This window comes from Microbacterium limosum (assembly GCF_036324365.1).
Lineage (GTDB): Bacteria > Actinomycetota > Actinomycetes > Actinomycetales > Microbacteriaceae > Microbacterium > Microbacterium limosum.
In genome coordinates, this window is the sequence record NZ_CP137080.1 from 847,660 (window position 1) to 903,934 (window position 56,275).

At 70.5% G+C, this 56,275-nt stretch carries 55 protein-coding genes (1 of these 55 cut by a window edge); 42 read left to right on the forward strand and 13 right to left on the reverse strand.

Annotated features, from left to right (window positions below; all coding sequences use genetic code 11):
- The first annotated feature begins 206 nt into the window (after positions 1-206).
- The 14 genes from RYJ27_RS04075 (at position 207) to RYJ27_RS04140 (ending at position 12,929) form a co-directional block, all read left to right on the forward strand.
- Positions 207-554, forward strand: coding sequence for an Hsp20/alpha crystallin family protein (locus RYJ27_RS04075; RefSeq protein ID WP_330171473.1), 348 nt, complete (start codon positions 207-209; stop codon positions 552-554).
- A 104-nt stretch (positions 555-658) separates the two neighbouring features.
- Positions 659-2,524, forward strand: a complete 1,866-nt coding sequence (gene dnaK / locus RYJ27_RS04080; RefSeq protein WP_330171474.1) for a molecular chaperone DnaK — start codon at positions 659-661, stop codon at positions 2,522-2,524.
- A gap of 18 nt (positions 2,525-2,542) precedes the next feature.
- Complete coding sequence (locus tag RYJ27_RS04085) at positions 2,543-3,082, forward strand: nucleotide exchange factor GrpE (protein WP_330171475.1); 540 nt, start codon at positions 2,543-2,545, stop codon at positions 3,080-3,082.
- A gap of 3 nt (positions 3,083-3,085) precedes the next feature.
- Positions 3,086-3,973 (forward strand): DnaJ C-terminal domain-containing protein, encoded by an 888-nt coding sequence (locus RYJ27_RS04090; RefSeq protein ID WP_330171476.1) that lies wholly within the window; start codon positions 3,086-3,088, stop codon positions 3,971-3,973.
- Positions 3,970-4,281: a chaperone modulator CbpM gene (locus RYJ27_RS04095; protein WP_330171477.1), complete on the forward strand. Its 312-nt coding sequence runs from the start codon at positions 3,970-3,972 to the stop codon at positions 4,279-4,281. Before RYJ27_RS04090 ends, RYJ27_RS04095 begins: the two co-directional genes overlap by 4 nt.
- The gene (clpB, locus tag RYJ27_RS04100; RefSeq protein ID WP_330171478.1) at positions 4,272-6,899 is read left to right on the forward strand and encodes an ATP-dependent chaperone ClpB; all 2,628 of its coding nucleotides are present in this window, start codon (positions 4,272-4,274) and stop codon (positions 6,897-6,899) included. Before RYJ27_RS04095 ends, clpB begins: the two co-directional genes overlap by 10 nt.
- Positions 6,896-7,348 (forward strand): thioredoxin, encoded by a 453-nt coding sequence (gene trxA, locus RYJ27_RS04105; RefSeq protein ID WP_330171479.1) that lies wholly within the window; start codon positions 6,896-6,898, stop codon positions 7,346-7,348. The genes clpB and trxA overlap by 4 nt, the downstream gene beginning before the upstream one ends.
- Positions 7,349-7,442: 94 nt before the next feature.
- A complete protein-coding gene (locus tag RYJ27_RS04110) occupies positions 7,443-7,595 on the forward strand; it encodes a UBP-type zinc finger domain-containing protein (RefSeq protein ID WP_284528311.1) in 153 nt (50 codons plus the stop codon).
- Positions 7,592-9,304 (forward strand): FAD-dependent oxidoreductase, encoded by a 1,713-nt coding sequence (locus tag RYJ27_RS04115; protein WP_330171480.1) that lies wholly within the window; start codon positions 7,592-7,594, stop codon positions 9,302-9,304. The genes RYJ27_RS04110 and RYJ27_RS04115 overlap by 4 nt, the downstream gene beginning before the upstream one ends.
- Positions 9,301-10,203: an alpha/beta fold hydrolase gene (locus tag RYJ27_RS04120; RefSeq protein ID WP_330171481.1), complete on the forward strand. Its 903-nt coding sequence runs from the start codon at positions 9,301-9,303 to the stop codon at positions 10,201-10,203. The genes RYJ27_RS04115 and RYJ27_RS04120 overlap by 4 nt, the downstream gene beginning before the upstream one ends.
- A gap of 42 nt (positions 10,204-10,245) precedes the next feature.
- Positions 10,246-10,689, forward strand: a complete 444-nt coding sequence (locus RYJ27_RS04125; RefSeq protein ID WP_330171482.1) for an Hsp20/alpha crystallin family protein — start codon at positions 10,246-10,248, stop codon at positions 10,687-10,689.
- A 294-nt stretch (positions 10,690-10,983) separates the two neighbouring features.
- Positions 10,984-11,511, forward strand: a complete 528-nt coding sequence (locus RYJ27_RS04130) for a general stress protein (RefSeq protein ID WP_330171483.1) — start codon at positions 10,984-10,986, stop codon at positions 11,509-11,511.
- A 374-nt stretch (positions 11,512-11,885) separates the two neighbouring features.
- Positions 11,886-12,449 carry an NADPH-dependent FMN reductase gene (locus RYJ27_RS04135; protein WP_330171484.1) on the forward strand — a complete coding sequence of 188 codons (564 nt, stop codon included), beginning with the start codon at positions 11,886-11,888 and terminating at the stop codon, positions 12,447-12,449.
- A 288-nt stretch (positions 12,450-12,737) separates the two neighbouring features.
- Positions 12,738-12,929, forward strand: coding sequence for a hypothetical protein (locus tag RYJ27_RS04140; RefSeq protein WP_330171485.1), 192 nt, complete (start codon positions 12,738-12,740; stop codon positions 12,927-12,929).
- Between the two features lie 75 nt (positions 12,930-13,004).
- On the opposite strand, the gene RYJ27_RS04145 is transcribed toward RYJ27_RS04140, so the two are convergent.
- The 4 genes from RYJ27_RS04145 to RYJ27_RS04160 all read right to left on the reverse strand — a co-directional run bounded on the left by RYJ27_RS04145 (position 13,005) and on the right by RYJ27_RS04160 (position 16,529).
- Positions 13,005-14,987, reverse strand: a complete 1,983-nt coding sequence (locus RYJ27_RS04145) for a BCCT family transporter (protein WP_330171486.1) — start codon at positions 14,985-14,987, stop codon at positions 13,005-13,007.
- A gap of 138 nt (positions 14,988-15,125) precedes the next feature.
- Positions 15,126-15,578 carry a GNAT family N-acetyltransferase gene (locus tag RYJ27_RS04150; RefSeq protein WP_330171487.1) on the reverse strand — a complete coding sequence of 151 codons (453 nt, stop codon included), beginning with the start codon at positions 15,576-15,578 and terminating at the stop codon, positions 15,126-15,128.
- Positions 15,575-16,246: a GAP family protein gene (locus tag RYJ27_RS04155; RefSeq protein ID WP_330171488.1), complete on the reverse strand. Its 672-nt coding sequence runs from the start codon at positions 16,244-16,246 to the stop codon at positions 15,575-15,577. The genes RYJ27_RS04150 and RYJ27_RS04155 overlap by 4 nt, the downstream gene beginning before the upstream one ends.
- A 79-nt stretch (positions 16,247-16,325) precedes the next feature.
- Positions 16,326-16,529 carry a cold-shock protein gene (locus RYJ27_RS04160; RefSeq protein WP_330171489.1) on the reverse strand — a complete coding sequence of 68 codons (204 nt, stop codon included), beginning with the start codon at positions 16,527-16,529 and terminating at the stop codon, positions 16,326-16,328.
- Positions 16,530-16,825: 296 nt separating this feature from the next.
- On the opposite strand from RYJ27_RS04160, the gene RYJ27_RS04165 reads away from it, so the two are divergent.
- From RYJ27_RS04165 to RYJ27_RS04175, 3 genes are all read left to right on the forward strand, one after another.
- Positions 16,826-18,256 (forward strand): hemolysin family protein, encoded by a 1,431-nt coding sequence (locus tag RYJ27_RS04165; protein ID WP_330171490.1) that lies wholly within the window; start codon positions 16,826-16,828, stop codon positions 18,254-18,256.
- Positions 18,253-19,287, forward strand: a complete 1,035-nt coding sequence (locus tag RYJ27_RS04170; RefSeq protein ID WP_330171491.1) for a hemolysin family protein — start codon at positions 18,253-18,255, stop codon at positions 19,285-19,287. The genes RYJ27_RS04165 and RYJ27_RS04170 overlap by 4 nt, the downstream gene beginning before the upstream one ends.
- Before the next feature lie 226 nt (positions 19,288-19,513).
- Positions 19,514-20,362: a hypothetical protein gene (locus tag RYJ27_RS04175; protein WP_330171492.1), complete on the forward strand. Its 849-nt coding sequence runs from the start codon at positions 19,514-19,516 to the stop codon at positions 20,360-20,362.
- Between the two features lie 27 nt (positions 20,363-20,389).
- Here RYJ27_RS04175 and RYJ27_RS04180 read toward each other — a convergent pair whose 3' ends face one another.
- The 4 genes from RYJ27_RS04180 to RYJ27_RS04195 form a co-directional block, all read right to left on the reverse strand.
- On the reverse strand, positions 20,390-21,289 hold the full coding sequence (locus RYJ27_RS04180; RefSeq protein ID WP_330171493.1) for a hypothetical protein: 900 nt from the start codon (positions 21,287-21,289) through the stop codon (positions 20,390-20,392).
- Between the two features lie 105 nt (positions 21,290-21,394).
- Positions 21,395-24,811 carry an error-prone DNA polymerase gene (locus tag RYJ27_RS04185; protein ID WP_330171494.1) on the reverse strand — a complete coding sequence of 1,139 codons (3,417 nt, stop codon included), beginning with the start codon at positions 24,809-24,811 and terminating at the stop codon, positions 21,395-21,397.
- Positions 24,811-26,400: a DNA polymerase Y family protein gene (locus RYJ27_RS04190; RefSeq protein ID WP_330171495.1), complete on the reverse strand. Its 1,590-nt coding sequence runs from the start codon at positions 26,398-26,400 to the stop codon at positions 24,811-24,813. Before RYJ27_RS04190 ends, RYJ27_RS04185 begins: the two co-directional genes overlap by 1 nt.
- Before the next feature lie 5 nt (positions 26,401-26,405).
- Positions 26,406-27,176: a hypothetical protein gene (locus RYJ27_RS04195; protein WP_330171496.1), complete on the reverse strand. Its 771-nt coding sequence runs from the start codon at positions 27,174-27,176 to the stop codon at positions 26,406-26,408.
- Between the two features lie 452 nt (positions 27,177-27,628).
- Between RYJ27_RS04195 and RYJ27_RS04200 the strand changes: the two genes are divergently transcribed.
- The 20 genes from RYJ27_RS04200 to RYJ27_RS04295 all read left to right on the forward strand — a co-directional run bounded on the left by RYJ27_RS04200 (position 27,629) and on the right by RYJ27_RS04295 (position 45,436).
- On the forward strand, positions 27,629-28,003 hold the full coding sequence (locus RYJ27_RS04200) for a prepilin-type N-terminal cleavage/methylation domain-containing protein (protein ID WP_330171497.1): 375 nt from the start codon (positions 27,629-27,631) through the stop codon (positions 28,001-28,003).
- A 186-nt stretch (positions 28,004-28,189) separates the two neighbouring features.
- Complete coding sequence (locus RYJ27_RS04205) at positions 28,190-28,615, forward strand: type IV pilus modification PilV family protein (RefSeq protein ID WP_330171498.1); 426 nt, start codon at positions 28,190-28,192, stop codon at positions 28,613-28,615.
- Positions 28,612-29,154 carry a hypothetical protein gene (locus RYJ27_RS04210; RefSeq protein WP_330171499.1) on the forward strand — a complete coding sequence of 181 codons (543 nt, stop codon included), beginning with the start codon at positions 28,612-28,614 and terminating at the stop codon, positions 29,152-29,154. The genes RYJ27_RS04205 and RYJ27_RS04210 overlap by 4 nt, the downstream gene beginning before the upstream one ends.
- Positions 29,145-30,629: a hypothetical protein gene (locus RYJ27_RS04215; RefSeq protein ID WP_330171500.1), complete on the forward strand. Its 1,485-nt coding sequence runs from the start codon at positions 29,145-29,147 to the stop codon at positions 30,627-30,629. Before RYJ27_RS04210 ends, RYJ27_RS04215 begins: the two co-directional genes overlap by 10 nt.
- Positions 30,626-31,450, forward strand: a complete 825-nt coding sequence (locus RYJ27_RS04220) for a prepilin peptidase (protein ID WP_330171501.1) — start codon at positions 30,626-30,628, stop codon at positions 31,448-31,450. Before RYJ27_RS04215 ends, RYJ27_RS04220 begins: the two co-directional genes overlap by 4 nt.
- 47 nt (positions 31,451-31,497) lie before the next feature.
- Positions 31,498-32,535, forward strand: coding sequence for a pilus assembly protein PilM (gene pilM / locus RYJ27_RS04225; RefSeq protein ID WP_330171502.1), 1,038 nt, complete (start codon positions 31,498-31,500; stop codon positions 32,533-32,535).
- Positions 32,532-33,233, forward strand: a complete 702-nt coding sequence (locus tag RYJ27_RS04230) for a hypothetical protein (protein WP_330171503.1) — start codon at positions 32,532-32,534, stop codon at positions 33,231-33,233. The genes pilM (RYJ27_RS04225) and RYJ27_RS04230 overlap by 4 nt, the downstream gene beginning before the upstream one ends.
- Positions 33,230-33,889 carry a hypothetical protein gene (locus RYJ27_RS04235; RefSeq protein WP_330171504.1) on the forward strand — a complete coding sequence of 220 codons (660 nt, stop codon included), beginning with the start codon at positions 33,230-33,232 and terminating at the stop codon, positions 33,887-33,889. Before RYJ27_RS04230 ends, RYJ27_RS04235 begins: the two co-directional genes overlap by 4 nt.
- Positions 33,890-33,900: 11 nt before the next feature.
- Entirely contained in the window at positions 33,901-35,061 is a 1,161-nt protein-coding gene (locus tag RYJ27_RS04240; protein WP_330171505.1) for a type IV pilus twitching motility protein PilT, read from the forward strand.
- Positions 35,058-36,296 carry a type II secretion system F family protein gene (locus tag RYJ27_RS04245; protein WP_330171506.1) on the forward strand — a complete coding sequence of 413 codons (1,239 nt, stop codon included), beginning with the start codon at positions 35,058-35,060 and terminating at the stop codon, positions 36,294-36,296. The genes RYJ27_RS04240 and RYJ27_RS04245 overlap by 4 nt, the downstream gene beginning before the upstream one ends.
- Before the next feature lie 458 nt (positions 36,297-36,754).
- Complete coding sequence (locus tag RYJ27_RS04250; protein WP_330171507.1) at positions 36,755-37,186, forward strand: prepilin-type N-terminal cleavage/methylation domain-containing protein; 432 nt, start codon at positions 36,755-36,757, stop codon at positions 37,184-37,186.
- An 81-nt stretch (positions 37,187-37,267) separates the two neighbouring features.
- Positions 37,268-37,645 (forward strand): PulJ/GspJ family protein, encoded by a 378-nt coding sequence (locus RYJ27_RS04255; RefSeq protein WP_330171508.1) that lies wholly within the window; start codon positions 37,268-37,270, stop codon positions 37,643-37,645.
- Positions 37,642-38,172, forward strand: coding sequence for a type IV pilus modification PilV family protein (locus RYJ27_RS04260; RefSeq protein WP_330171509.1), 531 nt, complete (start codon positions 37,642-37,644; stop codon positions 38,170-38,172). The genes RYJ27_RS04255 and RYJ27_RS04260 overlap by 4 nt, the downstream gene beginning before the upstream one ends.
- Entirely contained in the window at positions 38,163-39,719 is a 1,557-nt protein-coding gene (locus RYJ27_RS04265) for a bactofilin family protein (protein WP_330171510.1), read from the forward strand. The genes RYJ27_RS04260 and RYJ27_RS04265 overlap by 10 nt, the downstream gene beginning before the upstream one ends.
- Before the next feature lie 3 nt (positions 39,720-39,722).
- On the forward strand, positions 39,723-40,550 hold the full coding sequence (locus RYJ27_RS04270) for a prepilin peptidase (RefSeq protein ID WP_330171511.1): 828 nt from the start codon (positions 39,723-39,725) through the stop codon (positions 40,548-40,550).
- A gap of 19 nt (positions 40,551-40,569) precedes the next feature.
- Complete coding sequence (gene pilM / locus RYJ27_RS04275; protein ID WP_330171512.1) at positions 40,570-41,667, forward strand: type IV pilus biogenesis protein PilM; 1,098 nt, start codon at positions 40,570-40,572, stop codon at positions 41,665-41,667.
- Complete coding sequence (locus tag RYJ27_RS04280) at positions 41,652-42,383, forward strand: hypothetical protein (RefSeq protein WP_330171513.1); 732 nt, start codon at positions 41,652-41,654, stop codon at positions 42,381-42,383. Before pilM (RYJ27_RS04275) ends, RYJ27_RS04280 begins: the two co-directional genes overlap by 16 nt.
- Positions 42,380-43,051, forward strand: a complete 672-nt coding sequence (locus RYJ27_RS04285) for a hypothetical protein (RefSeq protein WP_330171514.1) — start codon at positions 42,380-42,382, stop codon at positions 43,049-43,051. Before RYJ27_RS04280 ends, RYJ27_RS04285 begins: the two co-directional genes overlap by 4 nt.
- Before the next feature lie 10 nt (positions 43,052-43,061).
- Positions 43,062-44,198 (forward strand): type IV pilus twitching motility protein PilT, encoded by a 1,137-nt coding sequence (locus tag RYJ27_RS04290; protein ID WP_330171515.1) that lies wholly within the window; start codon positions 43,062-43,064, stop codon positions 44,196-44,198.
- A complete protein-coding gene (locus RYJ27_RS04295) occupies positions 44,198-45,436 on the forward strand; it encodes a type II secretion system F family protein (protein ID WP_330171516.1) in 1,239 nt (412 codons plus the stop codon). Before RYJ27_RS04290 ends, RYJ27_RS04295 begins: the two co-directional genes overlap by 1 nt.
- A 12-nt stretch (positions 45,437-45,448) precedes the next feature.
- Here RYJ27_RS04295 and RYJ27_RS04300 read toward each other — a convergent pair whose 3' ends face one another.
- Positions 45,449-47,116, reverse strand: coding sequence for a GspE/PulE family protein (locus RYJ27_RS04300; RefSeq protein ID WP_330171517.1), 1,668 nt, complete (start codon positions 47,114-47,116; stop codon positions 45,449-45,451).
- Positions 47,117-47,245: 129 nt separating this feature from the next.
- Between RYJ27_RS04300 and RYJ27_RS04305 the strand changes: the two genes are divergently transcribed.
- On the forward strand, positions 47,246-48,295 hold the full coding sequence (locus RYJ27_RS04305; RefSeq protein ID WP_330171518.1) for a YihY/virulence factor BrkB family protein: 1,050 nt from the start codon (positions 47,246-47,248) through the stop codon (positions 48,293-48,295).
- Positions 48,292-49,041 (forward strand): NAD(P)H-hydrate epimerase, encoded by a 750-nt coding sequence (locus tag RYJ27_RS04310; RefSeq protein ID WP_330171519.1) that lies wholly within the window; start codon positions 48,292-48,294, stop codon positions 49,039-49,041. The genes RYJ27_RS04305 and RYJ27_RS04310 overlap by 4 nt, the downstream gene beginning before the upstream one ends.
- Here RYJ27_RS04310 and RYJ27_RS04315 read toward each other — a convergent pair.
- Both RYJ27_RS04315 and glgP read right to left on the reverse strand, forming a co-directional pair.
- Positions 49,029-49,760, reverse strand: a complete 732-nt coding sequence (locus RYJ27_RS04315; RefSeq protein ID WP_330171520.1) for a glutamine amidotransferase — start codon at positions 49,758-49,760, stop codon at positions 49,029-49,031. The genes RYJ27_RS04310 and RYJ27_RS04315 overlap by 13 nt on opposite strands.
- Positions 49,761-49,763: 3 nt before the next feature.
- A complete protein-coding gene (gene glgP / locus RYJ27_RS04320) occupies positions 49,764-52,283 on the reverse strand; it encodes an alpha-glucan family phosphorylase (RefSeq protein WP_330171521.1) in 2,520 nt (839 codons plus the stop codon).
- A 93-nt stretch (positions 52,284-52,376) separates the two neighbouring features.
- On the opposite strand from glgP, the gene RYJ27_RS04325 reads away from it, so the two are divergent.
- Together RYJ27_RS04325 and RYJ27_RS04330 are read left to right on the forward strand one after the other, a co-directional pair.
- Positions 52,377-52,592: a response regulator gene (locus RYJ27_RS04325; protein WP_330171522.1), complete on the forward strand. Its 216-nt coding sequence runs from the start codon at positions 52,377-52,379 to the stop codon at positions 52,590-52,592.
- 19 nt (positions 52,593-52,611) lie between these two features.
- Positions 52,612-53,226, forward strand: coding sequence for a CYTH domain-containing protein (locus RYJ27_RS04330; RefSeq protein WP_330171981.1), 615 nt, complete (start codon positions 52,612-52,614; stop codon positions 53,224-53,226).
- 447 nt (positions 53,227-53,673) lie between these two features.
- Here RYJ27_RS04330 and lpdA read toward each other — a convergent pair whose 3' ends face one another.
- Entirely contained in the window at positions 53,674-55,071 is a 1,398-nt protein-coding gene (gene lpdA / locus RYJ27_RS04335) for a dihydrolipoyl dehydrogenase (RefSeq protein WP_330171523.1), read from the reverse strand.
- A gap of 51 nt (positions 55,072-55,122) precedes the next feature.
- Positions 55,123-55,686 carry a copper resistance protein CopC gene (locus RYJ27_RS04340; protein ID WP_330171524.1) on the reverse strand — a complete coding sequence of 188 codons (564 nt, stop codon included), beginning with the start codon at positions 55,684-55,686 and terminating at the stop codon, positions 55,123-55,125.
- Positions 55,687-55,849: 163 nt separating this feature from the next.
- Here RYJ27_RS04340 and RYJ27_RS04345 point away from each other — a divergent pair, with 163 nt between their 5' ends.
- Positions 55,850-56,275: the 5' portion of an FHA domain-containing protein gene (locus tag RYJ27_RS04345; protein ID WP_330171525.1), read on the forward strand. 66 nt of this gene lie beyond the right edge of the window; only the first 426 of its 492 coding nucleotides appear in the window; its start codon is at positions 55,850-55,852; its stop codon lies off the right edge, out of view.

Here is a 56,275-nt window from a genome sequence, read left to right on the forward strand (position 1 = left end):
CGGCCGGTGGCCGGCCGGGCAGCGCGAGCCGATGCGCCGCACGGCGGTTCGGCGACGGAGCTCTTCCAAGCGTTCGCGCTTCTGCACGGACATCGTCCAGAGTGGTCGACAGGATGGGGTCTTCACCTTTGACCGATGAACAAACATCGGAAGTCGAGTCATAGCGACTCAGCGTGAATGGGGAGGTGGCGAGATGGTGACCTCATATGCGGACCTGCGCATCTTTCAGCAGATGGATCCGCGCTCGATGTCGGTCGATCTGTCCCGAGAGGGCGACGAGTACGTCCCTGAGGCGAACCTGCCAGGCATCGACTCGGAGTCCATCGAGCTGGGTGGGCGGCCAGCTGCTCACCGTCCGCGCGGTGAGCGCCCCGTCCGCGACCACCGACGCGAAGTGGTTCACCGCCGCACGCCCCCACGGGCAATTCATGCGGCTGCTGGGACTGGCGCCCGGCATCGACAGCGACAGCGTCACCGCCAGCTGCGACCGGGGCGTTCTGTGGGTGGTGATGCCCATCGAGCAGCCCGCCGTCCGGAAGATCCCCCTGGAATAGCCCGCTTCCTGACTCTGGGCACTCAGTCCGCCCCCTGCGCCGATCCTGGCGCTCTTTGACGACCCATGAAACGTGTCACACGTGACAAGAAAGGAACAACCATCATGGCCAAGGCAGTCGGAATCGATCTGGGAACCACGAACTCCGTTATCGCCGTCTGGGAGGCCGGCGAGGAGAAGGTCATCCCGAACGCGGAGGGAGCCCGCACTACCCCGTCGGTGGTCGCTTTCACCGAGGACGGTGAACGGCTGGTGGGGCAGCTTGCCCGCCGGCAGAGCATCCTTAACCCGAAGGGCACCATCTCGTCGGCCAAACGGTTCATCGGCCGGTCCTTCGACGAGATCAAGGAGGAAGCCAACGCCGTCGGCTTCGACGTCGTGGAGGGCCCCAATGGGGAAGCGCGGTTCAATATTCGCGGCAAGCAGTACGCGCCGGAGGAGATCAGCGCGCAGGTGCTGCGAAAGCTCGTTGACGACGCCAGCAAGTTCCTCGGTGAGAAGGTCACGGAAGCTGTCATCACCGTTCCCGCCTATTTCAACGACGCCCAACGCACCGCGACGAAGGACGCCGGGCGGATCGCCGGGCTCGAGGTGCTGCGCATCATCAACGAGCCGACCGCCGCCGCGCTCGCCTACGGGATGGACAAGAAGAACCACGAGACCGTCCTGGTGTTCGACCTCGGTGGCGGCACGTTCGATGTCAGCCTCCTCGACGTGGGCGACGGCGTTGTCGAAGTGCGATCCACCGCTGGTGACACACACCTGGGCGGCGACGACTTCGACCGTCGCTTGGTGGACTACTTTGCCGACGAGTTCAAGAACGAGAACGGCATCGACCTGCGCAACGACCCGCAGGCCCTGCAGCGACTGTTCGAGGCGGCCGAGAAGGCGAAGGTCGAGCTCAGCTCGGTGTCCCAGACGCAGGTGAGCCTGCCGTTCATCACCGCTGACGCGAGCGGACCCAAGCACCTCACCATGACCGTGAAGCGGTCAAAGTTCGAAGACCTCACCGCGGACCTCGTTGAGCGGTGCCTCGGTCCGGTGCGTCAGGCGATGGCTGATGCGAAGGTCAGCGAGAACGATATCGACGAGGTCATCCTGGTGGGCGGTTCCACCCGCATCCCCGCTGTTCAAGCGCTCGTCAAGCGGCTCACCGGCGGCAAGGAGCCGAACATGACGGTGAACCCCGATGAGGTGGTCGCGGTGGGCGCTGCCATCCAGGCGGGCGTCCTCAAGGGCGAAGTCGACGACGTGCTGCTGCTGGATGTCACCCCGCTGTCGCTGGGTGTGGAGACCCGCGGTGGCGTGATGACGAAGATCATCGAGCGCAACACCACCATCCCCGCCCGACGCAGCGAGGTGTTCTCAACAGCTGAGGACAACCAGCCGTCGGTGGAGATCGTCGTCCTGCAGGGTGAGCGGGAGAACGCCGCTGACAACCGTGTGCTGGGTCGGTTCCAGCTCACCGGCATCCGCCCTGCTCCTCGCGGTGAAGCGCAGGTCGAGGTCACCTTCGACATCGACGCGAACGGCATCCTGCACGTGACGGCAAAAGATAAGGACACCGGCACCGAGCAGGGCATCACCATCAGTGACACCTCGAACCTGGACCAGGGCGAGATCGACCGGATGATCAAGGAAGCCGAGCAGCACCGTGCTGAAGACCAGGCACTGCGTCAGGCTGTGGATGCACGCAACGAGCTGGACTCGGCCGCCTACCAGGTCGAGCGGGTGCTGCGTGAGCTCGGTGACGCTGCGCCGGCGCATGAGCGTGCCCGTGCGGAGTTGCTCATCACTCAGGCCCGCGAGGCGGTGCAGAACAACGTCGGCGAGCAGGAAGCGAAGGAACGCACCGGCGAGCTGCTGCAGGTAGCGCAGTCCCTCGCTGCGGCCCGTGCGAACACCAGCCAGGCCGAGCAGCCCGCTCAGGACGACGAAGACGACGTCGTCGACGCCGAATTCGACAAGTAACACGGAGGGAGGATCGCGATGGTCGAGGAGCAGAACGAGGAAACCCGGACTGTGGACCTGGTGAACGACGACCTCACCGGGGTGTCCGCAGAGGAGATCCGCGCCGCGCAAGCGGCCGTCGCAGCCCAGTTGGAGACGGCCGAGGACCGCTGGCGCCGGGCGGCGGCGGACTACGACAACCTCCGCAAGCGGATGACGCGCGAAGTCGAGACCGCCCGCGAGCAGGAACGGCAGCGCACCGCGAGGGCGTTCCTGCCGGTCCTGGACGGACTGGACCGGGCACTGACCTTCGCAGTGAATTTCGACGAGAGCGTTCACGGCGGCATGCAGGCCGTCCGGGCGCAAGCCGCTGACGCGCTGCGTGCCTTGGGGTACCCCGAGATCGTGGTGGACGGCGCAACGTACGATCCGCAACTGCATGAAGCGGTCTCCGTCGTCGAGGACGCCAGCGCCCCACCGCGGAGCGTTATCGCCGTCACCCGGCCCGGGTTCGGAACGCCCGAGCGGATGCTTCGACCGGCTGCGGTCGTGGTCACCCGCAGGCCGGACGAGGAGTAGACGATGGCGGAGGATCTCTACAGCGTGCTGGGGGTCTCCCGGTCGGCGGATCAGAAGGAGATCCGCCGCGCCTACCGGGAGAAGGCCCGCAAGTTCCACCCGGACGTCAACAAGACCCCGGGGGCGGAGGAGACCTTCAAACGGATCAGTGAAGCCCACGATGTGCTTTCGGACCCGGAAACCCGCTCACAGTACGACCGGTTCGGTGAGAACTTCCGGCAGTACGCCGCCGCGGACGCGGCTCGCTCCTCCGAGCAGCCGCGTCGCAGCGGCGGCACCCGATACACGTGGAGCGGTGGCGGCGCCCAGAGCGTGAACTGGGAGGACCTCTTCGGGGGCGGCTTCGGCGGGTTCGGTCGCGGCGCCGACCACACCGCGGAGCTGGAAATCACCGTCGAGGAGGCCTACAAGGGCGGGCGGCGCACCGTGCAGGTCGCCTCCCCTTACGGCGGCGCGCAGGAGTACACCATCGACATCCCAGCGGGCGCTGTCGACGGGCAGCGGCTGCGGATCGCGGGCGCAGGCGGAGCGGGCGCCGACGGACAGGACGGGGACCTGCTGGTCACGCTGCGCGTGAAGGACAGCAAGCGGTACCGGCTCAGCGGCGCGGACATCGAGACGGACCTTCCCATCTCACCGTGGGAGGCGGCGCTGGGCGCGGATGTCAGCGTGCCCACCCCCGGCGGCCCGGTCACCGTGCACGTTCCGCCCGGCTCGTCCACTGGCAGGCGGCTCCGCCTGCGCGGGCAGGGGATGCCCCGCAGAGGACAGCCGGGAGACCTGTATGCGCGGGTGAAGGTCGTCGTTCCCCGCACTCTCAGCAAGAAGGAGAAGGAACTGTTCGAACAGCTCCGCGACGAATCGTCCTTTGATGCCAGGAGAGGATCATGACCTCACATCACCTGCCCGTCCGTGTCGACCGGGCCGACCTGGCGGCCACCGCGGTGGCCGCAGGTATCCACCCGGATACGCTGCTGAAGTTCGTCGAGCTGGGGCTGGTCACCGCCCACGTCGACGCCAGCGGCCGGCTGTGGTTCGCCCGTACCGTCCCCGCCCGCGTGCACACCATCGTGCGTCTGCACTCTGATCTTGCCGTGAACTACGCCGGCATCGCACTCGTGCTCGACCTGCTCGCCCGCATTGAGCAGCTCGAGCAGCACCGGACCATCCGACTTGAAGGAGACACCCCATGGACATGAACTCGCTCACTCAGAAGTCGCAGGAAGCGCTCACCTCGGCCCAGAGCATCGCGGTCCTGGCCGGTCAGATCGAGACGGATGAGGAGCATCTCCTGCTCGCACTGCTTCAGCAGGAGGAGGGGCTGGTTCCCCGACTGCTGCAGACAGCTGGTGCTGACGTGGAAGCGGTACGCGCCGACGTCGAAGCGGAGATCGCCCGCAAGCCCAGCGTCTCCGGGTCCTCCCCGCAGACCGGTCAGGTGTACGTGAGCCGCAGCCTCACCTCCACCCTGGAACGCGCAGAGCGGGAGGCGAAGCGGCTGAAAGACTCCTACATCTCCGTGGAGCACCTCGTTCTGGCCCTCGCCGACGACTCCTCCAACCGTGCCGCGTCCCGCATTCTGCGCGGGCACGGAGTCACCAGGGAGAGCTTCCTCAGCGCGCTCACCAAGATCCGCGGCAACCAGCACGTCAACTCCGCCACCCCCGAACAGACGTACGAGGCGCTGGAGAAGTACGGTCGCGACTTGGTCGCCGACGCCCGGCTCGGCAAGCTCGACCCGGTCATCGGGCGTGACGCGGAGATCCGCCGGGTCATCCAGATCCTCTCCCGCAAGACCAAGAACAACCCCGTCCTCATCGGCGAGCCCGGTGTCGGAAAGACCGCCATCGTGGAAGGCCTCGCCCAGCGGATCCTGCGCGAGGATGTGCCCGAGGGCCTCCGCGACAAGACCGTGTTCTCGCTGGACCTGTCGGCCCTGGTCGCCGGCGCGAAGTACCGGGGCGAGTTCGAAGAGCGGATGAAGGCGGTCCTGGCGGAGGTGAAAGCTGCGGAGGGACGCATTCTGCTGTTCATCGACGAGCTGCACACCCTGGTGGGGGCGGGAGCGACCGAAGGGGCGATGGACGCCGGCAACATGCTCAAACCGATGCTCGCCCGCGGCGAGCTGCACCTCATCGGTGCCACCACCCTCGATGAGTACCGTAAGCACATCGAGAAGGACGCTGCCCTGGAACGCCGGTTCCAGACGGTGATGGTCGAAGAACCCGACGTGGAGGACGCGATCTCCATCCTCCGCGGTCTCCGCGAACGGCTGGAAGTCTTCCACGGTGTCCGCATCCAGGACAGCGCCCTGGTCGCTGCCGCTGTGCTGTCGCATCGGTACATCTCCGACCGGTTCCTGCCCGACAAGGCCATCGACCTCATCGACGAAGCCTGCGCGCGACTGCGAACCGAGATCGACTCGATGCCTGCCGAGCTGGACGAGCTGACCCGGCGGGTGACCCGCCTGGAGATCGAGGAGGCGGCGCTGTCGAAGGAGACCGACACTGCCAGCAAGAACCGGCTGGAGGAGCTGCGCCGGGAACTGACCGACCTGAAGGCGGAGGCGGACTCCAAGCGCGCCCAGTGGGAGGCGGAGCGTCAAGCGATCCGCAAGGTCCAGGAGCTGCGCAGTGAGCTGGAGCGGCTGCGGCGGGAGGCGGAGGAGGCTGAGCGCTCCTACGACCTCAATCGTGCCGCTGAACTGCGGTACGGGGCTCTCGCAGACGCGGAGCGTCGCCTGCACGCCGAGGAGGAGCGTCTCACCTCCAAACAAGGCCGACAGCGGCTACTGCGGGAGGTGGTCACCGAGGACGAGATCGCCGAGATCGTCGCAGCGTGGACGGGGATCCCCGTGGCCCGGCTGCAGGAGGGTGAGCGCAACAAGATCCTCACCCTCGACGCCACCCTCAAGGAGCGAGTGGTCGGTCAGGATGAGGCCATCACCCTCGTCAGCGATGCGATTATCCGTGCCCGCTCCGGCATCCGCGACCCGCGCCGACCCATCGGCTCGTTCATCTTCCTCGGCCCCACCGGAGTGGGAAAGACCGAACTGGCCAAAGCGCTCGCGCAGGCACTGTTCGACAGCGAGTCGGCGATGGTCCGGCTGGACATGAGCGAATACCAGGAACGTCACACCGTCAGCCGGCTCGTCGGTGCACCTCCCGGGTATGTCGGGTACGACGAGGGCGGGCAGCTGACCGAGGCGGTGCGCCGCCACCCGTACAGCGTGGTCCTCTTCGACGAGATCGAAAAAGCGCACCCGGACGTGTTCAACACGCTGCTGCAGGTCCTCGACGACGGCCGCATCACCGACAGCCAGGGACGCACCGTCGACTTCCGCAACACCATCGTCATCATGACCTCCAACATCGGCGCTCACCATCTGTTGGGCTCCGATGGCGGCGCGATCCCCGACGACGTGCGAAACAGTGTGCTCGGTGAGCTGCGCGCCCACTTCCGCCCCGAGTTCCTCAACCGGGTGGATGACATCGTGGTGTTCTCGCCGCTGGGTCGCGAACAGATCCAGGACATTGTGGAGCTGCAGTTCACCGACCTGCGCTCCCGGCTGGCCGAGCGTCAGATCCGCATCGAGCTGACGCCCGCAGCACGCCAGCTCATCGCCGACCGCGGCTACGACCCCGTATACGGTGCGCGTCCGCTGCGACGCTACATCAGCCACGAGATCGAGACCCGGCTGGGTCGTGCGCTGCTGAGCGGGCAGGTAATGGACGGGTCGACGGTCACGCTGGATGTGCAGGACGGCGACCTCGTCTTCAACATCGCAGCGCCCGTCGAAGAGGAGGACGCGGTGTGAGCGCAATTGTGACCTGCCCCAACTGCGGCAAGAAGAACCGTGTCCCCGCCGCCGCGTCCGGGTACCCGCGGTGCGGCGTCTGCAAAAGCACCGTGCCGTGGATCGTCGACGCGGGTGACGCGGACTTCGCCGAAGTCGTCGAGAAGGCACCGCAAGTGGTGCTCGTGGACTTGTGGGCGACCTGGTGCGGACCGTGCCGGATGGTCAGCCCCGCCCTCGAGAAGGTCGCCACGGAACGTGCCGGCAAGCTCAAGCTGGTGAAAGTGGACGTGGACGCCGCACCGGAGACGGCCCGCAAGTTCTCCGTCCAGGCGGTGCCGACCCTGCTCATCCTCTACCAAGGGAACGTGCTCTCCCGCCAATCCGGTGCCGCCCCGCCGGACGTGCTGCTGCGCTGGGTGGACGAGGCGCTGCAGAAGAAGGCAGATTCGGCCGGCGGTGCCCCATGAGATACGTCGACCCACACGTCCCGCTCATCCGCCCGGTCCGTCCGGGTCATGTGAGGACTGCGTGGCGGCCGGCACGCCCTGGCTGCACCTGCGGATGTGCCGCACCTGCGGGAAGGTCGGGTGCTGCGACTCCTCCCCGATGCGCCACGCCCGCGCCCACGTGCTTGCCTCCGGGCATCCCATCGTCCGTTCACTGGAACCGGGTGAGGACTGGAGCTGGTGCTACGTAGACGAAGCGTACCTATGAGCGATCTGCTCGCCACCGGCCGCAGTGAAGCCTCCCAGGCTGAGACGCCTGACACCATCGGCGCTTTCCCGCGGCTCAGTGATGAGCAAATCGCCGTGCTGCTCGAACGAGGCACGCATCGCGCGCTCACCGACGGGGAGGTTCTCATCAGGCCCGGCGAACACCCCTCGTCCCTCTACGTTGTCCTGGAAGGGCACCTGCTCACCGCAGACACCGAACCTGCGGCAGACCCGCGTCACTCCGATAAGCCGTTGGAGGTCGGGGTGCACGGCCACGGCCGGTTCGTGGGAGACGTCGGGCTGCTGGAAGGACAGCCGTCTTTCGTGTTCGTCTCCGCCATCGGCGCCGCCGAAGTGGTGGAGGTGCCCGTCGATGAGCTGGAGGCCATCGTCACCTCGGACCCGCTGTTGGGCGAGATCATCCTGCGGGCCTACCTCATCCGCCGCTCCCTGGCCATCGGAGCGGGAGCGGGCCTGCGGATCGTCGGCTCCTGCTTCTCCCCGCAGACCCGGGATCTGCTGGACTTCATCGCACGAAACCGGCTGCCCCACCGGCTGGTGGACCTGGACGAGGACGAGAAGGCGGAGCGGCTGGTCCGTCAGCTCGGCGCCACCGTCGCCGACTTCCCGCTGGTGATCCTCGGCGGCTCACGCACCGTCCTGAGCGCCACCCCGGCACGGCTTGCCGAAGAGTTGGGGATGCGCCCGCCCGCCCCGCCGGCCACCTGCGATGTCGTCGTGGTCGGCGCTGGGCCGGCTGGTCTTGCCGCGGCAGTGTACGCGGCCTCCGACGGGTTGTCGGTGTACCTGTGCGACGCGGTTGCCACCGGCGGGCAGGCGGGAACGTCAGCGAAGATCGAGAACTACCTGGGGTTTCCTGCCGGGATCTCCGGCGCTGAGCTCGCCGACCGCAGCCTCCTGCAAGTGCGCAAGTTCGGCGCCACGTTGGACATCCCGTCCACGGTCCAGGAGGTCGTGGAGGATGAGGATCGCTTCCGGGTGATCTTCGAAGATGGCAGGGAGGTCACCTCAGATGTGGTGGTCCTTGCCACCGGGGTGCGATACCGCTCGCTTCCCGCCGCGGGGCTGGACCGGTTCCAGACCTCGAACGTGTTCTACGCGGCAACAGCGCAGGAAGCGCGGATGTGCGTGGACACACCTGTCGCCGTCGTCGGCGGCGGCAACTCCGCCGGCCAGGCCGCGCTGTTCCTTGCCCGCACGTCCTCCCGTGTGCACCTTGTGGTCCGCGCGGCGGACCTGGGAGCGGGGATGTCCAGATACCTGGTGGACCAGATCCAACATCACCCCCGTATCAAGGTGCTGCTGTCCTCTGAGGTCGTGGAAGCACACGGCGGCAACCGTTTGGAAGCGGTCACGGTCCGTCACGGTGACGTGCTGGAGAAGCTCCGCGTGGGGCACGTGTTCGTCTTCGTCGGCGCCGCTCCGGCGACGACGGGATTGAAGGTCGATGTGGCACGCGATCCCGACGGGTACATCCTCACCGGCGCGGAGGCGGAGCTGGCCGGCGTGCGCACGGAAGGAAGTCCCCGCTTCTCGCTGGAGACCACCCTTCCCGGGGTCTTCGCTATCGGCGATGTGCGGCACGGGTCTGTGAAGCGAATGACCTCGGCCGTAGGTGAGGGCGCCAGTGCGGTCCGGCAGATCCACGAGTACCTGAACGAGGGTCGTCACAGTCGAGTGTGCGCATGAGCTCCGACATCCAGAGACACCTGACGCCGCACGCCGCCCCGAACCCGGCAGCCCTGGGAGAACCCGCGGATCCTCCGGGTGCCCAGGCGGGCGTGGCGGGCGAGATCCGCTCGACGTTGCGTCGGATGAGGTGGTTTCGCCGCATGCCGGTGTTGCACATCGCCGAGGAACGCGGCGAGGGTCCGACAGTGCTGCTGCTGCACGGTATCGCCTCCTCGTCGGTGACGTTTCACCACGTGATCCCGCTGCTCGAGCGCACCCACCGGTGCATCGCCATCGACCTGCTCGGCTTCGGCGAGTCGCCGGCGCCGGAGTGGGCCGATTACACCCTGGCCGACCATGTCGCCGCTATCGAGCGGACGGTCGCCTCGTTGCGGCTGCGGGAGCCGTTCACTGTGGTCGGGCATTCAATGGGCGCCCTCATCGGTGCCCGGTACGCCGCCCGGCGGCAAAAGCGAGTCGCGAAGCTCGTGATGGTCAGCCCACCTATCTATCTCGCACCCCATGAAATCGGGGACGTCATCGAGCGAGTGCGGATGGACTTCTACCTGCGGCTCTACGAGCATCTCCGCACGAACCGGGAGTTCACCCTCCGGCATGCTGCGCTGGTACAGCGGCTGCTGCCCATCCCCAAAGCTGTCGATATCACTGAACGCAACTGGGAGCCATTCATCAAGTCGTTGCAGCACTCCATCGAGTCGCAGACCACCCTCAGCGACATCGCCCATGTCAAAGCCCCCATCGACGTCATCATGGGCGACCTAGACGAGTTCCGCTCCGAAGCCGTCCTGCGCATCGTGGAGCGGATGAAGGGGGTCACCGTCCGGCGGGTGCGGGCGACGAACCACCTCATCGGCAAGCGCCTCGCGCGAGTCGTCGCCGAGGCGGTGACAGCATGACGATGACCCGAGGACTCACATACGGAAAGGAAATGATTCATCATGGCAATGTCGTTGGATCCTTTCAGCGGGCTCGACCGCCTCGCGTCTGGCCTGCTTCAGTCCCGTCCGGGACCGCGTGTGATGCCGGTCGACCTGTACCGTGACGGTGACCGCTACATCCTCAGCGCCGACATGCCCGGCGTGGACCCCGGCTCGGTGGACATCGACGTGGACGGTCAGCTGCTGACCATCCGCGCCCAGCGCACGGCCGCCCGCGCTGAAGGCGCCAAGTGGCTCGTGCAGGAGCGACCGGCGGGCACCTACCTCCGCCAGTTCAGCATCGGTGAGGGTGTGGACTCGGCGAACATCTCCGCCTCGTATGACAACGGCGTGCTGAGCCTGGTCATCCCGGTCAGCGAGAAGGCCAAGCCGCGCAAGATCAAGGTCCTGAGCCAGAACTCGGGGCAGGAGCAAGACGCCGACCAGCCGACGCTCGCGAAGTAGCAAGCATCGCTTCCGTCCACTCATGCGTGTACGTAGCCACTCCCCAGCCGGGGAGAGCCGGTCGAAGAGCGGCTCCTCATCTGTCAGGAGCGTGCCACAGGTGCGGCCCTCTGTAGTGAAAATCGGCTGCACGCCTCCCATGGACGGGCTACCGCGCCAGACCGCGAGGAGCGTCTCGCTCGCGCACGCGCTGGAATTCCGTCGTCTCGCAGAGGACGGACCAGAGGGGGTGTGGGCACCTGTGCTGTCCGCACCCCCTTGCCCCATCCCGCATTCCAGTCAAAGGAGTTCACCGTGAGCACCACCGACACGCCCCGCAACCAGCCCTCGCAGCAAGCTGCCGAGGAGTTCGAGTACACCGCCGACCCGCGCTGGAAGCAGGCCATCGCTGAGTACTCCGATTACGCCACCGCGCAGGCCGCGGTCGACCGTCTCTCTGACGCCGGTTTCGCAGTCGAACGTGTCGCCATCGTCGGCTTCGACGTCCGCGTCGTCGAGCAGGTGCTCGGCCGGTTGACCAAGGGGAAAGCTGCGCTGCGCGGCGCTGGGGTCGGCGCGTGGTTCGGCCTGCTCATCGGTTTGCTTTTCGCCCTGTTCGCACCAGGATTCGGCTGGCTGGCCATCGTCGCGATCTCGGTGATCGCCGGTGCGGTGTGGGGCGCCGCGCTCGATTTCCTCGCGCACCTCGCCACCGGCGGGCGACGCGATTTCGATTCTGTGGAGACTCTCGAGGCAGACCGGTACGAGGTTCAGGTCGAAGCGCCGTTCGCGGCCGAAGCCGCCCGCCTTCTCGCAAGCAATCCTGCCCGCCCTATCGCCTGATAGTGCGCGGTCAGGCTTCCGGGGTGGTCAGTCGGTCGATCTCGCTGCCTAGCGGCGCCACAACGATGGTGTCGGCGGTGATGGCACTCACATCGGCGGCGCCCACCCCTGTGAGCAGGGCTCGCCACATCCGGTACAACTCAGCCCGGGGTGTCCATCCGCCCGGATGCTTGGAGGAACCCGTCCCGCTTGCGGTACTGCACTTCGACGATCTCGATGGCGATGTCGTCTTTCGTCTTGAAGTGGCGGTACCCCATTGCCGAGCGGGGTTTGCCGATGACGGCGGCAATGCCGGCAAGCGTGGTCGCGTCGGGTCTGTTTATTGTTCGACGCGAGGTGGACAATGACCCCATAGCCATAGGTAGGGAGCTGTCATGTCATATCGAGTCGGCTACTTCGTCGGGAGTCTTTCCTCCACATCCATCAACCGCATCCTCGCGAAGGCTGTGATCCGTGTGGCCCCCGATGATCTGGAGTTCACCGAGATCCCGATCCGGGATCTGCCGCTGTACAGCCAGGATTACGACGCCGACTTCCCACCGGAGGCCAGGGCTCTGAAGGATGCGATCGCCGCCGCCGATGCGGTGCTGTTCGTCACGCCCGAGTACAACCGGTCGATTCCGGGAGCGCTGAAGAACGCCATCGACTGGGCGTCACGCCCCTGGGGGCAGAACTCGTTCGATCACATCCCGGCCGCGGTGATCGGCGCCTCCATCGGGCAGATCGGTACGGCCGTGGCGCAGCAGAGCCTCCGCGGGGTTCTCAGCTTCTGCAACGCGCGGCAGATGACTGCGCCCGAGGCATACATCCATTTCTCGGCGGATGTCTTCGGTGAGGACGGATCGGTCAGCAACGCCGACACCGAGCAGTTCCTCCGCACCTTCATGAGCGAGTTCCGCGATCACGTGCAGCGGGTGCTCACCGTGCTTCCGCGGTAGGAGCTGAGGGGCGCCCTGAATCGAGGAATCGTCTTCGCGCAGAGGGGCTTCCGCTCATTCGTCCGCGCGCCGGGCGACGGAACGGGAAGGGGTGCCCAGCATGTTCCAGCCACATTCCGGAGGCGGACGAGATGCCCCGGCGAGCCGCCCGCCGCGAGTGCCAGCACCCGGCTCTTCCTCATCGGCTCCGCAGATGGTCGGCTGCGGCTCCGCATTCGCTCTCCGGATACCCCCTGGGGTATCATTGAGTACACCCCCAGGGGTACCCGACGTGAAGGAGAGCGAACCATGTGCCAGCCCGTGACCTGTCGAGTGTGCGGAAAGACGACCTGGGCGGGGTGCGGCCAGCACATCGCGCAGGTCAAGCGCTCGGTCGCCTCCTCGCAGTGGTGCAAGGGCGAGCATTCCCGCTCCGAGATCGAGGCCGCGAGGGCGCAGCGAAGCGGAGGCGGATTCCTTGCACGCCTGTTCGGCCGCTGAGGCATCCCTACACACGCGATGGGCGCGGAGGCCGAACCCCCCGCGCCCATCGCGATCGCGCACCCGACCTGCGGCTCAGTCCTCGGTGCCGCGCACCCGCCGGGCCTCCCGCTGGGAGCGGCGATCCTCGCCGACCGTCAGCGACGCGTCGCCCGACGCGGTGTGGCTCGGGTCTTCCGGGCCGCGCTTCTGGATACGCCCCGGATCGAGGTTGCGGGTGACGTCCTCTGCCGACACCACGGGGAGCTGACCCGTCGCCGTCGCCGTCTCGTACCACTCCGTCAGGGCGGGGTCGTCGGTGTCGATGCCCGCACCCGCGCCCTCGTTCGCCTCGACCTCGGTGGCACCGAAGACGAAGTCGTCGCCGTGCTCCGTGATGCCGCGGCGCACACCCTGCGCGATCGCCGCGCGCGCGTACTGACGGCGCAGCATGTAGGGGTCGGTGTGCAGTTCCTTCGCCCAGGCGACCATGATGCCGATCACGACGATTGCGAACGGCAGCGCCGAGACGACCATGATCGACTGCAGCCCCGAGAGCGCGGTCTGACCGCCGACCAGCAGCAGCGCGAGCGCTGCGGCGCCCAGCAGCACCCCCCACGTGATCGTCACCCAGGTGGAGGGCTCGGGCTTGCCGCGCTGGCTCATCGAGCCCATGACGATGGCGGCCGAGTCGGCCGAGGTGACGAAGAAGAGGATGATCGAGATCATCGCCATAACCGAGAGCACCGCGCCGAAGGGCAGGTTGTCGAACACGGCGAAGAGGACCGCCTCGTTCGACCCGGCGTCGCTGATGCCGAGTCCCTCCGACTCGAACAGCATCGTCGTGCCGCCCATGATGCCGAACCACGCGACGCAGACGGCCGACGGGACGCCGATGACGACGGTCACGAACTCGCGCAGCGTGCGCCCGCGGGAGATCTTCGCGATGAACATGCCGACGAAGGGCGTCCACGAGATCCACCAGGCCCAGTAGTAGTTGGTCCAGCCGGCCATGAAGGCGGAGGCATCCTCGCCCTGGGCCGGGTTTCGGGTCAGCATCGTCCACAGCTCGCCGAAGAACGACGTCACGCTCGCGGGGATGATGTTGAGCAGGAAGAGGGTGGGGCCGGCGATGAAGACGAACAGCCCGATGACCCCCGCGATCACCATGTTGACGTTGGACAGGGCGCGGATGCCGCGCTTGATGCCCGAGACGGCCGAGACGACGAACGCCGAGGTCAGCACCGTGATGATGGCGATGAGGGCGCCGTTGCCGAACGGCCCGAGGCCCGACACGTATTCCACGCCGCTGGCGATCTGCAGTGCGCCCATCCCGAGCGTGACGCCCGTGCCGAAGAGGGTGACGATGATCGCGAACACGTCGATCACGGCGCCGATGGGACCGTCGGTGCGCTCGCCGAAGATGGGGCGGAAGATCGCCGAGATCAGCGGGGCGCGCCCTCGGCGATACGCGGCGTAGGCGATCGCACCGCCGACGAGAGCGTAGAAGGCCCACGCCATCGGGCCCCAGTGCAGCGTCGACTGCGCGAGGGCGAGCAGCATCGCGTCGCGCGACCCCGCCTCCGCCTCGAAGCCCGGGGGCACCGAGTTGAAGTAGTTGAGGGGTTCGGCCGGTCCCCAGAAGAGCAGGCCGATGCCCATGCCCGCGGAGAACAGCATCGCGATCCACGACACCGTCGAGAACTCCGGACTCTCGTCGTCGGCGCCGAGCCGGATGCCGCCGGTGCGGCCGTATCCGACGACGAGCATGAAGCCGATCGTGGCGATCGCCAGCAGCGAGAACAGCCATCCGAAGTTCGTGGTGACCCAGGAGAGAGAGGCCGATCCCGCGGCGCCCATGCTGTCGGGGGCGGCGAAGCCCCAGATGACGACGGCCAGCACGAGGGCGCCCGCGATGCCGAATACCGCCCAGTTGGTGCCGAACGTGCGAGGGGTGTCCTCCACCCCGATGCCCGGGATCAGCGCGGGATGCGTGACCTCCTTGAGCACCTTCTTCGGCGTCGGCCGGGGGGGCGTGGGATCCCCCGCTTCTGCCGGGCGATCATCCTTGATTGTCATGGACAGCCTCCTACGCCGACGCCCCACCGCGAACAATCGGGCGCGCGTTATCGCGGTTCGCCGACCCACGTTAGCGAACTTCCCGCGGGCGAGGTCGGGTTGCACGCGCGCGCGTCGCCCCCTCGATGGCTCCGCCGCTCAGCCCGCGGCGGGCCTCGTCATGGGCAGATGAGGGATGCCGTCCTCCACGAACTGCTCGCCGCTCACCTCGAAACCGAACCTCCGGTACCAGCCCGCAAGCGCGCTCTGGGCGTCGATCTCGATCGGGAGGTGCGGGGCGAAGCTCTCGCAGAGCGCCACGCCGGACGCCATCGTCCGCGCCGCGGCATCCGTGCCCCGCACGCTCGGATGGGCGACGACGCGACCGATGCGCATCGCGCCCGGCTCCCGCAGCACCCGCAGTGTCGCGACCACGTCATCCCCCCGCTGCGCCCACACCAGCTCGGCCCCGGGCTCGACATCCCGCCCGTCCAGGTCGGGGTACGCGGCGTCCTGCTCGACGACGAAGACCTCGACGCGCAGCTGCAGCATCCGGTAGAGCAGCACGGGATCGATGCCGGAGACCGGCGCGTGATGGAGGGAGACGGTCACGAGGCCACCAGGTTGCTCGCCCCGATCGCCACGAGCGCCGCACCGACCACGACCAGCGAGACGCGAAGGACGGTGCTCGCGTGCGAGAGCAGCCAGGAGCTGAGGCGCTCCAGCGCCGGGCGCACGCGGCGGTTGCCGAAGAGATAGCTGAGCACGAGAGCGGCGACCGTCGAGACGCCGATGAGCGTGAAGACGGTGATCGCGAGCCCGCTGTCGACGATGTCGAGGGATGCCGACCCGATGGCGAGCCCTGCGGCGACCGCCAGCGTGAGGTTCTTCGGCCGCAGGTTCATCGCGAGCCCGAAGGCGGCCGCCCGGCGCGGCCCGATGGAGGTGAGGGCGCGCGTCCACGACGGCGCGGTCGGGGGTGCCGAGCGCGCCCGCGCGATCGACCACACACCCCACACGGCGAGTGCACCGCCGAGCGCGATCTCGACGGTGTGGGCCCATCCCGGGATGCTGGTGCCGCGGCCCGCGGGGATGAGGCTCGCGGCGAGCGTGAAGACGGTGACGAGCACGAGCACGCCGATCGCCCAGCCGGCCAGATAGCCAACGCCCACCGGCAGCGGGTCGGGGCGGAGCAGGATCAGCACAGCCGCCAGCAGGGGCAGCACGCTCAGGGCCATCGCGACACCCAGGGGCAGGATGTACCAGAGGACGGATGCCACGACTCGACCTTACGGCGTCGGCGCATACGAAAGAGGGCGACCCCGCCGCGCGGAATCGCCCTCTTTTCGTCTCACCCGATCAGATCGTGCGGATGTTCTCGGCCTGGAGACCCTTGGGGCCCTGGGCGGTGTCGAACTCGACGCGCTGGTTCTCGTCGAGGCTACGGAAGCCGCGCGAGGCGATTGCGCTGTAGTGCGCGAAGACGTCGGCGGAGCCGTCGTCGGGCGCGATGAAGCCGAATCCCTTGTCGGCGTTGAACCATTTGACGGTTCCGGTGGCCATGCTGTTATTTCCTTACTGCCCTTGAGGCATCGTCGCGCCAAAGGCAACTGCCGATCGCGTGAGCCTTCATCCTACGGGGAGGTGGTGCCTCTTACACCACTGATCTCGAAAAGTGACATCCGCGCTTTCCTCGCCGTCCCGCTAATGTGGGATTCCACACCCTGGAGGCATCGAAACACTGTGAGCTGCGCGGTACGCTTCACCAGCCCATCCGAAGATCCCGTAGATAGACCCCGGCGCGTCGGTCCGACCCCGACGCGCGCCCGGTTCGAGCCGGGGAGAGGGATGCTCGCGACATGCTGATCGCCGTCCTCACACTCCTCCTCGGGATCATCGTGATCCTCGCGATCATCGCGGCGAACGGCTTCTTCGTCGCTCAAGAGTTCGCGTACATGTCCGTCGACCGCTCACGGCTCGGCGCGCAGGCCGAGGCCGGGGATGCCGCGGCCGCACGTGCCCTCAAGGTGACCCGCCGCACCTCCTTCATGCTCTCCGGCGCCCAGCTGGGCATCACCGTAACGGGCCTGCTCGTCGGATTCGTCGCGGAGCCCCTCGTCGGGGAGTCGCTCGGCGTGCTGCTCGGGGGCGTCGGCATCCCACCCGCCGTGAGCGTCACGGTGGGAACCGTCGCGGCCCTCGTCGTCTCGACGGTCGTGCAGATGATCTTCGGCGAGCTGTATCCCAAGAACCTCGCGATCGCGAACTCCGGTCCGCTGGCGCGCGCCCTCGCCGCGCCCACGCTCTTCTACCTGACGGTGTTCGGGTGGCTCATCACGGTCTTCGACCACGCGGCGAACGCGCTCCTGCGCCTGCTACGCATCGAACCCGTGCACGACGTCGACTCGAGCGCCACCGCCGACGACCTGGAGCACATCGTCGCCGACTCCCGTGAGAGCGGGGATCTGCCCGAGGAGCTCTCCCGCATGCTGGATCGCATCCTCGACTTCCCGCACCGCGATGTCGAGCACGCGATGATCCCGCGCTCCCGCGTGGGCGTCGTGCGTCCGGAGACGACGATCGCGGAGGTACGGGCGCTGATGGCCGAAGCTCACACGCGATACCCGGTGATCGACGACGAGGACCAGCCGCTCGGTGTCGTGCACCTCGTCGACGTGCTCGCGGCCGGTGCGGCGCGCAGCGCGGATGCCGTGAGCACCCTCATGCGGCGGCCCACCGTCGTTCCTGAGCTGATGAGCCTGCCCGACGCGCTCGAGCTGATGACCTACGAGCGCAACGAGCTCGCGTGCGTCATCGACGAGTACGGCGGGTTCACCGGCATCCTGACCCTGGAGGACCTCGCGGAGGAGGTCGTCGGCGAGATCACCGACGAGCACGACGACGAGCTGCCGGCGGGCGTGGAATCCGTCGGGGAGAACGCGTGGCGCATGGGCGGCGACCTGCACCTCGACGAGGCCGAGCGCGAGATCGGTCACGATCTGCCCCGCGGAGACTACGAGACCGTCGCGGGGCTCGTGATCGCCGCGGTCGGGGCCCTGCCCCGGGTCGGCGACCATGTGCGCATCGATCTGCCGCAGGAGGCATCCGACGTGGTCTGGCACACCGTCGCCGAGCGCTGGCTCGACGTGCGCGTGCTCGAGGTGAGCCGCCATGTGCCGGCGCTCGTCGAGGTGACGCTGCACGAGGTGCAGGAGGACGAGGCGGACGCGGACAGCGGCGGCGATGCCGACCGGGACGCCGCCGGATCGGGAGAGGAGGCGCAGCGATGACCGATGCATGGATCGTGATCGTCGCGACGATCGCCCTCATCGCTCTCTCGGCGTTCTTCGTCGTGATCGAGTTCGCCCTGCTCGGCGCCCGGCGCCACCGGCTCGAGGAACTGGCGACGACGAAGCGCTCGGCGCGGGCGGCGATCCGCGGCTCGAACGAGTTGACCATCATGCTCGCGGGTGCTCAGCTGGGCATCACCGCCTGCACCTTCGCGCTCGGAGCCGTCACGAAGCCGGCGGTCGACGCGTGGCTGCTGCCGCTGTTCTCCTCGTGGATGCCCGCGTGGGGGGCGGATGCCGTGGCGTTCGCCCTCGCGCTGTTCATCGTGACCTTCCTCCACCTCGTGGTCGGGGAGATGGCGCCCAAGTCGTGGGCGATCGCGCACCCCGAGCGGGCTGCCCTGCTGATCGCGCTGCCGGCGCGAGCCTTCATCTGGGTGTTCCGTCCCCTGCTGCTGTGGATCAACAACATGGCGAACCGTCTCGTCGCGGCCAGCGGCATCGAGCCGGTCGACCGCGCCGCCGCGGGCGGGTACGACACGGCCACCCTGCGGCACCTCGTGGAGCACTCCGCCGCGGTCGGGGCGCTGGACTCCTCGTACCAGGCCTCGCTGCGCGGGGCGATGGAACTGGAGACCCTCACGGTCGACGATCTCGTGCCCCACGACGTGGTGCCCACGTCGGTCGCACACGACGCGACGGTGGCGGACGTGCAACGGGCGGCGCAGGAGTCGGGTCACCTGCGCATCCTGCTGGGCTCGCCCGAGCAGGGGATCGAAGGCGTCGTGCACGTGCGCGACACGCTGCTGGAGAGCCCCGACCGGCCCGCGCGGGAGCTTGCACGCGCACCATTCGTCGTGGCGTCCGGCACGCTCGTGCACGAGGCGCTCGCCCGGATGCGCCGCGAGAGCCAGCAACTGGCGATCGTCATGGACGGCTCGCGGTACGTCGGGCTCGTCACGCTCGCGGACGCGCTGCGCAACGTGCTCCCGCGGCCGACCGAGCGATCGGGCGGCGCGAGCGCTCGCTGAGGCATCCGATCGGGCGTCGGCGCCGAAGAGGGGGCGTGACCGTTCCGCAGCCCGCGCGCACGGGCGCCTCGCCCGCCATCTCCCTCGACATCGATCCCCGGACCCTGGGGCTCGAGCGCATCGTCGCCCCCAGCATCCTGGGCGACGTCGTCGTCCATGCGGGGCGCCGCTCGGCGGCTTCGTCGCGCTCGACCTGGCGGCGCGGCATCCGGAGGCGGCGCTCTCGGTGGGGGTCGTCTCCCCGAGCGGTCCCGCCGCGCTCGACGCGGTGCGCCGCCCCTGGCGTGGGGGTGTGCGGCTGCCGTGGTTCGCGGGGATGCTCGTCGCGATGAGGACGCTCGCGTGCCTGGGCACCGCGGGGCGGGGGACCGGGCGGATGCTGCACCGCATCGGCATCCTCGCGCCCTTCGCGTCGCCGCTGTTCGCGGCCCGCAGCGCCGTCGACCCCAGCGTGTTCGACGCGCTCTCGCGGGAGCTGCGCCCCGCGGCCTTCGCCGCCGCGGCCCGCGCCGTCTCCGCGTACGACGTCGCCGCGTGGGCCGGCATCGAGTGCCCCGTGCGGGCGGTCAGCGGCGCTGACGACGTGTTCGTCGGCGCGGGGACGCGGAAGTGCTCGGCCGGATCATCCCGGATCATCGGCACCACGTCATCGCGGGAGCGGGGCACTTCGCGGCGATCGAGCGGCCCGAGGTCGTGGTCGACGCGCTTCTCGCCTTCAGCGCGCGCCGGCCGGATCGCCGCGCGGCGGGCCGGACCTCCGGCCTCGTGGCGTAGAGCCAATCCGGGGGCGGTGGCCCGGTCGGACCGGTTCTTTGCGCGGAACGCGGCGGATCGGCATCCTCTCGAGGCCATGACCGGAGAAGTGGACCGTTGTCGGCGCGGTCCGCGAGTGGTGCCATCGGGACGTACCCCTTACGTCCCGGAGGTGATCGTCGTGATCTCGCTGCTCGCACTCGTCGTCGTTCTGATCGTGATCGCCGCCGTCGTCGCGGCGACGCTCGTCGTGACCGTGCGGGATGACCGAGGCGCCGTCGCCGAGGTGCGCGACTACGACACCCGTCGGCCGACGCTCTGACGTGCTCTCGCGCGGGGTGCGGGGCGGTCAGCGCGGGGGCGTCACGCCGAGGTGCTGCACCCACGAGCGGAGGAACGCGGCGCCCGCCTCGTCGTGGATGAGGTCGCCCTGCGTGAGCACGTCGTACGGACGCTCGAGCATGCCGTCGGAGGGGCGCACGTCCACGTGCGCGACGTCGAAGCCGGAGGCGTGCAGCTCGTCGGCCATCTTGTAGTCGCTGCGGGAGTCACCGATCGTTCGCCACGTGCGGGGCAGCTCGCCGTGCTCGGAGAAATGGGCGAGCGCGCGGCGGGCTCCCCGGTCCTTGTCGAGCAGCACCGACTCGATGTCGGTCGAGATGATCGTGGGGTCGAGCCGGAAGGGTACCTGGCCTGCGGCATCCGGAGCCGTGCGGTCGCCGTAGCGCACCCCGACGCCGTGCCGCACCGCGGCGTCGAAGGCCGCCTCGTCGAACCCGTCGCGGTGGGCGTGGAACGTGTCGTTGTCGACGTCGACGCGCTGCTCCACCGAGATCATCGCGCGCTTGGTGTCGTCGAAGAAGACCAGCTCGTCGTAGTCGGTTTCGACGATCATGCGGATGTCGTCGACGAGGGCCTGCGGCGGGGCGACCTCGTGGTCGACCTCGACGTCGCCGAGGCCGTCTGGCGTGATCGTCGACCACGCCGCCCCCTTCTCGTACACGCCGAACATGCGGGCGCCGGGCGTGCGGAGCACGTCGCCGAGGCCCCGCGCGAGCAGCGGCGCGACCACCTGATCGCGGATGAAGGCGTCGGAGCGACCCGTGATGAAGGCGACGGGCACCCCCGCGCGGGTGAGCGCGAGCAGGTCGTCCAGGATGCTGTCGATGGCGATCGTGCGGGAGACGGGACTTGCCAGGGGGCCGTCGACGTCGAAGAGCAGGCCGAGGTCGGGAGTGGGGGATGTCACCCCTCTATGCTCTCGCACCTTCGCGCCGGGGAGTTCGTTCGGGATCCTCGGGTGCGACCGCGTGGGCGCCGGAGGCGACGGGCGCGAGCCGGCGGGGGCCGAGTCTCAGCGGAAGTCGCGGGAGGCGTGCCGCATGCCCACGCGCAGGTCTTCGAAGCCGTCGGCGACGAGGTTCGTGACGCCCTCCTGCGAGCGCTCCAGCATCCCCCGCGCGATGAGGGCGGGGGAGTCGCGCACGATGCGCCGGTACCGGGTCCACACCCCGACCGAGCAGATGACGTTGACCAGCCCGTGCTCGTCTTCGAGGTTGAGGAAGGTGATGCCGGATGCCGTGGCCGGACGCTGCCGGTGCGTCACGAGGCCGGCGACCTCGACCCGCCGCCCCGTCTCGTGGGTGCGCAGCGCGGCAGAGGGCAGCACGCCGCGGGCGGCGAGATGCTCGCGGTAGTGCGTCATCGGATGGTCGTCGGGCGAGACCCCCGTCGCCCATAGGTCGGCGGCGAGGCGATCGTGGTTCGAGAGGTCGGGGAACAGCGGCGGCTGCACGGCGAAGACGGTGCCGGGCAAAAACTGCGCCCGGTCCTGTGCGGCGGAGCCCGCCTGCCAGATGGCCTCGCGCCGGGTCAGCCCCAGGCATTCGAAGGCCCCCGCCGTCGCGAGCGACTCCAGCTGCGCGGCGGTGAGGTCGGTGCGGCGCACGAGCTCGTGCATGTCGCGGAAGGGCCCCGCGGCATCCCGCTCGGCCACGATGCGCTCGGCGACCTTCGCGCCGATGCCGGTGACGCCCGCGAGCCCGAGCCGCACGGCGAACCCCCCGTCGCGGCGGTGGGATGCCGAGGCGTCGGGCGCCGCCCGGTCGAACTCTCCCCCGGGGGGTTGCGGGGTGTGCAGGCACTCGTCCGTGCCCGTGGGGGTCGCGGTCCGCTCCGCGCGCGGGACGAGCGGCTCGAGGGTCTCCGTCGCGGCCGAGAGGTGCAGGTCGGGGCGGCGCACCTCGACCCCGTGCCGCCGCGCATCGGCGGCGAGCGTGGCGGCCGAGTAGAACCCCATCGGCTGCGCCCGCAGCAGGCCGGCGAGGAAGGCGGCGGGGTAGTGCAGTTTGATCCACGAGCTGGCGTAGACCAGCAGCGCGAACGAGAGCGAGTGCGACTCGGCGAACCCGAAGTCGGCGAACGCCTGGATCTTGGCGTAGATGTCGTCGGCGGCCGCCCCCACGAGCCCGTTCCTGGCCATCCCCGCGTAGAGATGCTCGCGCAGGGACTCGATCTTCTCCTGCCCGCGCTTGGACCCCATCGCCCGGCGCAGCAGGTCGGCCTGCTCTCCCGTGCACTCGCCCACCGCCATCGCGATCTGCATGAGCTGCTCCTGGAACACGGGGATGCCGAGGGTGCGCTCCAGCACGGGCTTCAGCTTGGGGTGGGGGTAGACCACCTCCTCGAGCCCCATCTTGCGCCGCACGAACGGGTGCACCGCGCGGCCCTGGATCGGCCCGGGCCGGATGAGGGCGATCTCCACCACGAGGTCGTAGAACCGGCGCGGCTGCAGGCGGGGGAGCAGCCCCATCTGCGCGCGCGATTCGACCTGGAACACCCCGATCGAATCGGCGCGGCACAGCATGTCGTAGACCGCAGGCTCCTCCTTCGGCAGGGTCGCGAGGGTCCACTCCTCGCCCGTGGCGTCCCGGATCAGGTCGAAGCAGTGCTGCAGGGCCGCGAGCATCCCGAGGCCCAGCAGGTCGAACTTGACCAGCCCCATCCACGCCGCGTCGTCCTTGTCCCACTGGATGACGGTGCGGTTCTCCATGCGCGCGTGCTCGATCGGCACGACCTCGCCCACGGGGCGGTCGGTGAGCACCATGCCGCCCGAGTGGATGCCGAGATGCCGCGGCGCCTTCAGCAGCTCGCCGGCGTACTCGACCACCTGCTCGGGGATGTCGTGATCGGGCATCGACGACAGCTCGGCACCCCACCGTTCGACCTGCTTCGACCAGGCGTCCTGCTGACCGGGGGAGAAGCCGAGGGCGCGGGCCATGTCGCGCACGGCGTTCTTGGGCCGGTACTGGATGACGTTGGCGACCTGGGCGGAGCGCTCGCGGCCGTAGCGGGCGTAGACCCACTGGATGATCTCCTCGCGCCGATCGGAGTCGAAATCGACGTCGATGTCGGGCTCCTCCTCGCGCAGCGACGACAGGAACCGCTCGAACGGCAGCCGGTAGAGGATCGGGTCGACGGCGGTGATGTGCAGCAGGTAGCAGACGGCGCTGTTGGCCGCCGACCCTCGGCCCTGACACAGGATGCCGCGCCGCCGCGCCTCGGCGACGATGTCGTGCACGATGAGGAAGTACCCCGGGAAGTCCTTCTTCTCGATGACGGCGAGCTCGTTCTCGATGCGTCGCCGGTCTTCTTCGGCCAGGCGCGGGTACTTCTCCGGCACCGCCTGCCACACGAGGTGCCGCAGCCACGACATGGGGGTGTGCCCGTCGGGCACCTCCTGCTTCGGCAGCGCGGGCTTCGCCTTGCGCAGGGGGAACCCGAGCTCCTCGGCGAGCGTCGCGGTGCGGGGGACCGCGCCGGGGTAGCGGGCGAAGCGATCGGCCATCTCGGCGCCCGAGCGCAGGTGCCCCGACCCGTGGGCGGGCAGCCAGCCGTCGAGGTCGTCCATGCTGCGGGTCGCCCGCACGGCCGCGATCGCCGACGCCAGGCGCGCCTTGTCGGGGGTGGCGTAGTGCACGTTGTTCGTCGCGAGCGTGGGCAGCCCCCGGTCGGCGGCGAGGGCGGCGAGCAGATCGTTGCGGCGGGAGTCGAGCGGATCGCCGTGGTCGGTGAGCTCGACGAAGACCGACGCCCGACCGAACAGGTCGACCAGGTGGTCGAGCTCGCGGGCGGCGGCATCCGGCCCCTCCTCCTGGAGGGCCCGGCGGACGGCGCCCTTGCGGCATCCGGTGAGGATCGCCCAGTGCGGGTCCCGCGACCCGCCCGCGCGGTCGGCGAGCTCGCCGAGGTCGTAGACCGGCCGCCCCTTCTCGCCCCCGCGCAGCTGCGCGGCGGTGATCGCCGCCGCGAGCCGGTGGTAGCCCTCCTGACCGCGCGCGAGCACGAGCAGGTGCCGCCCGGCGGGGTCGGCCTCGCCGCCCTGCGGCTTCGGCAGCTCGAGCGAGAGCTCGGCCCCGAACACCGTCGTGACGTGGAACGACTCCGCCGCCTCGGCGAAGCGCGCGAGGCCGTAGAAGCCGTCGTGGTCGGTCAGGGCGAGGCCCGACAGCCCCAGGCGCTCGGCCTCCTCGATCAGCTGCTCGGGCGAGGACGCGCCGTCGAGGAACGAGTACGACGAGTGCGCGTGCAGCTCGGCGTAGGGCACCGCGGTCTCGGGTCGCCGGATGGGCGGGGTGACGTAGGCGCCCCGCTTGCGCGACCAGGCGGGGCTGTCGCCGCCGTCGGCGTGGGGCGGCGCGGCCTCGGGGCGCGTGGTGCTGAGGATGCGCTCGAGCTGCGACCACGGGATCGGCGGATTGCGGAATCCCATCAGTCGTACCTCCCCTCGGCGTGCCAGGCCTCGTCCTCGTACACCAGCAGCCAGGCCTCCTGCCGGTCATCGACCGCCTGCACGCGGTAGGCGAGGCGCCGCCGCTGCGGATCCCAGTCGCGCTCGCGCAGCGCCCACGGGCCGGCCCAGGCCGCGACATCCCGTCGCCTCCCCTCGCGCCCGAGCGAGGCGGGCGGGGCGCTCATCCGGCCGCGCGCGTCGATCGTGACGGGGGCGCCCTCGGCGTCGAGCACCACGATCGGCGGCAGCGCCGCGTACACCGTGGTGGGGTGCGGGGCGGGCAGCGACCCGGGCCAAGGCTGCCCGCGATCGGCGGCCGTCGTGACCCGGTCGCCCCAGGGCACCAGCACCTGCCGCTCGGCGGGGGAGCGACCGCCCCCGATCGCGGGGGTGAGCACGCCCCGATGCCCGAGCATCGCCTGCACCCGCGAGAGGGCGTGGTGCACGCGCTCGCCGGGGCCCTGGCCGAACAGGCCCGGCTCGTGGTGGGCGGCCTCGTCGACGGACTCGGGGGCCAGGCGCACCTGCGACACGCCGCTGGTCAGCTCGCCGCCGATCGCCGCCTCGAGCTGCCAGCGCACGCGGTCGACCACCGCCGCGGCATCGAACGTGGTGGGGTGCAGCCACACCCGCTCCGACCTCCCGCCCCGGTCGTCGAGCAGCTCGACGCGCAGCTCGGTGCACACCAGGGCGCGCTCGGAGAGGGCCGAGATGAACGCATCGGCGGTGACGCGCACCGCGAACCCGATCTGGTCGACCAGCTCGAGCGGAGGCTCGAACGACACCTCCCGCTCCAGCTCGGGCGGGGGCGTGCGGGCCGTGACGGTGCGGGCATCGAGCCCCCGCGCGAGGCGGTGCAGGCGGATGCCGCGGTCGGCGAACCGCTCGCGCACCTTCTCCTCGTCGAGCTCCGCGAAGGCACCGAGCGTCTGCACCCCCAGGCGGGCGAGCAGACCGATGATCTCGTCGTCGGCGAGGGCGCGCACTGACAGCGGCGCGAGGAACGCGCCCGCCTCCCCGGGCGGCACGATGCGGACGGGCGCGTCGGGGCTCGTCAGCCGCGCCGCCTGCTCTGCCGTGAAGGGGCCGTCGCCGATGCCGACGCGGGTCTCGGGCAGGCCCGCGCGGGCGAGGTCGCCCTGCAGCACGCGCGCCGCGGCATCCTCGCCGCCGTAATACCGCGCCGGCCCCCGGGCGCGCAGGGCCCCGAGCCCCGCCCGCACGATCTGCACCCCGGGGGCGTGCTGCTCGATGCGGGAGACCACCGGCAGGAAGCCCCGGTTGTCTCGGGCCTCGTCGTCGGGGACGAGGTGCAGGCCCGGGCAGGCCGCCTGCGCGTCGCGGCGCCGCTGACCCCGGCGCACCCCCTGCGCCCGCGCCCGCTCCGAGCACGCGACGATGCGGTTGCCCCGCACCACCGCGATGGGCGCCGCCTCGTCGAGCGTCGATCCACGCTCCCGCAGCAGGGCGTGCACGGGCCAGTCGGGCACCCACACCACGAGCGTGCGCACGGGGGTGGTGGATGCCGGGGGCGACGGCGTGCCGTCGGCGACGCGCGCAGGAGTCACGGCGCTCACCCCGCCGCCCGGATCGGGACGGGATCCGCGCCGCGCCCCCGCGAGACGCCCTCGAGGGCGGAGGGGTCGGCGGCGACGGCGCCCCGGACGGCCGTCCCCGCAGACGTGGCGACGGCGGCATCGACGGCGCCCGCGGCATCCGGCAGCATGACCCGCGTGCTGCGTGGCACGGGGAACCGCCGGCTGGAGACCGTGACCGTGACCTCGCGCCCCGCGAGATAGCCGTCACCGGCTCCGACGCCCTGCCAGCGCGGATCGGAGGTGCTGAGCAGCGCGTCGGCGCCCGGCCAGTCGCCGAGGGTGAGCAGCGCGCAGCCGCGGTCGCGCAGGCGGGCGGTGAGGCGTGCGGCGTCGCTCTCGCGCACCCGCTCGGGCGGGCGCACCGCGACGAGCGGCAGCACCTCGGCGAGGGCCGACGCGACGGCGAGCCAGCGCGCGCCGGGCTCGGGCACGAGGACGAGCCGGGAGAGATCGAGCCCGAAGCCCTCGGCGGCCTCGACGCCGAGCGAGGGGACACCCACGACCCCGCACCACGACCCCGCCCGCGATGCGGTGGCCATGAGGCCCAGCAGCAGGCTCGGGGAGGGCTCGAGCGCGTACACCGATCCGGGGCGCAGCCCGCGCTCGGGGAGCAGGTCGGCCAGGCGGGGATGCACCGGGAAGACGGGTGCGGAGACCCGGCGCCCCCGAACCCGATCCATCTCGGCGCGCAGCCGCCGCAGCTCCTCCGGGGGAGCCGCCTCGCGAGTGCGCAGCGCCGTGACCATGCCCGCAATAGTAGAATGTAGGTTCGACATTCACCATGGCAATGATGGGTGAACCTTCGATGTTCACTCGAAGCTTCGGGGCGTTTCCCGCGGATATTCGGCCGACCGGGGCATCCGTTCCGTGCCCTCCGGCGGGGTCGCGGGGTGCGCCTCATGTTCCGGACCCCTCGCGGGTCTCATTCTCATCTTCTGTCCACCGACTCCGGGTGAAGTGCAGACAAGAAATATCTCCTGACCAGGCATCCATGCGCCGTTATTATTTCGTTACATGAGCCGGAGTTGACATGAAGATGAGAGGCGTCTCATGATCAATGCGGGGAGGGGTTCGCGTTACGTGAGTCCCATGTACCCAGCTCTGGGGGCTGGGGTATCGGGGATATCTGGGGATATCCGGAATACCTGTTCACGTCAGAGTTGACCTGTACAAGCGATTCCACTGGGGAGATACGCACATGCGTGCATCAATTCGCAATTACATCCAGGCCGCCCGCCGTCGCCGTGAGGAGACGGATGAGGGCGGCTTTTCGCTGATCGAGCTCATCGTCGTCGTCGTGATCCTGGGGGTCCTCGCGGCGGTCGCGATCCCGATCTTCGCGAACATCCAGAAGACCGCCGACGAGAACGCGCTCAAGACGGTCGCGGCGAACGCGGCGACGCAGGTCGCCTCGGGCGTCGCCCAGGGCAAGGCCGTCGGCGATGTCACGCTCACCAACCTCGGCGACGGTGGCAAGATCACCTTCACCGTCGGGGGCGCCGAGCTCGACAAGATCTGCGTCACCGCCGCGAAGACCGGCGTGACGTCGCAGAAGGCCGGCCCCGGCTGCTGATCGGCAGCCGGTAGGCCCACACACGTGGGGCCGGTTCACCGCGGCTCGGCCGCACCGGTCCCGCATCTGGGGAAACGCCCCCTCGGGGGCACGTTCCGAGAGGAACAGCCTCTTCGGAGGCATCTGGGGAAGGAGCATCCCGTCAGGGATGCGCAGCTCGCACTGGGGAGGGTGAGCGAGATGGGGATGCCGCGCACAGGGCAGCAGGGGGGTCGCGCCGGGCGCACCGCCGACGGAGGCTTCAGCCTCGTCGAGGTCGTCGTCGCGATGCTGCTGCTCATGGTGATCTCACTGGCGGTCGCGCCGCTGCTGATCACCGTGACGGCGTCGAGCGTGCAGAACCGGGATCAGGCGGCAGCGACGGTCGTCGCCAACGCCCGCATCGCGGAACTGCGCGCCGCATTCCCCGACTCGTCCACCGCGACGAGCTGCGGCTCCGTGCTCGCGTCGACCGGGGGGATCGACGCGAGCACGGGGCTGTCCGCCGCACTGAGTTTTCCGGACGGGTGTCCGGCGCAGTACCCGGGCACCGTCCGCGTCGACGTCGTCGTGAGCGACGACGGCCAGCCGCTCGCGACGGTGCGCACCGAGATCCTGGTGAGCCGAGCATGACGCGCGTGCACAGCCGCCCCGCCGACGACGCGGGCGCCACTCTCGTCGAGCTGATCCTGTACGGGATGCTCAGCGCCGCGTTCCTCGGCATCCTGGCCGTGCTCTTCACGACGGGGCTGGGTGCGGGTGCCGCGGCCACCGAGCGCGACGAGGTGACGGGAAAGGCGCAGCTGATCGCGACGTCGGTGCAGACCAGCATCCGCAACGCCTCCGACTTCCGCGTCGACGGGAACGTGCTCCGTGCCCGTGTCGCCACGGGGGCCTCGGACTGGACCTGCGAGGCCTGGGCGCTCACTCCGGACGGCGCGCTCGTGCACCGCTCGTCGGCATCCGCCATCGCCCTGCCCGGGAGCTACGCGGGGTGGGCGGAGCTGGCGACCGGCGTGGCCGGGCGGGGACCGGGCGGTGCACCGTTCACGGCGTCGGGGCCGAGCCTGACCCTCGCGCTGACGGTCACCTCGGGCGAGGCGACGGTTCCCGTCGCGGGCGGCGCCTTCTCGCAGGCGCACCAGGACGGGACGGCGAGCGCATGCTGGTGACCCGCCGCGCGCGCCCGCGCGCCCGCGCCTCGGTCCGGCCCGACGACGCCGGGTCGACGCTCGTGTCCGTGCTCGTCGTCATGATGGTCCTGACGATCGTCGCGCTCACCGCCGCGTCGGTCGTCACCGCGACCTCCTCGTCGATCGCGGGGGTGCGGGGCGGGGTGCAGTCCGCGGCCGCCGCGGACGCCGGCATCTCCGCCGCCCTCGCCGATGCCCGGCGCACGGGGGATTTCTGCTCCCTCTCGCTCGCCTCCACCGCCCCGCGCTATGCCGTCACGAGCGCGTGCGCCGGCGGCCGGGTGACCTTCACCTCCACCGGCCACGGTGCCGACGGCGGGGCCACGACCACGCGCGCCGTCTACGCGTACACCGAGGCGCCGTCCTTCGGCGGAGCCCCCGAGCTGGTGTTCTTCAACCCCGCGGGCGACTCGGTGTACTTCACCAACCACGTCATGCCCAAGACGCAGGGGAGAGCGACGGTGCTCTTCCCCGCCGGGGGCCTCTTCGAGTGCAAGACCCAGGTGCCGGCGAACGTCTTCACGGCGGGCTCGGTCAAGGGGCAGTCCGGGTGCACGATCGAGGGCGACGTGCACGCGGGCGGCGCGAACCCGGCCGATCGCAGGTGGGCGGTCTACCTCAACAACTCCGACGTCGTGCAAGGCGACGTGTATGCGGGCGGCGCCGTCGCGATCGGCAACAACCCCTCGAGGATCGGCGGCACGCTGACGCTGCCGTCGTCGGCGAAGCTGCAGATCGCGTGGACCGATGCGGGCGCCGCGACGAGCAGCCCGAAGGTGTTCTCGGGCCAGGCGAACGGCATCCGCCGCGAGGCCGTCGCCCCGCCCGTCTTCGACCCGTGGTTCGACTACGCGTACGCGTCGGCCGATTGGCCGGGATACGACATCGTCACGGTCACCCCGGCATCCGCCCCCTACTCGTGTGCGAACATCGTCGGGAAGTTCACGACCTTCTGGTCGTCCTACATCCAGAGCCTCACGACGAACACCGTCGTCGACACGACGGCCTGCCCCGGGATCGACACGGCGCAGGGCGCGAACGCGACCGCGCAGCTGGGCGTGAACCTCGTGCTCGTCGCGAACCGCTTCACGCTCGGCAACCTCTCGCTCACGCCGAAGGCCGGCACCGACCCGCAGGCCTGGTTCGTCGTGCCCGACCCGGTGGCCGACAAGGCCCCCACGTGCACGAAGGGCCGCACGATCGAGACGGATGCCGCGATCGACGTCCGCGTGAAGACGATGGCGTACACGCCCTGCGCGCTCCGAATCGGCAATGGCGGCACGTGGACGGGCGCCATGTACGCGGGCACCCTCGACGACGGCGGCACCGTCGGCATCCACACCCACTCCCTGGCTCTGCCCGGTCAGTGGGGCAGCGGTCCGGGCGGATCGGGGTCCACCGGCGGCGGTGCGAAGACGCTCGGCGCGCTCCTCTCGCAGCGGGACATCCCGTGAGCGCCGCGCCCGCCCTCATCGCGGCATACACGGTGCTGGCCGGGGCCTTCGGTCTCGTGATCGGCTCGTTCCTCAACGTCGTCGCGTACCGCGTGCCGGCCGGGATCCCGCTGACGCGGGACAGCCGCTGCCCCGCGTGCGACGGGCCCGTCCGGGCGTGGCAGAACGTGCCGATCGCCTCCTGGCTGGCGCTGCGGGGCCGCTGCGCGGGATGCCGCGCGCCGATCTCGGCGCGGTACCCGCTCGTCGAGCTCGTCACGGCGCTCGCGTTCGCGGCGATCGCCGCGGCATCCCTCGCCTCATCGGCGCTGCCCGTCGGCGCGACGCTGATCGAGCTCGTCGCGTACCTGTACTTCGCGGCGGTGAGCGTCGTGCTGACCCTCATCGATCAGGACACCCGACGGCTGCCGAACACGATCGTGCTGCCGAGCTACCTCGTGGCGCTCGTGCTCTTCGCCGCCGCGGTCTCTGCCGGGGCCGACCCCGCCGCGCTGGTGCGGGCGGTGGTGGCGGGCCTGCTGCTGTACCTGTTCTACCTCGTGCTGCGCCTCGCGCGGCCCGACGGGATGGGCGGCGGCGACGTCAAGCTCGCGGGAGTGGTCGGCATCTACCTCGGGTGGCTCGGCTGGGGGGCCGTCGCCGTCGGGGCCTTCGCGGCGTTCGTGCTCGGCGGGGTCTTCGGGCTCGCGCTCATGACCCTGCGCCGCGCGGGAAGGCGGACGGCGATCCCGTTCGGGCCGTGGATGCTCGCGGGTGCATGGATCGGGATCTTCGCCGGCGAGGCCCTCGCCCGCGGGTACACGGGGCTCTTGTCGATATAGGGGGACCGCGGCGCATGCCGCGGCTGGGGAGAAAGAGGGGGAGTGTCATGGCGAGAACGCTGGTGGGGCTCGAGATCACACAGGAGAGCGTGCGCGCCGTCGAGGTGTCGACCGGTCGCACGCCCGTCATGCTCGCATCGGGCGAGGTGCGTCTGCCGCGGGGGGCGGCGCGGGATTCCGAGGTGCTGGATCCGGATGCCGTCGCGCTCGCGCTGCGGCAGCTGTGGAGCCGCGCGGGCATCACGGGTCGCCGTGTCGTGCTCGCGATCGGCGGCCGTCGCGTGCTCGTGCGCGAGTACACGACGCAGGCGATGCGCCCCGACCTGCTGCGGCGCGCGCTGCCCTATCAGGTGCAGGACCTGCTGCCCGTCCCCGCCGAGCAGGCGGTGCTCGACTTCTGGCCCGTCGCGGAGGGCGGAGGTCAGGTGACGGGCCTGCTGGTGGCCGCCGTCGCCGAGACCGTCGAGACGATCGTCCAGACGCTGGCGAAGGCCAAGCTCCAGGTCGTGGCCGTCGATCTGGCAGCGTTCGGCCTCGCGCGGGCCGCGCGGGAGATCGCCGGGGATCAGACCGTCGCGATGGTGCACATCGGCGATCACACGACGCAGGTCGTCATCGCGACGGGCGGTGTGCCGCATCTCGTCCGGGTGCTCCCGATCGACATGCCGACCACCGCCGTCCTGGGCGCGGCCGACGGGGTCGACCTCGACGCCGCGCTCGAGCGCATGCTCGAGACGGTGCCGGCGGGCGGGGATGCCGCGCCCTCCGTCCGGCGCGCGCCGCTGCGTCCGCAGGCTCCCGCCGCTATCGACCCGGCCGTGCTCGACCTGGTCGACCGCGTGCGGGCGACGCTGGGGTTCCACGCGCAGCGTCCCGGGGCGCCGCGGGTCTCGGCCCTGCACCTGTCGGGGGCGGGTGCCCGCATCGACGGTCTGCGCGGCGCCCTCATCGGTGCCCTCGACCTCCCCGTCTCGGAGGTCGAGGTCCCCGGAATCCTCCCGCAGCGGCCCGAGCGCCGCGCGGAGGCCGAGGCCGGGCTCGCGCTCGTCGCCCTCGCGGGCGTGCTGCGGGGAGAGACCCGATGACCGGCCAGCAGGCGGGGATCCCGACGGGCGCGGGGGCGAGCGTCACCCGCGGCATCCCCCGCGTGAACCTCATGCCGCGGGCGGAGATCGAGCGCCGCCGCCGCACCGCGCTCGTGCGCGCGTGGGGGTGGGGCCTCGTGGGGGCGCTCGCCGTCGTGCTCGCCGCCGGGGCCGCCGCCTTCACCGCGAACCTCGCGGCGCAGCAGGCGCTCGCGGCCGAGCAGGCGCGCACGACGGCGCTGCTCACCGAGCTGCAGGCGCTGTCGGAGGTGGGCAGCGCGCTCGCCGACACGACGGCGCTCGAGGCCTTCCGCGCCGAGGCCATGGCCGGCGATGTCGCGTGGGAGGGCGAGCTGACGGCGATCGCGGCCGCTCTGCCCGCCGGCACGATCGTGACCGGCTTCGATCTCACGGCCCTGCCGGGCACGCCGGCCGCGGATGCTGCGGGAGCGGATGCGGCTCAGGCGGCGGCCGTGACGGGCACGCTGACGCTGCAGAGCGCGAGCCCCGTCGATGTCGCGGAGGCGATCCGCGCCGTCCGCTCCGTGCCGGGGGTGCTCGCCGCCGACGGCCGCGACGTCAGCTCCGGGACGACCGACGGCCCGCGCCTCTACACCTCCGTGCTCGGGGTCGAGCTCGACCAGTCCGTCTACACCGGGGCGTTCGCCCCGGCCGGCACCCCGGAGGAGGGTCGATGAACGCCACGGTGCCCACCCGCGTCATCCATATCGTCGGCGCGCTGCTGGTGCTCGCCGTCGCCGTGGCGGGCATGCTCATGATCGCCCTGCCGCTCTTCGTGCAGGCGCAGGCGACGACGCAGAGCGCGTCGGATGCCGCGGCCGGCAATCTCGCCTATCAGGATCAGGTGACCGCGCTCGCCGCCGAGGACGACCGGCGCGGCGAGATCGAGACCGAGCTGGCCGCCCTCCGTGAGGCGATCCCCGCCTCCGCCGACCTCGACGACGTCTTCGAGCGCATCGCCGCGTCGGCGGGCGAGACGGGCGTCACGCTCGTCAGCGCGAGCGCAGGCGAGCCGGAGGCGTGGACCGCGCGCCCGGCGGACGTGTCGGGGGAGTCCGCGCAGGCGACCGCCGACGGGGCCGGGTCGACCGGGGAGACGGATGCCGCGGCATCCGCCCCCGAATCGCCAGCACCCGCCGCTGACGCGTCGCGGCAGCAGGTGGGGCTCACGATCGTCGTCGAGACCGAAGACCCGCTGCGCGCCGCGCGCTTCCTCGACGCCGTGACGGCGGGACCGCGTCTGGTCGCCGTCGTGCAGACGGCCCTGTCCGACTCGGGCGGGGCCGCGCAACTGACCGTATCGGCGACGACGTTCGTCGCGCCCGGGGACTGAGGGGGATCGCCATGGACGAGAGAATCGACGCGAGCCCGCTGGAGCGGCTGCTCCGGCGCGCGGTGCGAGCCGCGGCATCCGACGTGCACCTGACGGCGGGGCAGCCGCCCCTCATCCGGGTGGCGGGGGATCTCGCCGCCCTGCCCGGATACGCCGATCCGCTGCCCGCGGAAGAGGTGGAGCTGCTGATCACCGGGATCCTCACGCCCGCCCAGCACGACGACTTCTACGCCCACGGCGAGGTCGACCTGTCGTACACGGCGCCCGGGATCGGGCGGTTCCGCGTCAACGTGTTCCGGCAGCTGGGCGAGATCGCGGCGGCGCTGCGACTCGTGCCCGGGCGCGTCTACGGCCTCGACGAGCTCGGGGTGCCGCCCATCGTGCGCGACCTCGCGCTGCGTCCGCGCGGTCTCGTGCTCGTGACGGGCCCGACGGGGTCGGGCAAGTCGACGACGCTGACGGCGATGGTCGACATCATCAACCGCACCCGTCCGGCGCACGTGGTCACGATCGAGGACCCGATCGAGTTCGTGCACCGCAGCCGGCGCTCGCTCATCCATCAGCGGGAGATCGGCGCCGACACCGGCTCGTTCGGCGAGGCGCTGCGGCGCGTGCTGCGGCAGGACCCCGACGTGATCCTCATCGGCGAGCTGCGCGACACCGAGTCGATCCAGGCGGCGCTCTCGGCCGCCGAGACGGGACACCTCGTGCTGTCGACCCTGCACACGCAGGGGGCGGCGAAATCCATCAACAGGATCGTCGATGCGTTCGACTCCTCGCGGCAGCAGCAGGTGCGCGCGCAGCTGGGCGACACGCTGCAGGGGATCCTCAGCCAGACGCTCGTGCCGCGCGCGCAGGACCCGGGGCTGACCGTCGCGACCGAGGTGCTCGTGAACACGCCCGCCGTGGCGAACCTGATCCGCGAGGGGCAGGTCGCGCAGCTGCACTCGGCGATGCAGGCGGGGCAGTCGCTCGGCATGCACACGCTCGATCAGGATCTGGCACGGCTCGTCGGCCGAGGCGAGGTGGCGAGGCACGTCGCGCGGGCGACGGCGAACGATCCCGCGGCCCTCGACGGCGTGCACGTGCACCCGGCCGACCTCGACGCCGAGGCGTGGTCGCTGCGCGCGGGCGACGTGCGCGAGCTCGAACGGTGGGGGAGCAGGTCGTGACAGCTGTTCAGGAGTACACGTATCGCGCCCTCGACAACGACGGCGGGGCACTCGTGAAGGGCACCCTCGAGGCCGCCAGCACGCAGGCGGTGGCGGCGAAACTGCGAGCGCAGGGCCTGACCGCCCTCGACGTCGAGCCCGTGCGCACCGGCGGTCTGCATCGCGAGATCACCCTGCCAGGCCTCCGCCGACGCGTCGGGGTGCGGGCGCTCGCCGTGTTCTCCGCCCAGCTCTCGGGGCTCGTCGGGGCGGGGCTGCCGCTGCTGCGCGCCCTGCAGATCATGACCGAGCAGACCGAGGACCGCGCGCTGCGCACCGCGCTCGTGCGGGTGCACGACGACGTGCAGGGCGGCCTGTCGCTCTCGGCGGCGTTCGCGCGAGAGCCCGAGGCCTTCCCGCCCCTGCTCGTTAACCTCGTGAGGGTGGGGGAGAGCGGCGGGTTCCTCGGGCGATCCCTCGCGTCGGTCGCGAAGACCTACGCCGACGAGGCAGAACTGCGCGACAAGATCCGCTCCGCGACGACCTACCCCGTCATCGTGCTCACGATCGCGCTGCTGGCCCTGCTGGGGATGGTGGCCTTCATCGTGCCGATCTTCGAGGGGATGTTCGAGGGCATGGGGGGGGATCTGCCGCTCCCGACGCGCGTGCTCGTAACGGCGAGCGACAACATGTTCTGGATCCTCCCCGTGCTCGGCGTGCTCGCGGTCGCGGCCGCGGTCTGGTGGGTGCGCGCGAAGGACACCGACCGCGTACGGGCCGTCATCGACCCGGCGAAGCTGCGTCTGCCGGTCTTCGGGTCGCTCGCCACCAAGATCGCGGTCGCGCGGTTCAGCCGCAGTCTCGCGTTGATGCTGGATGCCGGGGTGCCGCTCCTGCAGGCGCTCTCGGTCGTGGGCGGGGCCTCGAACAACCGCGTCGTCGCCCGCGCCGTCACGGACATCCAGGAGTCGGTGCGGCAGGGGCGCTCGTTCGCCGCGCCGCTCGCGGCCTCCGGGATCTTTCCGCCGATGGTCGCTCAGATGGTGTCTGTCGGCGAGGAGTCCGGCACGCTCGCCGAGATGCTCGGCAGCGTCGCCGACCTGTACGAGCGGGAGGTGGCGACCGCGACCGCGCAGCTCGCCTCGACGATCGAGCCGATCCTCATCGTGGTGATCGGCGCGCTCATCGGCGGCATGGTCGTCTCGCTCTACCTGCCGATCTTCGGCATTTACGACCAGCTCGGCGCCGTCGGCTGAGCTTCAGGGTTCGGCGCCCCGTAGCCCCTCCCTCTTGCGCGGGGCGTCGAACATCCCGCCCCCGGATCCGTCGGGGTCCGGGGGCGCGGGAGTACCCGAAAAGATGAGAACCGTCTGGCAACAGATGAGAGCTATCTCATATATGTGTAACAACCTTGTTTCGCGCGTGGGGCGAATGTGACTGGTGTTGCATATGGGGAAAATGCGGTTTCACCGGGGTTTCTGTCGTCGACGTTTAGACTGCGCACCCCGTCGTTCACCCCGCGGCCATTCCATTCCGTATGTGACATCGAAACCGTAACTTGACTCAAAGATGAGAAGTCCCTAATGATTCCCTCCGAGAGCACATCCGTTTCGGCGGGTGGCCCTCCGACCCTCGAGACGCGACGATCGTCCCCGCGAACGCCGCCGACCGAGGGTTCGATCTCTTATTCGGGCAATCAAGGGGAGTACTCAGCATGCGTTCTTTCGTTCGCACCTACATCCAGGCGGAGCGCAAGCGCCGCGAAGAATCCGGCGAGAAGGGCTTCTCGCTCATCGAGCTCATCGTCGTCGTCGTGATCCTCGGCGTCCTCGCCGCCGTCGCGATCCCGGTCTTCCTCAACATCCAGCAGGAGGCGGAGCGCAACGCGATCAGCTCGGTCGCCGCGAACGCCGCAAGCCAGGCATCGGCCACCCTTGCGCAGGATTCCACGGACGTTCCCGTGGCGGCCGACTTCGCGAACCTTTCGGACGCGGGTACGTACACGATCGAACCGCAGGGAACGATCGTTGACCTGGATGACATCTGTATCCGTGCAACCAAGGATGGCCAGTGGGCACAATCCGGCCCCGGCTGCACGGCTCCGCTGACGAGCTGGGCCACGACCACCACGCCCACCACGCCCTAGCCCGCAACCCGTCCTGATGCGCGGGGCCCGGGCCGACAGGCCCGGCCCCGCGCATCCGTCCCTCCGACGGAGAGGCCCCAGATGCGTAAGCACGACACGAACGCCGAGGGTTTCACGATCGTCGAGGTGATCGTCGCGATGTTCCTCCTCGCGGTCGTGGCGGTCGCCATCCTGCCGGCGCTGTGGCAGGGCGTGAGGCTCTCGTCGCAGCAGTCCGCCGTGGCGACCGCGACGCGGGAGTTGAACGCCCTCGTCGAACAGGCGCGCGAGAACCCCACGTGTGAGCAACTCTTCGCGGTGGCAGAGACGAACACCGTCTCAGGCGCCGGCCGCACCTTCAACACGTCCGGAACGGTGGGCGCGTGTGCAGCAGGTGAGGCGGTGCGCATCGAGCTGCAAGCGGTGGCGCCTTCGGGCTCGACCCTCACGACGGTGACCGCCATCGTCTACGTTCCATGACCGAGCACGGCGCAGCATCCGACGATGCGGGCATCACCCTCATCGAGGTGATCCTCTACGTGCTTCTGTCCAGCCTCATCCTGATCGCGGTCTCTATGATCCTCATCACCTCCCTCAACACCCAGCGCGATGTCGCGGGTGTGACCGAGGCGACCTCCCGCGGGCAGGGGATGGGCGCCGTCATCGAGCGCGCGCTGCACAACGGTCTGGCCTTCGACGTGTCGGCGGACGGCACGCAGCTGCGGGTGCGCACGTCGCTGGAGGGCAACCTGGAGTGCCAGGCCTTCCTCCTCACTGACGGGCAGGCGCGGATGACGCAGTCGGCGTCAGCGATTCCCAGTGATCCGTCTACCTGGTCGAACTGGGAGCAGAACGTCCTGCCGGACGGTGCCGCCCCCTATTTCGACGCCACTGGCTCGAGCGTGTCGTACTCGTTCACGATCGCGACCGACTCGGCGCCGGTGCGGATCTCGGGCCAGGCGGCGGTTCGCGCCGTCGCCACGGGGGTGACCGCACCGTGCTGGTGATCGGCGACCTTCTCGGACGCACGCGTCGTACCCGTCCAGACGATGACGGGGCCGTGCTCGTCACGGTGCTCGTGGTGATGCTGGTCGGTTTCATCGTGGCGAGCGCGGTCGCCGCATCCACGATCTTCGCCATCCAGACCAACGCGGGCAACCGCAGCAACACGCAGGCGTTCATCGCGGCCGAGTCCGGGCGCGACGTCGCTGCGGCGGCCATCGCTGCCGGGTGCGGGGCGACGACGTTCTCCGGCACCGATCCCACATACTCGAGCACGGTCTACGTCACCGAGGGCGACCAGCCTGAGTCCGCGGCGAGCGCGGGCGTTTCGGAAGGCTGCCCGACGGAAGAGACCCGGTACGTCGTGATCCGCTCGGCTGGTACGGGCCCTGATGGCTCTACGGCCACGCTCGATGCTGTGTACCCGTGGCAGGTGACCTCCAATGTAGTCACCGGGAGCATGACCTACGTCGCCGGCGATTTCAACGTCAGTATGGGTAACTACACCGGTGACCTCGTGCTGCGCCGCGGTGACTGGGGCTGCAATACCGACGGCACCTTGAACGGCGATCTTTACGTGCTCGAGGGCAGCGTGTCGCTGAGCAACGACTGCACCATCAACGGAAACGTGTGGTCGGAGGGTGACGTGACGAGCAACAGCAAGACCGTCACGATTAACGGCCATATCACCACGAACGGCGGGGTGCAGATTTCGGCGAACGGCGGAGCGGCCATCGACGGCTCCATCACCGCCAAGGGTGCCGTCGCCCTGACGAACCAGGGATCCGCGGATGCGCAGGTCACCGGTGACATCACGAGCGGTGGCACGATCACGGCCGAGAGCCGGTGGACGGTTTCCGGCGCGCAGACGCCGGAGAGTATCTCCGACCCGGTCTTCGAGCCGTCCCTCGACTGGCTACGGTCGGCGAGTCGCTGGATCGATCTCGACAACACGGACTGGGGCCAGCCCTACACGGAGACGGACGTGTGCAGCCTGAGCAACGCCTCGATCGCCTCCCTCGTTTCCATCGACGGTGAACCGCTTGTGCTCGATTTCACGACCTGCGGCGCGGGCACGGTCGATGTCGACCTCAGCAGCGTCATCGTCGGGAGGGACGTCGTGATGATCGCCGCGCCCAGTGCGAAACTGAATGCGAGCGTCAGCGGTCTCTCTGACGACGGTGACGCGCATCAAGTTGTCTTCGTGCACTCCGACGCGTCGCGGGCTTTCGTCGACGGCGAGCCGGAGCCGAGTTGCGCCAGCAATCAAAAGGACAGCTTCAGCGTCGAGGGGCCGGTCGGCTCGGATCTGCGCATCATGATCTATACGCCGTGCGGCCTGACCGGCACCGAAAGCTCGACCTTCGCGGGTCAGTATTACACCAACCAGGATTCGATCAAGCTGCACGCCGGGGCCTCCTTCGAGTGCAAGTCCATGTCGTGGCCCCCCGCATTCGGCACGCTCGGTTGCACGATCGAGGGCCCGGAGGGCATCACCGAAACCGTGATCACCCAACGGCTCGGCAGCCTCGTGTACCAAACGGAGCGGTAACCGATGACGGCATTCATCGTCTTCATCCTCGCCTTCGCGGGGCTCTTCGGCCTGGTCATCGGCTCGTTCCTCAACGTCGTCGCCTACCGCGTGCCCGCCGGCATCCCCCTCACCCGTGAGAGCCGCTGCCCTCGATGCGAAGCACCGGTGCGCCCGTGGCAGAACGTGCCGGTGCTATCGTGGCTGGCCCTGCGGGGCCGGTGCGCGTCGTGCCGCACGCCGATCTCGGCGCGGTACCCGCTCGTCGAGGCGATGACCGGCGTCGCCTTCGTCGCCGTCACGTGGCTGGCGCTGTACGCCGCTCCCGCGCCGGCCAGCGGCCCGGCGCCCGGCGCGCTCGTCCTCGCCGCCTATCTGTGGTTCGCCGCCGCGAGCGTCGTGCTGACCCTCACCGACCTCGACCGCCAGCTGCTGCCGCGCGCGATCGTGCTGCCGAGCGCGGTCGCCGTGCTGGCGCTGTTCACCTCCGCCTGGTTCGCCGGCGCGCCGGTCGAGAACCTGCTGCGCGCGCTCGCGGGCGGTGTCATCCTCTACGTCATCTACGCGCTGCTGCGTGTCATCCGCCCCGACGGCATGGGCGGCGGAGACGTGCGCCTCGCCGGACTCGTGGGCGTCTGCCTTGGCTGGATCGGATGGGGCGCCCTCGCGGTCGGCGGGTTCGCCGCGTTCGCGCTCGGCGGTGTCGTCGGCCTCGCCCTGGTCGCGATCAAGCGGGCGGGTCGGCGCACCGCCATCCCGTTCGGCCCGTGGATGCTGGCGGGCGCGTGGGTGGGCATCGTTGCGGGCGAGCAGATCGCCCGCGCGTACATCGACTGGGCGATTCCCGCCTGAGCGGGAAGAAGGGGGCACCGTGGCGAAGACACGCATCGCACTGGAGATCACCGAGGAGAGCGTCCGCGCGGTCGAGGTGAGCACGGGGCGTACCCCCGCGGTCGTGGCGGCCGCCGAGGTGCCGCTGCCGCCGGGCGCCGCGCGCGACTCCGAGGTGCTGGACCCGGATGCCGTGGCCGTCGCGGTCAAGCAGCTCTGGTCGCGCGGGGGATTCCGCGCACGACGCGTCGTGCTCGCGATCGCGAGCCGCCGCATCCTCGTGCGCGAGCACGTCGCGCCCGCCATGAAGCCCGAGCACCTGCGCCAGGCGCTGCCCTTCCAGGTGCAGGACCTTCTGCCCGTTCCCGTCGCGCAGGCCGTGCTCGATTTCTATCCCACGCTGGAGCACGACGGGAAGATCCACGGCCTGCTCGTGGCCGCCGTCGCCGAGACGGTCGAGACCCTCATCCGCACGCTCGCGAAGGCACGCCTTAAGGTCGACGTCGTCGACCTCGCACCCTTCGGCCTCGCCCGGGCCGCGCAGAAGCTCGCCCCGACCGACTGCGTCGCCATGGTGCACCTCGGCGATCACACGAGCTGCGTCGTGATCGTGGATGCCGGCGTGCCGCGCTTCGTGCGCATCATCCCCGCGACGCTGCCGACCGCGGTCGTGCGGGGTCGCACGGACGCGGCCCGCGCGGGCGCCGGCGATCCGTCCGTGCCCGCGCCGGTGCGCGAGCTGGCGCTGGCGGGCGGGATGTCGGGCGCGGCCGACGGCGCCCCGAGTCTCGACACGCCGTCGGTCCCCACCCTGCGCGCACGGGCGTCGGCGCGCGCGGGATCGCTCGACCCCGTCGTGACGGAGATGGTGGCCCGTGTCAAAGACACGATCACGTTCTACGATGAGCGGCCCGGCGCCATCCGCCCGGTCTCCGGCGTCTTCGTCAGCGGCGCGGGATTCGCCGCCTCCGGCATGGACGCGGCGCTCGGCGAGGCCGTGCGCGTGCCGATGCTCGCGGTCACAGCCGGCGAGCTGCTGCCGGGGCCGGGGGCGCCGTCCGAGGGCGATCTGCCGCTCGACCTGGTGCCCGCGCTCGGTGTGCTCCTGAGGGAGGTGCCCGCGTGGTCTCGCGCCTGACGCCGCGCCGCAGGCAGCTGCGCCTGCCGCTGAACCGGCCCGCCGCCGTGTCTGCGATGACGCGCCCGCCCACCGTCGACCTCATGCCCCGCAGCGAGACGCAGCGCCGAGAGCGCGACGCCCTGCTGCGCCGGTGGGGCTGGGGACTCGTCGCCGCTCTCGCCGGCATCCTGGCCCTCAGCGCCGCCGCCTACACGATGACCCTCGCCGCCGACCAGCGTCACGCCGCCGCGCAGACCCGCACGACCGAGCTGCTCGCCCAGTTGGCGACGCTGCAGGACGTGCGTCGGGCGCTGTCGACCGAGGCGGAGCTCACCGCCTTCCGCTCGGAGGCGATGGCCGCCGATCTCCGGTGGCAGGGCGTGTTCGACACCCTCGCGCCCGCCCTGCCGGAGGGGGTCGGGCTGACGGGCTTCGATCTCACCGTCGGAGGGGTGCCGGTCGGGGAGGAGGAGCGGGAGACCACGCCGGGCCTCGAAGGCAGCCTGACGCTCGCCTCACCCACCGCGATCGACATCGCTCCCGCCGTCCGCGCGGTGCGCGCGCTTCCCGGCGTGCTCTCGGCGGACGCCCGCGACGTCACGTCGGAGACCGGCGAGGGGGCGGCGCGCACGTACGTCTACGGGCTCACCGTGACCTTCGACCAGAGCGTGTACTCCGACGCGTACGCGCCCGCCGCCGATGACGCCGTCGCAGAGAGCGAGCCCACCGGATGATCGCCAAACAGCTCATCAACGTCGCCGGCGCGCTCGTCGTGCTGGGCGCACTGCTGGCCGGGGTGCTCCTCGCCGCGCTGCCGCTGTTCCTCAAGGCCGACCAGACCCACCAGGCGGCGGCCACCGTCGAGCAGGGCAACGTCGTGTACGACGCGCAGGTGCAGTCGCTCCGCGCCGACGCCGCGCGCTTCGACGCGATCTCGGCCGACGTCGCCGAGCTGCGCGAGCAGATCCCCGCCGACGCCCAGAGCGACGACGTCTTCGAGATCGTCGGTGCCGCGGCCGCCGAGACCGGCGTGACCGTCGTGAGCGTCGCCGCCGTCGACCCGGAGACGTGGACCGAGCCCGCCGCGGCCGACTCCGACCAGCAGGATGCCGCGGCCACCGTGCCCGAGGAGGCCGCGGCATCCACCCCCGCCCCCGCACCGTCGGCCCCGCCCGGCGCGGAGCCCGGCGCGGAGCCTGCTCCCGACGCGGAATCGCCGCGCACGCAGGTGCCCTTCTCGATCGCCGTGCAGGCCGCCGACCCGGCGCAGGCGGTCGCCTTCATCGACGCGCTCGGCCGCGGTCCGCGACTCGTCTCGATCGAGCACGCCGCGCTCTCGCCCACGACCGACGGCTACGACCTGACCGTCGCCGCACTGACCTTCGTCCGACTGGACGGCTAAGGAGGCCCCGATGACCCCCACCCTCGACCCGATCCTGCACGCCGCGGCATCCGCCCGCGCGTCCGACGTGCACCTCACGGCCGGCGCGCCGGCGCAGCTGCGCATCGACGGCGACCTCGCCCCCGTGCCGGGGTTCACGGAGCCGTTGCCGGCCGCGTGGCTCGAGGCGGCCGTCGAGGGAATCCTCACGCCTGACCAGCGCGCCGACTTCGCCGCGCACGGCGAGGTCGACCTCTCCTATACGGCGCCGGATCTCGGGCGCTTCCGCGTCAACGTCTTCCGCCAGGTGGGGCAGACCGCCGTCGCGCTGCGCTTCATCAACACCCGCGTCTCGACGCTTGCCGAGCTCGGCGCTCCGGCCATCTGCGGCGACCTCGCGCTGCGGCCCCGAGGCCTCGTGCTCGTCACGGGCCCCACCGGCTCGGGGAAGTCGACGACGCTCACGGCGATGGTCGACATCATCAACTCGACGCTGCCCGCGCACGTCATCACGATCGAGGACCCGATCGAGTTCCAGCACACGAGCAAGCGCTCGCTCGTCCACCAGCGCGAGATCGGCACCGACACGGCCTCGTTCGCCGAAGCGCTGCGGCGCATCCTGCGTCAGGACCCCGACGTGATCCTCATCGGTGAGCTGCGCGACCAGGAATCCATCCACACCGCGCTCTCGGCCGCCGAGACCGGCCACCTCGTGCTCTCCACGCTGCACACGCAGGGCGCGGCGAAGAGCATCAACCGCATCGTGGACGTCTTCCCCTCGCACCAGCAGGATCAGATCCGCACGCAGCTGGGCGACACGCTGCAGGGGATCATCAGTCAGAGCCTCCTGCCCCTCGCGCAGCGCGCCGGCCGCACGATAGCGACCGAGGTGCTCGTGAACACGCCCGCCGTCGCCAACCTCATCCGCGAGGGGCAGGTGGGGCAGCTCTACTCGGCCATGCAGGCGGGATCGGCCCTCGGGATGCACACCCTCGATCAGGATCTGCGCCGCCTCGTCGAGGCCGGAACCGTCTCCCTCGCCGTGGCGAAGAGCTATGCGGCCGATCCCAAGAGCCTCGACGACGTGCGCGTGCGACCCGCGGAGCTCGACGCCGATGCGTGGTCGATGCACGGGGGCGAGCGGCAGCTCTCCGGCTGGAGCCAGTGATGCCGAGCATCCAGGAGTTCAGCTACCGGGCCGTCGACCTCACGGGCGGGGGCGTCGTCAAGGGCGTCATCGAGGCCGCCGGCGAGCACGCCGTCACCGCGAAGCTGCGCGCCCAGGGGCTCACGCCGCTGCAGGTCTCCGCCGTGTCGAAGACGGGGCTGAACGCCGAGCTGCAGATCCCCGGCTTCGAGAAGCGCGTCAAGGTCGCCGAGCTGGCGATGTTCGCCAAGCAGATGGCAGGGCTCACCAACGCCGGCCTGCCGCTCATGCGCACCCTGTCGATCCTCATCGAGCAGACCGAGGACAAGACGCTCCAGCGCGCCCTCGTGTCGGTGCATGCGGATGTCGAGTCGGGGTCGTCGTTCTCGGCGGCGCTCGCGCGGCATCCCAAGGTCTTCCCGCCCCTGCTCATCAGCATCGTCCGGGTGGGGGAGACCGGCGGATTCCTCGGGCAGTCGCTCGCGTCGATCGCGAAGACCTACGCGGGGGAGGCGGAGCTGCAGAACAAGATCCGCACGGCGACGACCTACCCGATGGTCGTGCTCGTGGTCGCGCTCGTGGGAGTGCTGGCGATGGTGACGTTCATCGTGCCGATCTTCGAGGGCATGTTCGCGGGGATGGGATCGGAGCTGCCGCTGCCGACGCAGCTGCTCGTGACGCTGTCCAAGAACATGATGTGGATCCTGCCGCTGCTGGGCGTCGCGGCCGGGCTGGGCTGGGTCTGGTGGGTGCGCAACCGCACGACCGATCGGGTGCGGCGCGTCATGGACCCGCTGAAGCTGCGGATGCCGGTGTTCGGCACACTGGTGACGAAGATCGCCGTCGCGCGGTTCGCCCGCAGCCTCTCGATGATGCTGCACGCGGGCGTGCCGCTGCTGCAGGCCCTGGCGATCGTGGGACAGGCATCCAACAACTGGGCCGTCGAGCGCGCGGTTCACGACATCCAGGATTCGGTCCGGCAGGGCCGGTCGTTCTCGGTGCCGCTTGCCAAGGCGGGGGTGTTTCCCCCGATGGTCGCCCAGATGGTGTCCGTCGGGGAGGAGTCGGGAACCCTCGCCGACATGCTCGCGAGCATCGCCGACGTCTACGAGAACGAGGTCGAGACCGCGACCGACCAGCTCGCGTCGACGATCGAACCCGTGCTCATCGTGGGCATCGGCATCATCATCGGCGGCATGGTCGTCTCGCTGTACATGCCGATCTTCAGCCTCTACGGCGAGATGGGCGCCACCGGCTGAGCGCGACGCCGCTCACGCCGCGACGCGCAGCACCTCTTCGATCGTCGTCAGCCCTTGCGACACCTTGACCCAGCCGTCCTCGCGCAGCGAGGTCATCCCCTGCGCGAGCGCGGTCTGGCGGATCTCGGTGCCGGTCGCGCGCGTCACGACGAGCTGCTCGATCTCCTCGGTGAGCGTCATCACCTCGTGCAGCGCGATCCGGCCGCGGTAGCCCGTGCCCGAGCACGCGGGGCACCCGACCGCGCGGAACAGCTGCGGCGGGTCGGCGGGGTCGTGCGGGAACCCCAGCGCCGAGAGCACGCCGGTGGGTTCGGTGACGGGCCCGCGGCAGCGCACGCACAGCCGCCGCGCGAGGCGCTGGGCGACGACCGCGGTGAGCGCCGTCGCGACGAGGAACGGCTCGCAGCCGATCTCGATCAGCCGCGTCAGGGCGCTGGGGGCGTCGTTGGTGTGCAGCGTCGAGAGCACGAGGTGGCCGGTCAGCGAGGCCTCGATCGAGATGACGGCGGTCTCGTGGTCGCGGATCTCGCCGACGAGCACGACGTCGGGATCGCTGCGCAGGATCGACCGCAGCGCCGCATCGAACGTCAGGCCCGCCCGGTTGTTGACCTGCACCTGATTGATGCCGGCGATCCGGTACTCCACGGGGTCTTCGACGGTGATGACGTTGACCTTGGGGTTCGCGACGTCCCGCAGCGCCGTGTAGAGGGTCGTCGACTTGCCCGACCCGGTCGGCCCCGTCACGAGCACCATGCCGTGGGGGCGATGGATCGCCTCCGCGAAGCGCTCGAGGTTCGCGGGCGACATCTGCAGATCGCTCATCGCCATGCTCTGCCCCGAGGTGTCGAGGATGCGCATGACGATCTTCTCGCCCCACACGGTCGGCAGCGTCGCCACGCGCAGGTCGATCTGGCGTCCCTCGTGCTGAACCGAGAGCCGGCCGTCCTGCGGGCGGCGCCGCTCGGCGATGTCGATCGACGACATGATCTTCAGCCGCGAGATGATGCCGTCCTGGATGCCGCGGTCGGCGCGCTGCATCTCGTGCAGCACGCCGTCGATGCGGAACCGGACGGTCAGCTCGTGCTCACCCGGCTCGACGTGGATGTCGCTCGCGCGGTCGTTGATGGCCTGCGCGATCAGCAGGTTCACGAACCGGACGATGGGCGCGTCGGCGTCCTGCTCGTCGAGCGACTCGGTGAAGACCGCGCCCGGCGTGGTTCCGGTCTCGCCGATCTGCTCCGACAGGTCGCTGAGCTCCTCATCGGAGCGGAGGTAGCGCTCGAAGGCCTGCTGCAGGGCGTCGGCGGCCACGACCACGGGCTCCACCCGCATATCGGTGAGGCTCGTCACGTCGTCGAGGGCGATGATGTCGGTGGGATCGAGCATCGCGAGGGTGAGGCGTTCGCCGACACGCTCGATGGGGATCACGCGGTAGCGGCGGCAGAGCGCGCCCGGCACGAGCGAGACGATCGACTGGTCGAGCACGGCGTTCGAGAGGTCGACCAGCCGGTTCCCGGTGTGCAGCGCCACCGCCTCTGCCAGCTGCAGCTCGGTCACGACCCGTGAATCGACGAGGTGACGCTCGAGTTCGGGCGTCTCGCCGAACCGGGCGAGCACGGCCGACATGTCGGCGGCGCGCACCGCCCCCGTCAGCACGAGCGTCTGAGCGATTCCGCGCACGAGCCCTCCCTCTCCCGCGGTCATCCTATCCGCGGGAGAGGGGCGGACGGCTGAGCGTCCTCCCGGGGGCGCGCCGCCCGGGTGTCAACCCCGGGCGAGGGATGCCGCGGCAGGCATAGCCTGGGACGCATGGCGCAGACCTCGGCATCCGGTTCGATCATCCAGCGCGCGATCGCGTGGGCGCTGTCTAAGAAGCCCGTGCGCGCCTTCCTGCTCTACTCGGAGCACCGTGGTCCGATGCTCGCCGACAGCGTCACCTACCGGCTCCTGTTCGCGGTCTTCGCCGCCGTGCTGCTGGGGTTCTCCATCGCGGCCCTCTGGCTCGCGGGCAATCCCGTCGCGTGGCAGACGCTGCTCGATGCCGTGAACTCCTTCATCCCGGGTCTCGTCGGCGAGGACGGCATCGTCGATCCCTCCGACATCCAGGCCCCCGCCGGCCTGACCATCACGGGTGTCGCCTCGTCGCTCGGTCTCATCGCGGCGGCGATCGGCTCCGTCTCGCAGGTGCGCGCCGCCATCCGCACCCTCGCCGACGAGCCGAACCAGGACATCTTCATCGTGTGGGCTACGCTGCGAAACCTCGCGGTCGCGATCGGCGTGGCAGTCCTGCTCGCCGTCGCCGCGGGGGTGACGTTCCTCGCCACGGGACTCATCGACGTCGTCGCCGGATGGTTCGGGCTCCCCGCCGATCATCCCCTCGCCGGCTGGGCGACGTGGCTGATGTCCACCGCCGTCGTCTTCGTGATCGACGTGCTCGTGATCGCCGGGGTGTTCGTCGTGCTGTCGGGTCTGAAGGTGTCGGTGCGGACGGTGCTGCCGGGCGCGCTGCTCGGCGGCGTGGGCCTGGTCGTGCTGCAGCAGCTGTCGGGCCTGTTCGTCGGCGGCGCGCGGTCGAACCCGCTGCTCGCCTCCTTCGCCGCCCTCATCGCGCTCCTGCTCTGGTTCAACCTCTCGAGCCAGGTGCTGCTCCTCGCGTCCGCCTACGTGCTGACGGGCATGGAGGAGAAGCAGGATCGAGTGCGATCCCGCCACGGTTCGGCGACGTTCGCGCAGCGCCGCGTGAAGCGTGCCGAGCGTTCCGTCCAGAAGGCCGCCGACGAGCTGACGGCCGCGCGCCGCGACGAGGAGAAGGAGCGAGAGGAAGCGCTCTCGCCATCAGACAAAGGGGACCACCGATGACACAGGATGCGACGCCGCATCCCTCCGAAGGCTCGTCGCCCGCGAGGCTGCCCGCCTACACGGCGGCGGCCGTCCGTGCCGCCGAGAAGCCGCTGCTGGATGCAGGCGAGCCCCTCATGGAGCGCGCCGCCTCCGCCATCGCGGCCGAGGCGCGGGCGATGCTCGACGGCGAGCCGGGCCCCGTCCTGGTTCTGGCCGGCCGAGGCGACAACGGCGGAGACGCGCTCTTCGCGGCCGCCGAGCTGGCGAGCGGGGGATGCCGCGTCGACATGCTCCTCACTTCCGACGGCGCGCACAGCGCGGCGCTCGGGGCGGCGCGCCGCGCGGGTGCGACCTGCCGCTATCTCGACGACGTGCGCGACGCGGCGTTCGGGTACCGGCTCGTGATCGACGGGATCCTCGGCATCGGCACCTCGAACGATCCCGCACTGCGGGGCCTCGCCCGCGCGACCGTCGAGGCACTCGCGCCCGCGATCCGCGCCTCGGACGCCGCCGTGCTCGCCGTCGACCTGCCGAGCGGACTGCACCCCGACACGGGAGAGAGCGACGGCGTCGTCCTCCCCGCAGACACGACCGTGACGATGGGTGCCCTCAAGACCGGCCTCGTCACGGGGCGCGGGCCGGAGTTCGCCGGCCGCATCGTGCTCGTCGACCTGGGGCTGGCGCCGCAGCTGGCCAAGGTCCGGCCCGCCGTGGAGGTCGCGGTCCACGGCGTCCCGCGCCCGGCGGGGGATCAGCGGGCGTAACGGGACACGAAGTTGGCCAGCACGCGGTCGGCGTGCTCCACCGGCTCCCGCGCGGCGGCGGCCAGGGTCGCCTCGAGTTCGCCCGCGGCGAAGTACCCGTACCCGGCGTAGGCGTGGATGCGGGTCGTGATGCCCGGCAGGTCGAGCTCGGGGTGGAACTGCGTCGCATAGGCGTTCCGCCCGATGCGGAACGCCTGCACGGGGCAGGCGGCCGAACCCGCCAGCAGCACGGCGTGAGGCGGCAGGGTCGACGCCGCCTCCTTATGGCCCACGAACGCCGAGAACCGCGTGGGCATCGAGGCGAAGAGCGGGTCGGCTGCCCCGGCATCCGTCAGCGTGACCGTCGTCACCCCGATGGGCTCGCCGTAGCGGCGGTCGATGACCGCGCCCTGGTGCAGCCCGAGCGTGCCGATGCCGTAGCACGCGCCGAGGAAGGGGATGTCGCGGGCGACGACCTCGTCGAGCAGCGTCGCCAGCTCCGCCTCCGCCCGGCGCTGCGCGGGCGACTTCAGCTCGATCGGATCGGAGGCGTTGTACGGGCCGCCGCCGACGATGATGCCGGAGATCGCGTCGAGGTCCAGCGCGGGCAGGGGGCCCGCCTCGAGTCGGATCCGCACGAGGTCGCGCTCGTCGAGACCGCTCGCCCGGAGGAAGAGGGCGTACTCCTCGTCGGCGGGTTCGTCCTCGGCGCGCGTCGCGATCAGGATGAAGGGCTTCACGGGCTACGACGCGGAGGTGACGAGCCCCAGCTCGACATCGGAGACGAGCTGCGGGTGCGTCGGCACCACCCGCACGGTGTAGCCGAACGTGCCCGTCATCTCGAGCGGGAGGACGCCGCGGAAGGCGGTGACCCCGTCGGGCCGTGCGTCCTCGGGCAAGAGGCGCACGATGTGGCGCTCGGCCGCTATCGCATCGTCGGCGTCCGTCGCGCCGTACACGAGCTGCACGGCGACGTCCTCGGGAGCGAGGCCCCCCAGCGCCACTTCGGCATACACGGGCACGGTGCCGCCCGCCTGCGCCTGCTGCGGGATGCCGGAGCTGTCGACGCTCACGATGTGCACGGCCGGCCAAGCCGCCCTCACGCGCGCGGTGTAGGCGGCGAGCTCCCTGGCGCCCGCGAATCCGTCGGCGCGCAGCGCTGCGTCGTGGACGGCGGCGGGGGTGTAGAGGCGGTCGACGTATTCGCGCACCATGCGGTCGCTCGTCGCCTTCGTGCCGAGGTCGGTCATCGTATGACGCAGCATCGCGAGCCAGCGCCCCGGCATCCCGTGCTGCCGCTCGTAGAACGCCGGGGTGAGCTGGTGCTCGATGAGGTCGTACAGTGCGGCCGCCTCGGCGTCGTCGCGCTCCTCGTCGGACGCGGCGGTGTCGGCCGTGGGGATCGCCCACCCGTTCTCGCCGTCGAACCACTCGTCCCACCAGCCGTCGAGGATCGAGAGGTTCAGCGCTCCGTTGAGCGCCGCCTTCATCCCCGAGGTCCCGCAGGCCTCGAGCGGCCGGAGCGGGTTGTTCAGCCACACGTCGCACCCGGGGTAGAGGGTCTTGGCGAGCGTGATGTCGTAGTCGGGCAGGAAGACGATGCGCCCGCGCACCCGAGGATCGCGGCTGAACCGGACGAGCTGCTGGATGAGGATCTTGCCCGAGTCGTCGGCGGGGTGCGACTTGCCGGCCACGACGATCTGGACGGGGCGATCGGGGTCGGTGAGGATGCGGGTGAGGCGCTCCGGATCGCGCAGCATGAGCGTGAGCCTCTTGTAGGTGGGCACGCGTCGGGCGAAGCCGATGGTCAGGACGCCGGGGTCGAGGATGTCGGGCTGGCAGAGGGCGCTGCGGGCGTGCTCGACGAGCTCGCCCTTCATCGACTGCTTGGCGTCCCAGAGCTCGCGGTCGGAGACGACCGCGGCATCCCGCCAGTCGTGCGTCTCGACGAGCGCGTCTCCGAACGCGCGTTCGCTCAGGGCCTTGAGCGTCGGGTGCAACCAGGTCGGGGGGTGCACGCCGTTCGTGATCGAGGTGATCGGCACCTCGTCGGTGTCGACGCCTGGCCAGAGCCGGCCGAACATGCCGCGGCTCACGCGCCCGTGCAGCAGCGAGACGCCGTTGGCGTGCTGGCCGAGGTGAAGGCCCAGCACGGCCATGTTGAACACGTCGGGATCGCCGCCGTCCCAGCTCTCCAGGCCCAGCTCGAGAGCGCGCTGCGGGTCGACGCCCGCGAGCAGGCCGCCCCCGAGGAACGATGCGACGAGGTCCTTCGGGAAGCGGTCGATGCCGGCGGGCACCGGGGTGTGCGTCGTGAAGACGGTGGATGCCCGCACCTGCGCGAGAGCCGCGCCGAAGTCCAGCCCGTCGCGGGTGATGTACTCCGACATCCGTTCGAGGCCCTGGAACCCCGCGTGACCCTCGTTGGTGTGGTAGACGTCGGGTTCGGGGCGGCCCGAGAGGCGGGTGAAGGCCCGCACCGCTCGCACGCCGCCGACTCCGAGCAGCAGCTCCTGGAGCAGACGGTGCTCGCCGCCGCCGCCGTAGAGGCGGTCGGTGACGCGGCGCAGCTCCTCGGTGTTCGAGGGCGTCTCCGAGTCCAGGAGGAGGAGGGGCACGCGCCCGATGTCGGCGATCCACACACGGGCGTGCAGCACGCGGTCGCCGGGGATCGTGAGCGAGATCTCGACGGGCGTGTCGTCGTCCTCTCTCAGCAGGGTGAGACCGAGGCCGTATGGGTCGAGGAGCGGGTAGCTCTCCCGCTGCCAGCCGTCGTCGCCGATGGACTGGCGGAAGTAGCCGGCGCGGTAGAAGAGGCCGACGCCCGTGAGCGGGACGCCGAGGTCGGAGGCGCTCTTGAGGTGGTCGCCCGCGAGGATGCCGAGGCCGCCGGAGTACTGCGGGAGGGAGCCGTCGACCCCGAACTCGGGGGAGAAGTAGGCGATCTGCGCGGGACGATCGCCTTCGATGCGCTGGAACCAGCGCTTGCCGGTCAGGTAGGCGTGCAGCCGCTCGGCCTCCTCGCGCACGCGATCGACGAACGCATCGTCGTCGGCGAGGGCGTCGAGGCGGTCCTGGCCGAGCGCGCCGAGCATGCGCGCGGGGTTCTCGCCGACGCGTTCCCACAGGGCGGCATCCATCGAGGCGAAGAGGGCGTGCGTCGCCCTGCTCCACGACCAGCGCCAGTTCGATGCAAGGGCGTCGAGAGCGGCGATCTGCGCGCGCAGGACGGGGCGGACCGTGAACGTGCGGATGGCCTTCACCCGACCGATCATAGGGGGCGGGATGCCGCCGCCGCGCCGCACTTCTCCGCCCTCCCCGGCGCACGCAGGGATAGGCTCCGGGGAGGAGGAACCATGGCTATTGCACGTCTTTCCGGCGGTCCCCTCGACGGTCAGCTGGTGCCGCTCGACGAGCCCGCTCAGGACTCGCTGATCATGCCCTACGCCGAGGGTCAGATCGTGTACCGTCGCGAGGGCTCGCTCGAGCGCACCGGCGAGCACGACGGACCCACGCAGGCGACGTTCGTCTTCGTGGAGGAGACCCAGGAGATCGGGCACTCCGACGACTGAGCCGACACGCTCGATCGAGATCGAGCGCACCTACGACGCCGGCGCGGATGCCGCGCTGCCCGATCTGCGCGCGCTCCCCGGGGTCGTGCGCGTCGACGAGGTGGAGCACCGCGATCTCGACGCCGTCTACCTCGATACGGCCGCGATGACCCTGGCCGCCGCCGCGGTCGCGGTGCGGCGGCGCACGGGGGGTCCCGACGAGGGGTGGCACGTCAAGACCTCCGCACCGGAGGGGCGCCACGAGTACGGCTGGCCGCTCGATGTCGCCGACCTGCCGGACGACCTGTCCGAGATCCAGGTCCCGGCCGGCGTCCGCGAGGCCGTCTCGGTGTGGACGGCCGACGAGCCGCTCTCGCCGCTGGCGCGGGTGCGCAACGCGCGTCGGGCCGTCGCGCTGCGGGACGCTGCGGGGGAGGTCCTCGCGGAGTTCACCGACGACCACGTCGTCGCAACCGACCTGCGGGCGGGGCGGCAGACGCGCTGGCGCGAATGGGAGCTCGAGCTGGGACCCGCCGCCCCGGACGACCCGGCCTGGCGCGAGGAGTTCTTCGCCGCCGCGGATGCCGTGGTGTTCGCCGCCGGGGGAGCCCCGCCCTCGTCGGGGTCGAAGCTGCAGCGCGCGCTGGGCCTCTAGGGCCCCGAGCTCGAACCCCGGATGCCGCGCCGTCCGCACCCGGAGCCCGCGCCCGAAATGCCGTGGTGTCCGCGCCCGGGCCCCGGAGCCGCCGCGCCCCCGCAGCGCGGACCCTGTCGCGCCCCCTCCTCCTCCGCTCGCGGCTCTCCTCTGCTCAGCAGAGGGGATCTGCCGAGCAGAGGAGAGCCGGCCGCCATATCCACCTCTGCTCGGCAATGAACCTTGCCTGGGCAGAGGAGAGGGGCGAGTGGTGGCGCAGCGCAAGCGTCCTCGCCTGGGCAGAGGAGAGGGGCGTGTGGACGCGCAGCGGCGGGCGTCCGCGCGTGAGCAGGGGCGAAGGGGCGCGCTGGGACTCCGACCTCCCCACACACCGATGCCGCCCCCGGCTTCGGGTGGGGCGGCATCGGTGTGCGGGAAGGTTACTCTCGCGGGACGAGCGGGTAAAGATCAGAAGTTGATCATGTGGCCGGCCAGGCCGTGGAAGCCCTCCTGCAGCGCCTCCGACAGGGTCGGGTGCGTGTGGACGTTGCGCGCGAGCTCCAGGGCGGTGAGGTCCCACTTCTGCGCGAGGGTCATCTCGGGCAGCAGCTCCGACACGTCGGGGCCGATCATGTGCGCGCCCAGCAGCTCGAGGTGCTCGGCATCCGCGATCAGCTTCACGAATCCGACGGGCTCGCCAAGGCCGTGCGCCTTGCCGTTGGCCATGAAGGGGAACGTCGCGACCTTGATCTCGTGCCCCTCGTCCTTGGCCTGCTGCTCGGTCAGACCGAAGGAGGCGACCTGAGGCGAGCAGAACGTCGCGCGGGGCATCATGCGGTAGTCGCCCAGCGTCATCGTCTCGGCCTTGCCGATGGTCTCCGCGGCCACCACTCCCTGCGCCTCGGCCACGTGGGCCAGCTGCAGCTTGGCCGTGACATCGCCGATCGCGTAGATGTGCGGCACGTTGGTGCGCATGTGATCGTCGATGCCGATCGCGCCGCGTTCGGTGAGCTCGACACCGGTCTTGTCGAGGCCGAAGCCCTCCACCCGCGGGGCGAAGCCGATCGACATGAGCACCTTGTCGGCCTCGATCGATCCGGCGTTGCCGTCCTTGCCGGTGTAACTCACGACGACCTTGTCGCCCTGGTCGTCGATCTTCTCGACCTTGGTGGAGGTGAGGATCTCGATGCCGTAGTTGCGGTACTGCTTCTGGATCTCCTTCGACACGTCGGCGTCCTCGTTGGGCAGGGCCCGGTCGAGGAACTCGACGATCGTCACCTTCACGCCGTAGTTCGACATGACGTAGGCGAACTCCATGCCGATCGCGCCGGCGCCGACGATAACGATCGATCCGGGAAGCTCGCGCGAGAGGATCTGCTCCTCGTAGGTCACGACGTTCTCGCTGAGGGTCACGCCGGGAAGCAGGCGCACGGTGGACCCCGTCGCGATGATCGCGTTGTCGAAGGTCACCGTCTCGGTGCCGCTGGCGGAGGTCTTGACCTCGATCGTGTTGGCATCGGTGAAGGTGCCGCGGCCGTCGTACTCGGTGACCTTGTTCTTCTTCATCAGGTAGTGGATGCCCTTGACGCGCCCCTCGGCGACGTCGCGGCTGCGGTCGAAGGCGACTCCGTAGTCGAAGGAGACGTCGCCCGACATGCCGAACATCTTCGCCTTGTGCTGGAAGATGTGGGCCAGCTCGGCGTTCTTCAGCAGCGCCTTCGAGGGGATGCAGCCGACGTTGAGGCAGACACCGCCCCAGTACTTCTCTTCGATGATGGCGGTGGACAGCCCGAGCTGGGCGCTGCGCACGGCCGCGACATACCCGCCGGGGCCGGCTCCGAGGATGACGACATCGTAATGAGGCATGGTCTCAAGCCTAGTCCCCGCGCGGGGAGGGCCAGCCGGCGCCGGGGCGGCTCAGGCGCCTCCGTCGCGGCGTCGCGCGCGGACCATCAGGACGGCCACCAGCGCGCCTCCCAGGGCCACGACGACGAGGCCGATCACGATCCAGACGACGGTCGCCACGGGCGGCAGGATCCCATCGGACGGGGGATCGACCTCGTCCTGCGGCGCGACCGGCTCGGACTCCTCGCCCACGGAGAACGTCAGCTCGCCGGAGATGGGGTGCCCGTCGCTCGAGACCACACGCCACGTGACCGTGTATGTGCCGACGGCGGCGGGATCCGCGGAGATGGCCTGGATGACGCCGTTGTCGACCACTTCGGGATCACCCGACTGCACCTCGGCACCCGTCGGGTCGACGACGCGCACCTGGGTGCTGCCGGGTTCCGCGAGCGGCTCCGCGCTGTAGCGGAGGTCGATCCGCTCGGGTGCGGCATCCAACACCACACCGTCCTCGGGGTCGCTGCCGATCAGCTCGTCGTGCGCGTGCGCGGGCAGCGGCGCCACCACGAGGAGGGCGACCGCCGCCACCGCGACGAGCAGACCGGGCAGACGTCGGGGGCGGCGGGGCAGAGTCATCCCACGAGCCTAACCGGGGGGTGTTGGCGGGGGCTCGCGCGGGCGCGAGGGGGCGGAGTTCCCGCGGAAGCGGATTCTTGGAAAGAATCATGAGCGCGGGCATCCCGCTCCGCTCTCGTGGCGGGTCGCCCATCGGCTACGCTGGAGGGCCAAGGAGGACAGCGTGTCAGAGCAGCAAGACCCCGGCGTCGCCGGCCTCCGCCGAGGAGCGGATTCCGGCCACCGTCCCGCCGATACGACCCAGACGTTCGGGCACGACTCGGACCTGTCTTTCGTGCCGTTCGGTGCCGAGCTGAGCCAGGCCGAGCTCGACGCGATCCAGGCGTTGCCCTCCCGCGCTGCGCTGCTGCTCGTGCGCTCCGGCCCCACGGCCGGCGCGCGGTACCTGCTCGACACCGATGTGTCGACGGTCGGCCGCCACCCGGAGGCCGACATCTTCTTCGACGACGTCACCGTCTCGCGTCGGCACGCGGAGATCACACGGACGGGGTCCGAGTTCGGGATCGTCGATCAGCGCTCGCTCAACGGCACCTACCTCAACGGCGAGCGCGTCGATCGCGGCACGCTCGTCAACGGATCCGAGGTACGT

Coding starts and splice junctions, on each gene's coding strand:
- RYJ27_RS04140 (WP_330171485.1), top strand. CDS start 12,738: ATGTGCCAGCCCGTGACCTGTCGAGTGTGCGGAAAGACGACCTGGGCG.
- RYJ27_RS04260 (WP_330171509.1), top strand. CDS start 37,642: ATGACCGAGCACGGCGCAGCATCCGACGATGCGGGCATCACCCTCATC.
- RYJ27_RS04170 (WP_330171491.1), top strand. CDS start 18,253: ATGACCGATGCATGGATCGTGATCGTCGCGACGATCGCCCTCATCGCT.
- RYJ27_RS04270 (WP_330171511.1), top strand. CDS start 39,723: ATGACGGCATTCATCGTCTTCATCCTCGCCTTCGCGGGGCTCTTCGGC.
- lpdA (WP_330171523.1), bottom strand. CDS start 55,071: ATGCCTCATTACGATGTCGTCATCCTCGGAGCCGGCCCCGGCGGGTAT.
- RYJ27_RS04235 (WP_330171504.1), top strand. CDS start 33,230: ATGAACGCCACGGTGCCCACCCGCGTCATCCATATCGTCGGCGCGCTG.
- RYJ27_RS04090 (WP_330171476.1), top strand. CDS start 3,086: ATGGCGGAGGATCTCTACAGCGTGCTGGGGGTCTCCCGGTCGGCGGAT.
- RYJ27_RS04290 (WP_330171515.1), top strand. CDS start 43,062: ATGACCCCCACCCTCGACCCGATCCTGCACGCCGCGGCATCCGCCCGC.
- RYJ27_RS04250 (WP_330171507.1), top strand. CDS start 36,755: ATGCGTTCTTTCGTTCGCACCTACATCCAGGCGGAGCGCAAGCGCCGC.
- RYJ27_RS04305 (WP_330171518.1), top strand. CDS start 47,246: ATGGCGCAGACCTCGGCATCCGGTTCGATCATCCAGCGCGCGATCGCG.
- RYJ27_RS04145 (WP_330171486.1), bottom strand. CDS start 14,987: ATGACAATCAAGGATGATCGCCCGGCAGAAGCGGGGGATCCCACGCCC.
- RYJ27_RS04200 (WP_330171497.1), top strand. CDS start 27,629: ATGCGTGCATCAATTCGCAATTACATCCAGGCCGCCCGCCGTCGCCGT.
- RYJ27_RS04165 (WP_330171490.1), top strand. CDS start 16,826: ATGCTGATCGCCGTCCTCACACTCCTCCTCGGGATCATCGTGATCCTC.
- dnaK (WP_330171474.1), top strand. CDS start 659: ATGGCCAAGGCAGTCGGAATCGATCTGGGAACCACGAACTCCGTTATC.
- RYJ27_RS04095 (WP_330171477.1), top strand. CDS start 3,970: ATGACCTCACATCACCTGCCCGTCCGTGTCGACCGGGCCGACCTGGCG.
- RYJ27_RS04340 (WP_330171524.1), bottom strand. CDS start 55,686: ATGACTCTGCCCCGCCGCCCCCGACGTCTGCCCGGTCTGCTCGTCGCG.
- RYJ27_RS04240 (WP_330171505.1), top strand. CDS start 33,901: ATGGACGAGAGAATCGACGCGAGCCCGCTGGAGCGGCTGCTCCGGCGC.
- RYJ27_RS04285 (WP_330171514.1), top strand. CDS start 42,380: ATGATCGCCAAACAGCTCATCAACGTCGCCGGCGCGCTCGTCGTGCTG.
- RYJ27_RS04135 (WP_330171484.1), top strand. CDS start 11,886: ATGTCATATCGAGTCGGCTACTTCGTCGGGAGTCTTTCCTCCACATCC.
- RYJ27_RS04185 (WP_330171494.1), bottom strand. CDS start 24,811: ATGGGATTCCGCAATCCGCCGATCCCGTGGTCGCAGCTCGAGCGCATC.
- RYJ27_RS04295 (WP_330171516.1), top strand. CDS start 44,198: ATGCCGAGCATCCAGGAGTTCAGCTACCGGGCCGTCGACCTCACGGGC.
- RYJ27_RS04120 (WP_330171481.1), top strand. CDS start 9,301: ATGAGCTCCGACATCCAGAGACACCTGACGCCGCACGCCGCCCCGAAC.
- RYJ27_RS04115 (WP_330171480.1), top strand. CDS start 7,592: ATGAGCGATCTGCTCGCCACCGGCCGCAGTGAAGCCTCCCAGGCTGAG.
- RYJ27_RS04205 (WP_330171498.1), top strand. CDS start 28,190: ATGCCGCGCACAGGGCAGCAGGGGGGTCGCGCCGGGCGCACCGCCGAC.
- RYJ27_RS04125 (WP_330171482.1), top strand. CDS start 10,246: ATGGCAATGTCGTTGGATCCTTTCAGCGGGCTCGACCGCCTCGCGTCT.
- RYJ27_RS04255 (WP_330171508.1), top strand. CDS start 37,268: ATGCGTAAGCACGACACGAACGCCGAGGGTTTCACGATCGTCGAGGTG.
- RYJ27_RS04110 (WP_284528311.1), top strand. CDS start 7,443: ATGTGCCGCACCTGCGGGAAGGTCGGGTGCTGCGACTCCTCCCCGATG.
- RYJ27_RS04085 (WP_330171475.1), top strand. CDS start 2,543: ATGGTCGAGGAGCAGAACGAGGAAACCCGGACTGTGGACCTGGTGAAC.
- RYJ27_RS04160 (WP_330171489.1), bottom strand. CDS start 16,529: ATGGCCACCGGAACCGTCAAATGGTTCAACGCCGACAAGGGATTCGGC.
- RYJ27_RS04230 (WP_330171503.1), top strand. CDS start 32,532: ATGACCGGCCAGCAGGCGGGGATCCCGACGGGCGCGGGGGCGAGCGTC.
- clpB (WP_330171478.1), top strand. CDS start 4,272: ATGGACATGAACTCGCTCACTCAGAAGTCGCAGGAAGCGCTCACCTCG.
- RYJ27_RS04210 (WP_330171499.1), top strand. CDS start 28,612: ATGACGCGCGTGCACAGCCGCCCCGCCGACGACGCGGGCGCCACTCTC.
- RYJ27_RS04075 (WP_330171473.1), top strand. CDS start 207: ATGCGGACCTGCGCATCTTTCAGCAGATGGATCCGCGCTCGATGTCGG.
- RYJ27_RS04215 (WP_330171500.1), top strand. CDS start 29,145: ATGCTGGTGACCCGCCGCGCGCGCCCGCGCGCCCGCGCCTCGGTCCGG.
- RYJ27_RS04310 (WP_330171519.1), top strand. CDS start 48,292: ATGACACAGGATGCGACGCCGCATCCCTCCGAAGGCTCGTCGCCCGCG.
- RYJ27_RS04325 (WP_330171522.1), top strand. CDS start 52,377: ATGGCTATTGCACGTCTTTCCGGCGGTCCCCTCGACGGTCAGCTGGTG.
- RYJ27_RS04195 (WP_330171496.1), bottom strand. CDS start 27,176: ATGGTCACGGCGCTGCGCACTCGCGAGGCGGCTCCCCCGGAGGAGCTG.
- pilM (WP_330171502.1), top strand. CDS start 31,498: ATGGCGAGAACGCTGGTGGGGCTCGAGATCACACAGGAGAGCGTGCGC.